General features: G+C 61.3%; 53 protein-coding genes and 1 tRNA gene (2 of these 54 only partly in view). 26 read left to right on the plus strand and 28 right to left on the minus strand.

Annotated features, from left to right (window positions below):
* Positions 1-190: the beginning of a hypothetical protein gene (locus SMD31_RS19395; protein ID WP_320502591.1), read on the minus strand. It extends 710 nt beyond the left edge of the window; 190 of the gene's 900 nt are visible here — the first part of the coding sequence; the start codon lies at positions 188-190; the stop codon falls past the left edge of the window.
* Between the two features lie 240 nt (positions 191-430).
* On the opposite strand from SMD31_RS19395, the gene SMD31_RS19400 reads away from it, so the two are divergent.
* The 6 genes from SMD31_RS19400 to SMD31_RS19425 all read left to right on the plus strand — a co-directional run bounded on the left by SMD31_RS19400 (position 431) and on the right by SMD31_RS19425 (position 8,336).
* Entirely contained in the window at positions 431-1,969 is a 1,539-nt protein-coding gene (locus SMD31_RS19400; protein WP_320502592.1) for a trimethylamine methyltransferase family protein, read from the plus strand.
* 205 nt (positions 1,970-2,174) lie between these two features.
* Positions 2,175-3,677: a methyl-accepting chemotaxis protein gene (locus SMD31_RS19405; RefSeq protein WP_320502593.1), complete on the plus strand. Its 1,503-nt coding sequence runs from the start codon at positions 2,175-2,177 to the stop codon at positions 3,675-3,677.
* A gap of 169 nt (positions 3,678-3,846) precedes the next feature.
* Entirely contained in the window at positions 3,847-4,926 is a 1,080-nt protein-coding gene (locus SMD31_RS19410; protein ID WP_320502594.1) for an aldo/keto reductase, read from the plus strand.
* A 135-nt stretch (positions 4,927-5,061) separates the two neighbouring features.
* Complete coding sequence (locus SMD31_RS19415; RefSeq protein ID WP_320502595.1) at positions 5,062-5,661, plus strand: hypothetical protein; 600 nt, start codon at positions 5,062-5,064, stop codon at positions 5,659-5,661.
* A gap of 22 nt (positions 5,662-5,683) precedes the next feature.
* Positions 5,684-6,139 (plus strand): (2Fe-2S)-binding protein, encoded by a 456-nt coding sequence (locus tag SMD31_RS19420; RefSeq protein ID WP_320502596.1) that lies wholly within the window; start codon positions 5,684-5,686, stop codon positions 6,137-6,139.
* A 13-nt stretch (positions 6,140-6,152) separates the two neighbouring features.
* Positions 6,153-8,336 (plus strand): xanthine dehydrogenase family protein molybdopterin-binding subunit, encoded by a 2,184-nt coding sequence (locus tag SMD31_RS19425; RefSeq protein WP_320502597.1) that lies wholly within the window; start codon positions 6,153-6,155, stop codon positions 8,334-8,336.
* A gap of 34 nt (positions 8,337-8,370) precedes the next feature.
* On the opposite strand, the gene SMD31_RS19430 is transcribed toward SMD31_RS19425, so the two are convergent.
* Positions 8,371-9,324 carry a fatty acid desaturase gene (locus tag SMD31_RS19430; protein WP_320502598.1) on the minus strand — a complete coding sequence of 318 codons (954 nt, stop codon included), beginning with the start codon at positions 9,322-9,324 and terminating at the stop codon, positions 8,371-8,373.
* Positions 9,325-9,483: 159 nt separating this feature from the next.
* On the opposite strand from SMD31_RS19430, the gene SMD31_RS19435 reads away from it, so the two are divergent.
* Genes SMD31_RS19435 through SMD31_RS19450 form a run of 4 tightly spaced genes read left to right on the plus strand, consistent with a single transcriptional unit; the run spans position 9,484 to position 12,344 of the window.
* Positions 9,484-10,341 (plus strand): GFA family protein, encoded by an 858-nt coding sequence (locus SMD31_RS19435; protein ID WP_320502599.1) that lies wholly within the window; start codon positions 9,484-9,486, stop codon positions 10,339-10,341.
* Positions 10,342-10,365: 24 nt separating this feature from the next.
* Positions 10,366-11,175 carry a phosphate/phosphite/phosphonate ABC transporter substrate-binding protein gene (locus SMD31_RS19440; RefSeq protein WP_320502600.1) on the plus strand — a complete coding sequence of 270 codons (810 nt, stop codon included), beginning with the start codon at positions 10,366-10,368 and terminating at the stop codon, positions 11,173-11,175.
* 3 nt (positions 11,176-11,178) lie between these two features.
* Entirely contained in the window at positions 11,179-12,120 is a 942-nt protein-coding gene (locus tag SMD31_RS19445) for a DMT family transporter (protein ID WP_320502601.1), read from the plus strand.
* The gene (locus SMD31_RS19450) at positions 12,117-12,344 is read left to right on the plus strand and encodes a sulfurtransferase TusA family protein (protein ID WP_320502602.1); all 228 of its coding nucleotides are present in this window, start codon (positions 12,117-12,119) and stop codon (positions 12,342-12,344) included. The genes SMD31_RS19445 and SMD31_RS19450 overlap by 4 nt, the downstream gene beginning before the upstream one ends.
* A gap of 18 nt (positions 12,345-12,362) precedes the next feature.
* Here the strand turns inward: SMD31_RS19450 and SMD31_RS19455 are convergent, their stop codons facing one another.
* From SMD31_RS19455 to SMD31_RS19475, 5 genes are all read right to left on the minus strand, one after another.
* A complete protein-coding gene (locus tag SMD31_RS19455) occupies positions 12,363-12,827 on the minus strand; it encodes a GNAT family N-acetyltransferase (RefSeq protein WP_320502603.1) in 465 nt (154 codons plus the stop codon).
* 91 nt (positions 12,828-12,918) lie between these two features.
* Entirely contained in the window at positions 12,919-13,962 is a 1,044-nt protein-coding gene (locus SMD31_RS19460) for a hypothetical protein (protein ID WP_320502604.1), read from the minus strand.
* Between the two features lie 198 nt (positions 13,963-14,160).
* Positions 14,161-14,748, minus strand: coding sequence for a DUF6655 family protein (locus SMD31_RS19465; protein WP_320502605.1), 588 nt, complete (start codon positions 14,746-14,748; stop codon positions 14,161-14,163).
* A gap of 115 nt (positions 14,749-14,863) precedes the next feature.
* Positions 14,864-15,979 carry a TAXI family TRAP transporter solute-binding subunit gene (locus SMD31_RS19470; protein WP_320502606.1) on the minus strand — a complete coding sequence of 372 codons (1,116 nt, stop codon included), beginning with the start codon at positions 15,977-15,979 and terminating at the stop codon, positions 14,864-14,866.
* Positions 15,980-16,140: 161 nt separating this feature from the next.
* Positions 16,141-17,679, minus strand: a complete 1,539-nt coding sequence (locus SMD31_RS19475) for an N-acyl-D-amino-acid deacylase family protein (RefSeq protein WP_320502607.1) — start codon at positions 17,677-17,679, stop codon at positions 16,141-16,143.
* A 59-nt stretch (positions 17,680-17,738) separates the two neighbouring features.
* Here SMD31_RS19475 and SMD31_RS19480 point away from each other — a divergent pair, with 59 nt between their 5' ends.
* From SMD31_RS19480 to SMD31_RS19490, 3 genes are all read left to right on the plus strand, one after another.
* A complete protein-coding gene (locus SMD31_RS19480) occupies positions 17,739-19,838 on the plus strand; it encodes an acetate--CoA ligase family protein (protein WP_320502608.1) in 2,100 nt (699 codons plus the stop codon).
* Positions 19,839-19,967: 129 nt separating this feature from the next.
* Entirely contained in the window at positions 19,968-21,161 is a 1,194-nt protein-coding gene (locus SMD31_RS19485; protein ID WP_320502609.1) for a pyridoxal-phosphate-dependent aminotransferase family protein, read from the plus strand.
* A 65-nt stretch (positions 21,162-21,226) separates the two neighbouring features.
* Positions 21,227-22,246 carry a histone deacetylase family protein gene (locus tag SMD31_RS19490; protein WP_320502610.1) on the plus strand — a complete coding sequence of 340 codons (1,020 nt, stop codon included), beginning with the start codon at positions 21,227-21,229 and terminating at the stop codon, positions 22,244-22,246.
* 6 nt (positions 22,247-22,252) lie between these two features.
* Here SMD31_RS19490 and SMD31_RS19495 read toward each other — a convergent pair whose 3' ends face one another.
* From SMD31_RS19495 to sfsA, 5 genes are all read right to left on the minus strand, one after another.
* On the minus strand, positions 22,253-23,767 hold the full coding sequence (locus SMD31_RS19495; RefSeq protein ID WP_320502611.1) for a PAS domain-containing sensor histidine kinase: 1,515 nt from the start codon (positions 23,765-23,767) through the stop codon (positions 22,253-22,255).
* 7 nt (positions 23,768-23,774) lie between these two features.
* A complete protein-coding gene (locus tag SMD31_RS19500) occupies positions 23,775-24,899 on the minus strand; it encodes a DUF2336 domain-containing protein (RefSeq protein ID WP_320502612.1) in 1,125 nt (374 codons plus the stop codon).
* A gap of 329 nt (positions 24,900-25,228) precedes the next feature.
* Positions 25,229-25,960, minus strand: a complete 732-nt coding sequence (gene radC / locus SMD31_RS19505; protein WP_320502613.1) for a RadC family protein — start codon at positions 25,958-25,960, stop codon at positions 25,229-25,231.
* Positions 25,950-26,774 carry a type I methionyl aminopeptidase gene (map, locus tag SMD31_RS19510; RefSeq protein WP_320502614.1) on the minus strand — a complete coding sequence of 275 codons (825 nt, stop codon included), beginning with the start codon at positions 26,772-26,774 and terminating at the stop codon, positions 25,950-25,952. The genes radC and map overlap by 11 nt, the downstream gene beginning before the upstream one ends.
* A 99-nt stretch (positions 26,775-26,873) precedes the next feature.
* Positions 26,874-27,578 (minus strand): DNA/RNA nuclease SfsA, encoded by a 705-nt coding sequence (gene sfsA / locus SMD31_RS19515; RefSeq protein WP_320502615.1) that lies wholly within the window; start codon positions 27,576-27,578, stop codon positions 26,874-26,876.
* 101 nt (positions 27,579-27,679) lie between these two features.
* Between sfsA and SMD31_RS19520 the strand changes: the two genes are divergently transcribed.
* Positions 27,680-27,997, plus strand: a complete 318-nt coding sequence (locus SMD31_RS19520) for a hypothetical protein (protein ID WP_320502616.1) — start codon at positions 27,680-27,682, stop codon at positions 27,995-27,997.
* A 9-nt stretch (positions 27,998-28,006) separates the two neighbouring features.
* Positions 28,007-28,768 (plus strand): competence/damage-inducible protein A, encoded by a 762-nt coding sequence (locus SMD31_RS19525; protein WP_320502617.1) that lies wholly within the window; start codon positions 28,007-28,009, stop codon positions 28,766-28,768.
* 3 nt (positions 28,769-28,771) lie between these two features.
* On the opposite strand, the gene opgC is transcribed toward SMD31_RS19525, so the two are convergent.
* A complete protein-coding gene (gene opgC / locus SMD31_RS19530; RefSeq protein WP_320502618.1) occupies positions 28,772-29,860 on the minus strand; it encodes an OpgC domain-containing protein in 1,089 nt (362 codons plus the stop codon).
* Between the two features lie 224 nt (positions 29,861-30,084).
* Between opgC and SMD31_RS19535 the strand changes: the two genes are divergently transcribed.
* Positions 30,085-30,173: transfer RNA gene (locus tag SMD31_RS19535), tRNA-Leu, on the plus strand.
* A 114-nt stretch (positions 30,174-30,287) separates the two neighbouring features.
* Positions 30,288-31,808, plus strand: a complete 1,521-nt coding sequence (locus SMD31_RS19540) for a PAS domain-containing sensor histidine kinase (protein ID WP_320502619.1) — start codon at positions 30,288-30,290, stop codon at positions 31,806-31,808.
* Here the strand turns inward: SMD31_RS19540 and cysC are convergent, their stop codons facing one another.
* Genes cysC through SMD31_RS19555 form a run of 3 tightly spaced genes read right to left on the minus strand, consistent with a single transcriptional unit; the run spans position 31,809 to position 35,340 of the window.
* The gene (cysC, locus tag SMD31_RS19545) at positions 31,809-33,740 is read right to left on the minus strand and encodes an adenylyl-sulfate kinase (RefSeq protein WP_320502620.1); all 1,932 of its coding nucleotides are present in this window, start codon (positions 33,738-33,740) and stop codon (positions 31,809-31,811) included. It lies immediately after the preceding gene.
* A gap of 23 nt (positions 33,741-33,763) precedes the next feature.
* Complete coding sequence (gene cysD / locus SMD31_RS19550; RefSeq protein WP_320502621.1) at positions 33,764-34,579, minus strand: sulfate adenylyltransferase subunit CysD; 816 nt, start codon at positions 34,577-34,579, stop codon at positions 33,764-33,766.
* Between the two features lie 23 nt (positions 34,580-34,602).
* Complete coding sequence (locus tag SMD31_RS19555) at positions 34,603-35,340, minus strand: phosphoadenylyl-sulfate reductase (RefSeq protein WP_320502622.1); 738 nt, start codon at positions 35,338-35,340, stop codon at positions 34,603-34,605.
* A 339-nt stretch (positions 35,341-35,679) separates the two neighbouring features.
* Here SMD31_RS19555 and SMD31_RS19560 point away from each other — a divergent pair, with 339 nt between their 5' ends.
* Positions 35,680-36,702, plus strand: a complete 1,023-nt coding sequence (locus SMD31_RS19560; RefSeq protein WP_456077541.1) for an NADP-dependent oxidoreductase — start codon at positions 35,680-35,682, stop codon at positions 36,700-36,702.
* 165 nt (positions 36,703-36,867) lie between these two features.
* Complete coding sequence (locus tag SMD31_RS19565) at positions 36,868-37,665, plus strand: enoyl-CoA hydratase-related protein (RefSeq protein ID WP_320502624.1); 798 nt, start codon at positions 36,868-36,870, stop codon at positions 37,663-37,665.
* A 45-nt stretch (positions 37,666-37,710) separates the two neighbouring features.
* Here the strand turns inward: SMD31_RS19565 and SMD31_RS19570 are convergent, their stop codons facing one another.
* The 5 genes from SMD31_RS19570 to SMD31_RS19590 form a co-directional block, all read right to left on the minus strand.
* Entirely contained in the window at positions 37,711-38,871 is a 1,161-nt protein-coding gene (locus SMD31_RS19570) for an acyl-CoA dehydrogenase family protein (protein ID WP_320502625.1), read from the minus strand.
* 5 nt (positions 38,872-38,876) lie between these two features.
* Positions 38,877-39,374: a thioesterase family protein gene (locus SMD31_RS19575; protein WP_320502626.1), complete on the minus strand. Its 498-nt coding sequence runs from the start codon at positions 39,372-39,374 to the stop codon at positions 38,877-38,879.
* A 4-nt stretch (positions 39,375-39,378) separates the two neighbouring features.
* Entirely contained in the window at positions 39,379-40,338 is a 960-nt protein-coding gene (locus SMD31_RS19580; protein ID WP_320502627.1) for an L-carnitine dehydrogenase, read from the minus strand.
* Between the two features lie 24 nt (positions 40,339-40,362).
* On the minus strand, positions 40,363-41,253 hold the full coding sequence (locus SMD31_RS19585; protein ID WP_320502628.1) for a BKACE family enzyme: 891 nt from the start codon (positions 41,251-41,253) through the stop codon (positions 40,363-40,365).
* 130 nt (positions 41,254-41,383) lie between these two features.
* Positions 41,384-42,376, minus strand: coding sequence for a GlxA family transcriptional regulator (locus SMD31_RS19590; protein ID WP_320502629.1), 993 nt, complete (start codon positions 42,374-42,376; stop codon positions 41,384-41,386).
* A gap of 100 nt (positions 42,377-42,476) precedes the next feature.
* Here SMD31_RS19590 and SMD31_RS19595 point away from each other — a divergent pair, with 100 nt between their 5' ends.
* The 7 genes from SMD31_RS19595 to SMD31_RS19625 all read left to right on the plus strand — a co-directional run bounded on the left by SMD31_RS19595 (position 42,477) and on the right by SMD31_RS19625 (position 51,319).
* On the plus strand, positions 42,477-43,439 hold the full coding sequence (locus tag SMD31_RS19595) for an alpha/beta hydrolase (protein WP_320502630.1): 963 nt from the start codon (positions 42,477-42,479) through the stop codon (positions 43,437-43,439).
* A 206-nt stretch (positions 43,440-43,645) separates the two neighbouring features.
* Positions 43,646-45,232, plus strand: a complete 1,587-nt coding sequence (locus SMD31_RS19600; RefSeq protein ID WP_320502631.1) for an ABC transporter substrate-binding protein — start codon at positions 43,646-43,648, stop codon at positions 45,230-45,232.
* A 128-nt stretch (positions 45,233-45,360) separates the two neighbouring features.
* Positions 45,361-46,329, plus strand: a complete 969-nt coding sequence (locus SMD31_RS19605; RefSeq protein WP_320502632.1) for an ABC transporter permease — start codon at positions 45,361-45,363, stop codon at positions 46,327-46,329.
* Between the two features lie 29 nt (positions 46,330-46,358).
* A complete protein-coding gene (locus SMD31_RS19610; protein ID WP_320502633.1) occupies positions 46,359-47,246 on the plus strand; it encodes an ABC transporter permease in 888 nt (295 codons plus the stop codon).
* Complete coding sequence (locus SMD31_RS19615; RefSeq protein WP_320502634.1) at positions 47,236-48,882, plus strand: ABC transporter ATP-binding protein; 1,647 nt, start codon at positions 47,236-47,238, stop codon at positions 48,880-48,882. The genes SMD31_RS19610 and SMD31_RS19615 overlap by 11 nt, the downstream gene beginning before the upstream one ends.
* 10 nt (positions 48,883-48,892) lie before the next feature.
* Positions 48,893-50,920 (plus strand): CocE/NonD family hydrolase, encoded by a 2,028-nt coding sequence (locus SMD31_RS19620; RefSeq protein ID WP_320502635.1) that lies wholly within the window; start codon positions 48,893-48,895, stop codon positions 50,918-50,920.
* Positions 50,921-50,935: 15 nt separating this feature from the next.
* Complete coding sequence (locus tag SMD31_RS19625) at positions 50,936-51,319, plus strand: RidA family protein (protein WP_320502636.1); 384 nt, start codon at positions 50,936-50,938, stop codon at positions 51,317-51,319.
* A 3-nt stretch (positions 51,320-51,322) separates the two neighbouring features.
* Here SMD31_RS19625 and sseA read toward each other — a convergent pair whose 3' ends face one another.
* The 7 genes from sseA to SMD31_RS19660 all read right to left on the minus strand — a co-directional run.
* Positions 51,323-52,177 carry a 3-mercaptopyruvate sulfurtransferase gene (sseA, locus tag SMD31_RS19630; RefSeq protein ID WP_320502637.1) on the minus strand — a complete coding sequence of 285 codons (855 nt, stop codon included), beginning with the start codon at positions 52,175-52,177 and terminating at the stop codon, positions 51,323-51,325.
* Between the two features lie 14 nt (positions 52,178-52,191).
* The gene (locus tag SMD31_RS19635) at positions 52,192-52,935 is read right to left on the minus strand and encodes an alanyl-tRNA editing protein (protein ID WP_320502638.1); all 744 of its coding nucleotides are present in this window, start codon (positions 52,933-52,935) and stop codon (positions 52,192-52,194) included.
* Between the two features lie 24 nt (positions 52,936-52,959).
* Positions 52,960-53,958, minus strand: a complete 999-nt coding sequence (locus SMD31_RS19640) for a cysteine synthase A (RefSeq protein ID WP_320502879.1) — start codon at positions 53,956-53,958, stop codon at positions 52,960-52,962.
* A 93-nt stretch (positions 53,959-54,051) separates the two neighbouring features.
* The gene (gene ade / locus SMD31_RS19645) at positions 54,052-55,761 is read right to left on the minus strand and encodes an adenine deaminase (RefSeq protein WP_320502639.1); all 1,710 of its coding nucleotides are present in this window, start codon (positions 55,759-55,761) and stop codon (positions 54,052-54,054) included.
* The gene (locus SMD31_RS19650) at positions 55,758-56,627 is read right to left on the minus strand and encodes an HlyD family secretion protein (protein ID WP_320502640.1); all 870 of its coding nucleotides are present in this window, start codon (positions 56,625-56,627) and stop codon (positions 55,758-55,760) included. Before SMD31_RS19650 ends, ade begins: the two co-directional genes overlap by 4 nt.
* 9 nt (positions 56,628-56,636) lie before the next feature.
* On the minus strand, positions 56,637-56,840 hold the full coding sequence (locus tag SMD31_RS19655) for a DUF1656 domain-containing protein (protein ID WP_320502641.1): 204 nt from the start codon (positions 56,838-56,840) through the stop codon (positions 56,637-56,639).
* Positions 56,840-56,914, minus strand: partial view of an FUSC family protein gene (locus tag SMD31_RS19660; RefSeq protein WP_320502642.1) — the final stretch only. 1,965 nt of this gene lie beyond the right edge of the window; 75 of the gene's 2,040 nt are visible here — the last part of the coding sequence; its start codon lies off the right edge, out of view; it ends in the stop codon at positions 56,840-56,842. Before SMD31_RS19660 ends, SMD31_RS19655 begins: the two co-directional genes overlap by 1 nt.

Raw genomic sequence — 56,914 nt, forward strand, 5'->3', positions numbered from 1 at the left:
TGATCACAAACATCGCGTCGAGGCCCGCGCCCGGTGAATTGCCCCGCGATCGGTGGATAAGGAATGCGAAGGTCGCTACCACGACCAACAGCAAGGCGAAGTACCCCCTGCGAAGGGAGCGCGGAGCCAGGAAGGTAAACAGGCAGGCGACCGAGCCGATGACAAATTCAGCCGCGATAATCTGGTCCATGGGAAAGGCCCTGATGGATGGGGAACGCGTTAGACTGGCGGGGCATTTGGGCGTCTTGCGGACGACGAGGAGGCAAATTAGGGGCGGATTGCGATTTTCGGCGTTCGGGCGAGCCCCTGGTAGTTTGGCGATCGACGCCAAATTCCGCCCCGGAATGCGTTCCATGAGACTTTCTAACGCCCGCCGCCTCCGCCATTTGCTAGTTTGGGTGTTGGAATTTAACACCCAACGAGGCTTATCATGTCACGGGAAGCAGCGCGCGAGGCGCGCGGTCGCCGCAACACCAGGCAGGCGAAAGGGCTGAAGCAGCTCCCCTGGCGCAATCATCGCAACAATTACGATCCGGTCCGGGTGCTGAGCGATGACCAGATCGAGGCCATTCACCAGACGTCGCTGCGCATCCTCTCGGAACTCGGCATCGAATTCCTGGAAGAGAACGCGCTGCGCATCCTGAAAGAAAACGGTGCCGAGGTGAAGGCCGGTTCCAATCTGGTGCGCTTCGATCCCGCGCTGGTCATGGAAAAGATCAAGACGGTGCCGAAGACGTTCACGCTGCATGCGCGCAACGCGGCGCACAACCTCACCTTTGGCGCCAACCACATCAATTTCGGCTCGGTCGCATCGGCGCCCAATGTCTCCGATATGGATAAGGGCCGCCGTCCGGGCAATTTCGAGGATTACTGCAACCTCGTGCGTCTGGCGCAGTCGTTGAATGCGGTGCAGTTCCTGGGTGGCTACCCGGTCGAGCCCGCCGATCTGCCGCCGAGCACGCGTCATCTCGATGCGCTCTATATGGCAGCGACGCTCACCGACAAGGTGTGGCACCCGTATTCGCTGGGCAACGAACGCATCGAGGATGCGATCGAACTGATAGCGTTGGCGCGTGGCATCTCGAAGGAGCAGCTTGCCAAGGAGCCCAGCGTCTTTTCGATCATCAACAGCAATTCGCCGCTGCGCCTCGATACGCCGATGCTGCAAGGCCTGCAGGCGATGGCGAAGGCCGGACAGCCGATCGTCCTTACCCCCTTCACGCTGTCGGGCGCGATGGCGCCCGCGACCATTGCCGGCGCCCTGGCGCAGGCCAATGCAGAGGCATTGGCGGGTCTGGCGTTCACGCAGATGGTCAATCCCGGTGTCCCTTGCGTCTATGGCGGTTTCACCTCGAATGTCGACATGAAGACGGGGGCGCCTGCCTTCGGAACGCCGGAATACACGCGCGCGGCGATGGCCGGCGGCCAGCTCGCGCGCAGATACGGATTCCCCTATCGCTCCAGCAATGCCTGCGCCTCGAACACGGTCGATGCGCAGGCCGCTTATGAATCGCAGATGTCGCTGTGGGGCGCCGTCATGGGCCACGCCAATCTGATCCTGCACGGCGCCGGGTGGATGGAAGGCGGGCTCGTCGCCTCGTTCGAAAAGATGGTCATCGATGCCGAGATGATCCAGGGCATGAGCGAGTTCATGATGCCGCTCGATGTTTCGGAAGATGCGCTTGGTTTTGAAGCGATGCGCGAGGTCGGCCCGGGCGGGCACTTCTTTGGTGCCGCGCACACGCTGGCGCGTTACGAGACGGCGTTCTATTCGCCGCTGGTCTCGGATTGGCGCAACTATGAAACTTGGCGTCTCGCCGGGGCGCAGGATGCGGCACAGCGCGCCAATACCCTGTGGAAGCAGGCGCTGGCGGAGTTCGAAGCACCGGCGATTGATCCGGCCATCGACGAGGCGATGAAGGACTTCATCGGCCGCCGCAAGGCCGAGGGCGGGGTGAAGCAGATTTGAGGGCGGCGCGAGGGGCGACCTTCGCTGCGGCTAACATCTTCATTTTCGGAAGAATCCTATTCGATAGGATTAAAAGCGAAAGTAATACCGAAAAAAGATATATTATCGTGTGTGTTGTACGAAGAAACTTTACTGACTATTCGTACAATTAGCAGATATTGGCCCCACCGTTGAGCATATGCTCGCGCTTGAGAGGTGGAGCGAAATGTTTGGGTCAATCCTGCGTGGCGATGCTGCCTTGATCCTGGCGGCCTTCCGGCGTTCACAGGCGATCATCGAATTCGACCTTGATGGCATCATCCTGACGGCCAATGAGAATTTCCTGAAGGCCGTCGGCTACAGGCTGGACGAGATCAAGGGCAAGCATCACAGCCTCTTTGTCGCCGAGGACGAACGGCAATCCGACGCCTATCGCGATTTTTGGAAGACGTTGCGCGCTGGTACCTACCAGGCCAAACGCTTCAAACGCATCGGCAAGGGCGGTCGCGAGGTGTGGATCGAGGCCAGCTACAATCCTGTGCTCACCCGGTCAGGCCGACCCTACAAGGTCGTGAAGATCGCCACCGATATCACGCAGCAGGTGCGCGAGGAGGCTGAGCTCGAGGGCCAAGTCGCGGCCATCAATCGCTCGCAGGCAGTTATCCATTTCGAGCTCGATGGCACCATCGTTCACGCCAACAAGAACTTCCTGGACGTGGTCGGCTATACGCTGGAAGAAATCAAGGGCAAGCATCACAGCATGTTTGTCGAGCCTGCGGACCGCGACGGCGCCGAATACAAGCAGTTCTGGGACAGGCTGCGTGCCGGCGTGTTCCAAGCCGGCCAATACAAGCGCATCGGCAAGGGCGGCAAGGAATGTTGGATCGAAGCCAGCTACAACCCTGTGCTCGATGCCAACGGCAAGACATCTCGGGTTGTCAAATTCGCGACCGATCTCTCGAAACGCAAGATTGAGAATGCGGCGCTTGCCACCCAGTTCGAAGCGAACGTCAAGAATCTGGTTCGGCAGGTCGCGGCATCGGCGCAGAATATGAAGTCGACGGCTGCCTCATTGTCCGATGCGGCAAGCCAGACGAATGAGCAGTCGGCGATGGCGTCGGCCGCGTCGCAACAATTGTCGAGTTCGGTCGAAGAGATTGCCCGCCAGATCGAAGGTGCGAACAAGGTCATTTCCAGTGCCGTCGATGTGGCCAGGGAATCCGAAGCCATGGTCGGTGGCCTGGTCGGCGCTGCTGACAAGATCGGCGCGGTGACCAATCTCATCACCAGTATCGCCGGACAGACGAACCTGCTCGCCCTCAACGCCACGATCGAGGCGGCCCGTGCCGGTGCGGCCGGCAAGGGCTTCGCCGTCGTCGCCAACGAGGTCAAAAGCCTGGCGACCCAGACCGGGAGAGCGACCAGCGAGATCGCCGACCAGATCACCGACATCCAGGGTTCCAGCCAGAAGACCGCTTTGTCGATCCGTGAGATTGCGGACATCATTCAGAATGTCAGCCAGATCAGCGCCTCGATTTCGAGCGCGGTGGTGGAGCAGTCAGCGGCAACGCGGGAAGTATCCGCCAATATCGGCGGCGTCTCACGCGCGGCCGAAGATACCGGCCAGGCCTCGGCGACCGTGCTCGACGTCTCTGAGGATCTCGCCCGCCAGGCAGAGGAACTTGAAACCCGCGTCGACGCTTTCCTGGTGACCGTGCGCCGTATGTAGTTACCGCAACCTTTCGATATCTCCACGAACTCATGGCCCGCCCGAAGCGGGCCATCTTTCTTTGTGCCAGGCAGAATCATGCAACTTTCTGACAGGAACGGGTATTAAGCGGCGGGCCTCTCCGTGGTCCAATCGCGGCATCTTTCATCCCATCATTTGAGGGTGCACCATGCCGCTTGATCATTTCGTGACTCTCGGCCGTTCCGGCCTGCGTGTTTCACCGCTTTGCCTTGGCACCATGACCTTTGGCGAGGAATGGGGCTGGGGATCTTCGGTCGATGAGGCGAACCGAGTTCTCGACGCCTATCTCGATCGTGGCGGCAATTTCATCGATACCGCCAACATCTATACCAAGGGTCATTCGGAAAAGATCATCGGCGATCAGCTCGGCCGCCATGTGGCCAAGCGGGCCAAGGCCGTCATTGCCACCAAGTTCTTCGGCAATCTCTATCGCGGCGATCCTAATGGCGGCGGCGCCAACCGGAAGAGCATCATCGCGGCCTGCGAGAATTCGCTGCGCCGCCTCCAAACCGACTATATCGATCTTTATTGGCTCCATGCCTGGGACCCGCTGACGCCGATCGAGGAGACGATGCGCGCGCTCGATGATCTGGTTGAAAGCGGCAAGGTGCGCTATATCGGCTTCTCCGACACGCCGGCCTGGAAATGTGCCGAGGCGCAGACCATCGCGCGGTTTCGCGGCTGGGCGCCCCTCATCGCCCTGCAGATCGAATATTCGCTGCTTGAGCGCACGGTAGAAGGCGATCTGGTGCCGATGGCGCTGGAGCATGGTCTCGGCATCACGCCATGGTCGCCGCTCAAAGGTGGTGCTCTTACCGGCAAGTATCGGCGCGGCACCACGGCACAGGCGGGTCGTGGCGAACGCGTGACAGCGGCACTCACGGACAAGGCCTACACCATCGTCGATGCGCTCGTTGAAATGGCTGAAAGCCTCAACACGACCGCGTCGCGCGTGGCTCTGGCCTGGGTGTCGGGGCGACCCGGCGTTGCGGCACCGATCATTGGTGCACGAACGCTGGCGCAGCTGGAGGACAATCTGGGGGCACTGGACGTGAAGTTGACGCCCGAGATGACGCAGAAGCTGAACAGTCTCAGCGTCCCGATCCTCAATTTTCCGGCGGGCTTCCTTAACTATGTTTCCCAGGTGGCGCAGGGCGGTACCACCGTCAACGGTGTCAGCGCCGAGCCTTGGCCCCTGTCACCGGAGGGTGATTCCGACCGTTATTGATCGGACACCGGCGCTTCGCAGTTTTGTGCAAGCAAAGCGGACAATCGGGCATTTGAGCCAGCCCGGAATCGTGTTCCAATTTGTGTCTCACGTCAGTCGCCCTGTCATGGGGCAGCCAGCCAATGGGAGTCGCTGATGCGTTCAGCGCGGAATGGTCTTCGCCAAATTGCCGCCATATCGTTGTCCGTACTGTTCGGAACGGCGTTGCTGTTCTGGGAAGCCAACCACAATGCCAGCCAGGGCGAAACGACGGCCAGTGCCGCCGACAGCCTCAAAGCCTGGGATCAGATCGTTACCGTTCTTGAAAACCCGCGCTGCTTGAACTGCCACCAGGTGCAGTCACCGCTGCAGGGCGACGAGCGGCGCCTCCATGTGCCGTTGGTGGTGCGGGGCGAGGACAATATGGGCGTTCCTGGCATGCGCTGTACCACCTGCCATAGCCAGACCGGCAACAACCCGACCTCGGGCGTACCCGGCGCACCCGGCTGGTCGTTGGCGCCGCTGGAGATGAACTGGCAGGGTTTGAGCTCCGGCGATATCTGCCGCCAGCTGCGCGACCCCAAGCAGAACGGCAACCGCAACGGCGAACAATTGGTCACGCATTTCTCGGAAGACGACCTCGTCGGCTGGGGTTGGAACCCCGGCAAGGGACGCACGCCTGTTTCCATGCCGCGCGCCGAGCTGACAGAGCATGTCAAGACATGGCTCGCCGGCGGCAGCGAGTGCCCGAAATAAGAGACCGGATAAGGAGGATCACATGATCACACTCAACATTAACGGTCAGAACCACGATCTGGACGTCGAGCCGGAAATGCCATTGCTGTGGGTGCTGCGGGACCGGCTCAACATGACGGGCACCAAGTTCGGTTGCGGCGTCGCCCAATGCGGCGCCTGCACCGTCCATGTCGATGGTGAATCGCGCCGCTCCTGCTCGACCATGGTCGGCGATGTTGTCGGCAGCGAGATCACCACGATCGAAGGCCTCGACGGCAAGGTGGCCAAGGCCGTGCAGACGGCATGGCAGAAGCTGGACGTGGTGCAATGCGGCTACTGCCAGTCGGGGCAGATCATGTCGGCGATCGCCTTGCTCTCGGTGAACGAGGCACCGACGGATGCGGATATCGACGCCGGCATGGAGGGCAATATCTGTCGCTGTGGCACCTATCAGCGCATCCGCGCGGCGATCCACGAAGCCGCCAAGTCGCTGGCTTGAGGGGGAGATGACGATGTTGAAGATGCAAGCAGACACGACCACCTCACGCCGTGCCTTCCTGAAAGGTGCTGCCGTCACCAGCGCGACATTCGTTCTGGGCGCCTTCGTCCCCTTCGGCCGGTTTGCCTTGGCGGAAGGCGAGGCGGCCGCCGCGCCCAAACCGGCGATCGATCCCAATTTCTTCCTGCGCATCGACAGTGACGACACCGTGACGGTGTTGTTGAAGCATCTTGAAATGGGGCAGGGCGTCAGCACGGGCCTGCCGACACTGGTGGCTGAAGAGCTGGATGCCGATTGGTCGAAAGTGCGCTTCGACCATGGGCCGAACAATCCCAAGGTGTTCAACAACCTGTTCTTTGGGTCCTATATCGGCACCGGCGGCAGCACCTCAATGGCCAATTCCTGGACCCAGATGCGCCAGGTGGGAGCGGCGGCGCGGGCGATGTTCGTCTCGGCGGCAGCCAAGCAATGGAATGTGCCGGCGGCGGAAATCACGGTCGAGAACAGCGTGCTGAAACACCCGTCGGGCAAATCCGCCCGCTTTGGCGAATTGGTCGAAGCGGCGATGAAGGAGCCGGTTCCCGAAGAGATCAAGCTGAAGGAACCGAAGGACTGGAAGTATATCGGCCAGAAACTGCCCCGTCTCGATACACCGGGCAAGACGACGGGCAAGGCGATCTTTGCGCTCGATTACCGCCGCCCGAACATGCTGGTCGCCATGGTCGCGCGGCCACCGCGTTTCGGCGGCACGGTTGGGAAGGTTGACGACGCCGCGGCGCGCAAGATCGCCGGCGTTGTCGATGTGGTTCAGATCCCCAGCGGTGTCGCCGTTCTTGCCAAGGACACCTGGGCGGCGATGCGGGGGCGCGAGGTGCTAAAAATTGACTGGCAGCTCGACAAGTCTGAAAGCCGCTCGAGCGATGACATGCTGGCGGAATACCGTGAGCTTGCCGTCACGCCGGGCCTCAAGGCGGATCGCCGCGGTGACGCGGCGGCGGCCCTTGGCAGTGGTGGCGACGTCCATGAAGCGGAATTCGTCTTCCCCTTCCTGGCGCACGCGCCGATGGAACCGATGAACTGCGTCATCGAACTGACCAAGGATGGTGCCGAGATCTGGGGCGGCAGCCAGTTCCAGAGCATCGACGACTATGCTGTGAGCCAGGTCCTGGGCACGACGCCCGACAAGATCAAGATCCACACCCTGCTGAGCGGCGGCAGTTTCGGCCGCCGTGCCAATGCCTTTGCCGATTGGGCGGTCGAGGCCGCCCATATCGCCAAGGCGATCGGCGGCAAGGCGCCGGTGCAACTGGTCTGGACGCGCGAGGATGATATCAAAGGCGGCCTCTATCGCCCCATGGTGCTCCATAAACTGAAGGCTGGCCTGAAGGATGGCCGGATCACAGGCTGGCAGCACGCGATTGTCGCCAAGTCGATCCTGGTGGGCACGCCGTTCGAAGGCATGATGGTCAAGGACGGTGTCGATGCGACCACGGTCGAGGGTGTCGCCGAGACGCCCTATCAGATCGAGAATTTCGCGGTCGATGTCCACAACGCCAAGACCGAAGTGCCGGTGCTGTGGTGGCGCTCGGTCGGGCACAGCCACACCGCCCATGTCATGGAAACGACCATGGACGAACTGGCCCATAAGGCCGGGCAGGATCCGCTGGCCTTCCGTCTGTCCTATCTGAAGGACGGATCACGCGAAGCAGGCGTGCTGAGGCTTGTGGCCGAGAAGGCGGAATGGGGCAAGAAGATGCCGGCGGGCAGTGCCCAAGGCATCGCGATGCACCATTCCTTCGGCTCCTATGTCGGCATGGTGGCGGAAGTCACCACGAGCGAGAGCGGCTTCAAGGTGAATCGCATCGTGGCTGCGGTGGATGTCGGCGTCGCCGTCAACCCGGACGTGGTGTCGGCCCAGGTCGAAGGTGCGATCGGTTTTGCCATGTCGGCGATCCTGCGCAATCGCATCACGCTGAAGGACGGGCAAGTCGAGCAGAGCAATTTCGACGATTACGAACCGACCCGGATGAAGGAGATGCCGGTGGTCGAGGTGCATCTGGTCAAATCCGGCGAAGCGCCCTCAGGCATCGGCGAGCCGGGCCTGCCGCCTCTGGCGCCGGCTATCGGCAATGCGATCTTCGCCGCCACCGGCAAGCGGCATCGCTCGCTGCCCTTCCAGGGACCGATTTCGGCTTAAGTCAAAGGCACCAGCTGGACGACACGCGTGTCGTCTAGTTGGCCTTTTTGAACGGGTGGAAGATCGGCTCTTTGGGCCTGAAGAGATAGGCTCGCGCAATCGCCCCATAGCCGGGGACGAAGTAATTGCCGTTCTCCCGCAGCAGCTGAGACTTCAGCTGGCGATACCGCCCCGGGCGCTTGTACCAGGCCAAAGCCGGTTCGGCGTGATGAAGCGCGTGGAGATTGTTGTAAAGGAACATGAAGCCCCAGAAGGCGCCCGCCTCGCAGATGATCGAGCGCGTCTTCTCATCGGGTGCCGCACGATGTTCGGCGTATGAACGCACCAGCGCCATCGACGTTCCCGGATAGGCAAAGAGGGCGACATAGGCCCAGAACGGGATCTGGCACACGCCGATGACCCAAGTGAGGATGATGGCGACGGTGAAAAAGTGCCATAGCCAAGGGACGATCCGATAGCGATCGCCCGAGGCCAGGTCGCGGGCGCATTCCCTGATGGACGCAACGGTATAATAGCCCGGCCCCAGCAACATGCGCCCGGCCAGGGTGCGCATCATCTGGCGCACGGCGCGGTGCAGGCCCGACATTTGCGCCCATTGCTCTTCGGTCAGATAATTGGATTCCGGATCCAGGAACGGATCGGTGAGATCCTGGTCGATGTGATGACGGGTATGGGTCTTCACATAGAGGTCATAGGGTATCCACAGCCACAGCGACCAGCCGACGATCCAGCGGTTGAGCCGGCGGGATTTGAACGGATAGCCATGCACCGCCTCGTGCTGCAGCGAGCCGTGCAGGCAGACGATGCAGGCGCCCATGGGCAATAACGCCCACCAGGGCAGGCTTTGGAAGTTCCAGGTTGTGAAGAAAAAGGCTGCGTATATCCCAGCTGCCAGCAGCAAAGTCGGGACATCGGCCTCGTAAGCGTGGCGGCCTATTTCGCCCTTATTGGACCGCAAGGGCTCTGCGGTGTGCGTCTCGGCAGTCATGTGCCTCAATGGGCGCTGGTTGAGTAGGGTTATTCCTACTCAATGTGCGGATTCCCAGCAATGAAGAAATACTAATACCCGGCATGCGCGCTGCTCGTCCGGCCCCTCTTGGTTGGAACTCAGCTGGCGGTTATGCTCCGGCCGGGGAGGGAATGGTTAATGTCGCACGATACATATCACGGCCACTGCCTTTGCGGGGCCGTCAGTTTCGAGATCGAAGGGCCGCTTACCGTACCTGCCGCCTGCCATTGCGCCATGTGCCGGCGCTGGCACGGGGCGCTTGGCGTCTATACCTCGGTCCCGGCGGCGCGGTTGAAGCTAACGAACAGCGAGCAAGTCGTCTGGTACCGATCCAGCAATGATGCCGAGCGCGGTTTCTGTCGGACATGCGGGTCGAAGCTGTTTTGGCGCAACGTCGGCAGCGACGGCCTGGACATCACCATGGGCGTGTTGGACGGACCGAGCAATCTCCAAGTGTCGAAGCACATCTGGGTCGCCTTCAAGGGTGACTATTACGACATCGTCGATGATCTGCCGCAGTTCAGCCAGTCATCGGCGAAGGCCGCCCCTTGCGCCCCAGCACCCGCGGTCGGCGCCCCGGAGAAAAGGCAAAGCCACCACGGCCGCTGCCTCTGTGGCGCGGTCGACCTGACGGTGAATGGCAAGTTGCGCGATATCAGCCAGTGCCATTGCAGCCAGTGCCGCCGCTGGCATGGCCATGCACCGGCCTATAGCAAGGCCTATTGGGCCGACATCACGCTCAATGGCGGCGAGCATGTCCGCTGGTATCAATCGTCCGACCAGGCGCGGCGTGGTTTCTGCGACCGCTGTGGCAGTTCGCTGTTCTGGGAACGCAGCGGGGCCGACGCGGTTTCAATTCCGGCCGGCGTATTCGACGCGCCAGTCTCGCCGCGGCAACGGCACCATATCTTCGTGGCCGACAAGGGCGATTACTACCAGATCCCAGACAAGCTGCCCCAATATCCTGGCAGTGGCGGCGCGGCGCTGCCTTTCTGACCTCATGAAAACCCAACAGAGTGAATGACCATGATTGCCGCCCTGCCGATGTACGATCTCCCGGAGTTGAAAGAGACGACGGACGCCTTCTGGACGGGCCTCCGCAGTCATATCTCGGCCGCCGGTGTCGTCGGCTTGCCGGAGGAGTTGACGCGGCCGAGCGACCCCTATGCCCTGTGGCGATCACGCGATCTCGTCTTTGCACAGACTTGCGGCTATCCGCTCACGCATGATCTCAAGGACCAGGTTCGCTACCTGGCCACCCCTTGCTTCGATGCACCGGGCTGCGAGGGCAGCACCTATCGCTCGCTCATCATCGTGCGCGAGGGCGATGCGGCCACCAAGGGCGCCGATCTGGCCGGGCGCATTGCCGCCTATAACAGCAAGGATTCACAGTCCGGCTGCAACATCCTGAAGCATTATCTGGCAGGGCAGGGCATCACCAACGGGCTGTTGCGCGAGGCCCTCGAAAGCGGCGCGCACCGGCAATCTGCCAAATTGGTCAAGCAGGGCCTGGCGGATTTCTGCGCCGTCGATTGCGTCACCTGGACGTTGATCACGGCGGTGGCGCCGGCGGAAGTCGAGGGTCTGCGTGTCCTGGATCTGACCGCGCCGGCGCCCTGTCTGCCCTATATCACCGGCCTGGAGCGCCCGGTCGAAGACGTGGCAGCGCTGCGCAGCGGCCTGGCGGCGGCTTTCAGTGACCCGGCGCTTGAGGAGATTCGGGAGCGCATGTTCTTGAGCAGTATCGCCGTGCTCGACGAGGACGAGTACGACGTGATCCTGGACCAGGAACTGGCGGCCAAGCTTTCCGGCTGGGCGCAGGTCGCCTGAGATATGGCCGAGACCCGTCACGCGGCACCTGGCGGCGGCACATTGTGGCCGAGCCTCGCCATGATCGGCTCCTCGATCTTCTGGGGATCGATGTGGTTCGCGCTGCGCGAAGTGGAGGGAGCGGGCATCCCTGCCGCCTTGGCGGGGGCGCTGTGTTACGGCGTGCCGCTCATTCCGTTGCTGCCATTCCTTTACACCCGTCGCCGCGAACTGGCGGCTGGCGGCTGGCGCATGCTGCTGTGTGGTGGATCGCTCGCTTGCTGCAACATCTTCTTTGCCGTCGCCGTGGTGCTGGGCGAGGTCGGCGTCATCATCCTGCTGTTCTATTTGAGCCCGATCTGGTCGACCATTCTGGAGCGCGTCTTCATGAAGACGCCGCTGACGCCCGTCCGCTGGGTCGGGATCGGCCTGGCGCTCGTCGGTCTTGTCATCCTGCAAGGCGTCGGTGGCCGAGCGCCCTGGCCGTCCGGCCTCGCCGAGTGGATGGGGTTGGCGGCCGGGATGTGCTGGGCCGTGGCACTGCTAACGGCGCGCATGTGGTCACACATTTCCGTGCTCGATAAGAGCATCGCGCAATTCGGCTGCGCGCTGCCGATCGGCCTTCTGGTCTACCTGCTCATTGGCGACCATTACGGGCCAGCCGCCTGGCCGGAAGCATCGACGTTGATGAGCGCCGTGCCGTGGATCATCGCCGCCGGCTTCATCTGGGTGGTGCCGGCGATGGTCTTGAGCCTTTGGGGTGCTGCACGCCTGTCGCCCGGGCGGGCCAGCATCCTCATGACATCGGAGGTCGTCGTTGGCGTCGGATCGGCGGCGTGGCTCGCCGGTGAGGAACTGGGGTGGCACAAGATCCTTGGCGGCGTCCTCATCGTCAGCGCCAGCCTGCTGGAATCCTGGCAGGCGAGACGTGAAACAAAGACTGCGCGCGAAGGAGCCACCGCATGATCCGCCAATACGACGCCCGCGGCCTCAAATGCCCGATTCCGGTCTTAAAGGCGCGCAAACTAATCAAGGAACTGGCACCGGGTGATATCCTGGAAGTGGATGCCACCGACCCCGGCGCCCCAAAAGACTTCGCCCATTTCTGCGAGGTGACGGGGAACAAGCTGCTGGATGGCAGCGAGCCTGAGCCCGGCGTCTATCGGATTCGGGTCGAGGTCGTGGGGTAGGGGGCTGAAGCGGCGGATCTACTTCGCCCTGTTGCGCAGCGCCTCCCCGCTCAGGCGGAAGAATACCTTCTCTTCCTGCACAACGGCACCTATCCCCCTGTAAAAATCGACCAGCTGCTGGTTGTTGCGATCAGCCGTCCAGTCGACGCGCTGATGGCCGCGGGCGACAGCGAGCGCGGCGACCGCCTCGATCAATGCGCGGCCGATGCCTTTCCCGCGCGCCGGCTTTGTCACGAAGAGCTCCTTGAGGAAGAATCCCGAACGGATGCCGGGACCGGGAAAGATCGTGCCAAAGGCAGCGAAGCCGAGGCACTCCTTGGCGTCACATGCGATCAGCATTTCGGCACCGGATGGCAATCGGGCGAAGGTTTGGGTGAGATCGTCGCGGGACGGGCATGGAACCTGATAGTGCGCCTGCATTTCGATGAAGAGATCAGCGAGGGCGGGATGGTCAGCAGCGACGGGCAGGCGGATTTCCAACACCGGGGACGGCTCCTGAAGGGGGTAGGAGGGAGCTTTCCACAGAATCGGTTGCCCCGCTAGTTGGCCGGGCGGCACGGTCCGCGGGGGTGGCTCAGAATTCCACCGCAAAGGCCAGACTAACGGTATGCGTCAGGGCATCGCCCCCTGGCTCCGTGCTGTCGAGGCGGTCGAAGGTGTAGCCGGCGCTGAGATCCATGGGGCGCAGCATCGGGTCGAGGTTATGCCAGGCCAGCCGCATGTCGAGATGCTGGGTGTCTTCGCTTTGACGTGCATCGCTGGTGAAGCGGGGCAATTCATCGGTGCTTCGGCAGTAGCGCAAGCTGGCCGCGAATTCGATTTCGTCGGATAGGGGAAAGGACATGGCGACCGATGGGTCGAAATCGTTGGCAACGGCGTCGAGGTCGCCGAGACTGCCGACCTTGCGGCCGTTTTCTGTCGACAGCGCGTAGGTCGCGTCAAAGGAGAAATCGAGCGAGCTGCGCTTATCGAAACGGTAAGCGAAGGCCGTGCGGGCTGTGGCTTTCGACCCATCGCCGCCGAGCGCGGTCGCGTCATGCCGGCGATAGCGCAGGCTGTTCACCCAGCTGAGCCCACTCCCTATGCCGTTTTCCAGCCTGAGGGCAGCGTCGTAATCGCTGGCGTCAATTTCGCCTTCGACCACTGTGACGCGCCAGCCAGGTTCAAAGCTCAGCGCCAAATCGTCGTCGCCATAGCGCCAAGTTGCCGCCGCCTTGGCGATATCGGTACCCCAGCCGTCGCTCATGTATTTGGTTTTGGAAAGGCCGGCGCGCCATTCGAGCGTCATCTTGTCTGCAAGTTTCGTGTCATAGGTGCCGCTCATGCTGGCCTCGACGCCCGCACCCGCGCCGATATCGGCGTCGCGCGACCCGAATGTGAGTGGGAGGCCGATGAGGCTCAGCGGGGTGGGCGCTCTGAATGTCTGGGGTTCGGCGGTCCTCGCATCCGCATCGGCCATGCGGTCATTGAGCAGATCGACATGGAGGGCCAGCTGGAGGGGACGCTTCTTTCCATCCTCGGCCTGCGCTGGTCCCATGCTGGTGCCAGCAACGATCAGCGAAACCGCAATCCGCCCCGCGCCGCGCTGCGCGCAGTTGGCAATTCGACGACGACCCATGCCACGACCCCTTGCTGCGATTCCCCTGCAAGAACAGGGTTCGCCAGCGGGATGAACATTTGCTTAAGCGGACATCGGTGCATTGGCGGAGAAAGCGTCACATGGCGCCGTTTCATCCGATTGCCACAGGGGTCGTGATCGAGATCGATTAACCTTCGCCGTCACCGCCGCATTTGTCACAGCAGTGGAGGTCGTCGTTCAGTCGCTTGGGCGATTGAGATTGTCGTCGGACCAAGAGATGAAGAAGAGCAGGACCGTCTCCTTGGTGTAGGAAGCGCTGGGCGCGGGTGATGCCGTGGCGATCAGCGTGCCTTCCTTGGCGTCATAGGCGGCGGCCGAAAACTTGGCGACGCCCATGTCGGTCTGTCGTTTATAAAAAGCGATTTCGGGGAAGGTGAAGGCGCCACCCGCCAGCGGCACGGGAAGGTCGAAGCTGGGGATGCCGACCAGCAGCTTCTTCTGATCGGCGGAGAGGGCGCCGGCACGGATTTCGATGATGCATTCCGCATCCTTCTTTTCCTGCACCAGATGCAAGCCCTTGCGCAGCGCTTGTTCGCGGATGGCGGCGACCGCATACTTGGCGTCATAGCCTTCGAAATTGGCTGGCTCGACGAAGACTTTCTTGCCGGCGGGGACGCCGAAATCGAGGCTCTGCGCCTGGGCTTCCGCCGCCGTCGAGAGGAGCAGCTGCTCGGTTGCGGTTCGCGCCGGCTCCGTATTGCGCATGCTGGTGCAGGCGGCCAGCGCGGGCATCGCGAAAAGGAGGACAAGGGCGCGAACGGCCATGAGCATATTCCCTGAACAGTGTGGCGGAGATGGGCAGCAGGACTGCACCATCAACACGCGGGAAAACGCTTAGGTCCCGGGGTTCGGAGATTTTACCGCCGCCGCAGGTGTGCGATCAGTTGGTCTTGATCGCCGGGTCGGCCCGCAGGGCGGCCGGCAGGAACCGGGTCACGCCATGTTCATCGTAGTATTTCAGCGCGCCGGCATGGAAAGGCACACTGACGCCGGCGATGGCGAGTTGCAGGTCAAGCGCCTTGCCCGCAGCCGAAACCTGGTCGAGGTTCTTGCGTGTGGCTTCGAGCCAGACGGCCCGGGTGAGCTCGTAGGCGATCTCGGCATCAAGTGTCGACGGGACCAGCCAGACGGCGACCAGTTCGACGGTCGGCGTGTCGGGAATATTGCGGAAGGTGTTCGCCTTGATGACGCCGCTGGCAATGAAGCCGTAGCTTTTCATCATCTTGTTGACCGCCTCGCCCGTGATGGGCAGGAAGCGCACGGGCATCGAGTTGGCAAGATTGGTGACGTCGCGGCTGTCCAGAGCATCGACCACGATCATCGCGTCAATCTTGCCTGCAGCCAGCGCTTCGCTGGCGGCCGGGAAATCCAGATAGCTCGGCTTCACGCGCTTGGTCGACAGGCCATGAAAGCCCAGGATCTGCCGGGCGGTCACGGCGTTGTCGCTGTTCTCGCCGCCGAGATTGACGCGCAGGCCCTTGAGCGCCGGCACGTCCTTGGCGGCCGACTGAGGGCCGACGATGATTTTCACGTTGAGCCGGCCAAGGCCACAGATGGCCCGCAGGCCCGCATCCTTGCCGGGGGTCTTGAAGATGTCCTTGCCGCTATAGGCGAGGTAGGCGATGTCGGCCTGGGCGACAGCGGATTCGACGAGCTTGGAGCGCAGCTGGCCGAGGTTTTCGACCGAACCGGAACTTGTCTGGGCGAGGCCGATCATGCCCGGAATGCCGCAGGAGCCGCCTTCGTCGCAGCTGCGGGTCCCCGGCGGGTTGCTGATGGCACCGCCGATGAGGCCGGCCAATTCGTAAATGGGCGTGCCCGGCGCACCGGCGCCGACCCGGAAATAGCTGAGTTCCTGGGCGCTCGTTCGAACCGGGGCGGAAAGCAGGGGCAGGCCGAAGCCGATGGCGCCCGCCGCGCAGGCCGCACCGCCGAGGCCGAAAAGGACTCTGCGCCGGCTGACGAGGTCCGCGCGCAGCCGATCCGATGAGATCATCGAATGGAATCTACGCTTGCTGACCTTCAAAAAGTCCATTGTCGAGCCGGTCACTGGGGGTTTGGGCTGCTGCAAATTTTCTCTTGCGCAGCACCCTTATGATATAGCCCGAGTGTTAATGAGTCGCCAATGCTGTGGCGTCACAAAGGTGTGCGTTTCCGTCAAAAGTCGGCGATCGAGAATGGTTGCGGCGCGCTTAACGTTTGTGACGGAACGCTGGCACGACGCGGCAGAGGCCGTCCCGGACGGGTGCCCGTCGCGGCACCTTCGCGCCACGTGAAGGCCCCATTTACAAGCACAAATCGAATGCCATGGCTGGGCGCGATCGGATCCTGAAACGTGGCGCGGTCGATGATCGTGGCAGGGTCGAAGACTGTGACATCGGCAAAAGCTCCGACAGCCAGTTTTCCGCGATCGATGAGGCCAAAGCGGCGGGCGGTGAGGCCAGTCATTTTATGGATCGCCGTCTCTAGATCGAAAAGCCCGAGATCGCGCGCGTAATGCCCGAGAACGCGGGGGAAACTGCCCCAGAGGCGCGGGTGGTTGATCTCGCCGCCGGGCAGGCCATCGCTGCCGATCATGGTGGGGCCGTATTGCAGGATGCGCTGCACGTCGGCCTCATCCTGGCAGAAATAGATCGCGCCGCCCGGGATCAGGCGCTGGGCGGCGGTGTCGCGGTCGACGGCCCATTCGGCGGCGATATCGTCGAGTTCGCGGCCGGCCATTTCCGGGTGCGGCTGTGAGGAACTGATGAGGATCCGGGAGGCCGAAATGACGAAGGCCGGGTCGATGATCGTGGCTGCGGCGTTATAGGGGTAGACGTCGAGAGCGACCGCCTGGGCCTTGCGGGCGTTATCGATCATCGGCAGCGACCAGGCGGTATGGCCGATATTCTCCGGTCCGTCCCCCTGGTGGTGGGAGAGGATCACCGGCGTCGCGGCGGCGCGGCCGATTTCGATCGCCTCCTCAAGCGCTGCGCGGAACTGGGCGTCGTAGTTCCTGGAATGGGTGGTGTAGACGGCACCGGCTTCACCGGCCAGGCGGGCAAGGGCCACGACCTCGCGCGTATCCGCTGCCTTGTTGCTGGGATATTCCAGGCCGGTGGAGAAGCCGATCGCGCCGTCAGCCAGGGCCTGTTTCAGGCGCTGGCCCATGACCGCGATCTCGGCGTCCGTCGCCGGCCGGTCCAGTTGGTCCATGCATTCAACGCGCAGGACCGAATGGCCGACCAGGGCAGCGCTGTTGACGGCGGCAGGCGCCTCCTCAAGGGCCGCGAAATAGTCGGCCAAGCGCGGGAAGCGGTAATAGCTTTGATCGCCCAGCAGGAAATCCAGGGGATAGCTGTCGCGCGGGGTAAGCGGCGCGGCACTGAAGCCGCAATTGCCGACGACCACCGTCGTGCAGCCCTGGCTGACCTTTGACGGCATGTCCGGCTCGGCCAGGAGGGCGATGTCGTCATGGGCGTGGCAGTCAATGAAACCAGGGGCGACGATGCAACCGGTGGCATCGATTACCTCGGGCGCCGTGTCGCCCGCGAGATCGCCCAGGGCGCTGATGCGGTCGCCGGTGATGCCGACATCCGCGGCAAAGCGCTTGTTGCCGCTGCCATCAATAACGTCACCATGGCGAATGAGGATGTCGTGCTTCATGGTCGTCTCCCGCGTGTCGTTTTTAATCAAGCCGATGGCGACTTGTCTCATGCCCCCAAGCTTTGGTATCAGCACTTCTAACGGATCACGACGGAATTGGAATCCCCCAGATGAATACCAAGCGGCAGCAGAATATCCGGCGCCTCCTCAAGCCGCGTCATGTGTGCATCGTCGGCGGACAGGCCATGGCCGATTCCATCGCCCGCTGTGCGCAGGCCGGATTTGCCGGCGAGGTCTGGGTGGTGAATCCGAAATATCAGGAACTCGGTGGGCGCAAATGCTACCCCAGCATCGCGGCACTGCCCGAAGCGCCGGATGCGACCTTCATCGCCGTGCCGCGCGAAGCGACGATCGAGATACTCAAGGAACTCAGCGCGCGCGGGGCGGGTGGGGCGATCTGTTACGCGGCGGGCTATGCCGAGGTGGGTGGCGAAGGTGTCGAGCTGCAGAAGCAGTTCATCGCTGCGGCAGGCGATCTCGCCGTGGTGGGGCCGAACTGCTATGGCATCCTCAACTATCTCAACGGTATCGTGCTGTGGCCGACGGGGCACAATGGCGCGCTGGTTGAGACCGGCTGTGCCCTGGTGGCGCAGAGCGGCAACATCGCGCTCAATCTCACCTGCAATGATCGCTCGGTCCCGTTCGCCTATGTCATCACCTCAGGGAACCAGGTGGTCCTCAACGTTGCCGATTTCGTCGATGCACTGGCCGAGGATCCGAAGGTCACGGCGATCGGTCTCTATATCGAGGCGATCAGCGACATTCCGGCCTTCAGCCGTGCCGCCGCCAAGGCGCTGGCCAATGGCAAGCCGCTGATCGCGCTCAAAGCCGGCAAGTCGGAACTGGGCAGCCAACTCGCCATGAGCCACACCTCGTCCTTGGCCGGCAGCGACCGCATGTATGACGCGCTGTTCGCGCGGCTCGGCGTCATCCGCGTCAATTCGATCCCCGATCTTCTGGAGACGATGAAGCTCATCTCGATTGCGGGATTGCCCAAGGGCAAGAGCCTCGCGGTCTTTACCTGCTCGGGCGGCGACGGGCTGATGACGGCTGACTTGGCGGAAGAACTCGATGTGCCGCTCAACCCGCACAGCCCGGAACAGGTCGCCGATCTCAAGACCCAGCTGCCGAATTTCGCCAGCGTCACCAACCCGCTGGACTACAACACGTCTCTGTGGAGCCATGAGGACCTGCTGACCAAATGCTTCGGCACGGTGATGCGCGGTGACTATGACGCCGGCATGCTGATCCTCGATTACGCCGTCGATGGCGAAGCGAGCGAGAAGGCGTGCGATGCATCGGTCAATGCGATCATGAGTGCCTGTGCCACCTATGGCAAAATGCCGATTGTCACGGCGACGCTGCCGGAACTTCTGCCGGCGCGGGTGCGCGAGCGGATGGCGAAGCAGCATGCAGCACCGATGCAGGGCCTGCCGGAAGCGATGCGCGCCTTTGCTGCCACAGCACGTTTTGCCCGGCAGCGCGAAGAGTTGAAGGCCGGTTCGACCGACGCGCTCGCCATGCCGCTCACCCCGGTACTGGATGGACCCACGCGGATTGTCTCCGAACATGCCGCCAAGGCCGCCTTGGGCGCGTTCGGCTTGAAGGTTCCTCAAAGCCGTATTGTGCCGGTGGTGGATGCTGCCAAGGCTGCCACCGAACTCGGCTTCCCAGTGGTGCTGAAGGTCGCTGCGCCCGTCATCGCCCACAAGACCGAAGCGGGCGCCGTTGCGGTCAACCTCAAATCCTCGGGCGAGGTTGAGGCAGCGATCGCACGCATGCATGAGAGTGTCGCGGCTTATAAACCCGGACTGAAGATCGAGCAGGTCCTGGTCGAGGCGATGGTCAAGGACGTCGTGGCCGAACTCATCATTGGCGTGAAACGCGATCCGCAATTCGGCCTGGCGCTGGTGGTTGGTGCCGGCGGCATCCTGGTGGAGATGGTTGAGGACGCGGCGCTGCTGCTGCTGCCGACCGAGCGCAAGACGGTCGAGAAGGCGATCAATGGCTTGAAGATCGCCAAACTGCTGCGCGGCTATCGCGGCAAACCGGCAGGCGATATCGAAGCCGTTGTTAACGCTGTCATGGCGGTGGCGCAATATGCCGAAGCGCATCGCGGCGATCTGGTCGAGCTCGACGCCAATCCGCTGATGGTTCTGCCGAAAGGCGCTGTTGCCGTCGACGCACTAATTATCCAAGCGGACAAGTAACAACGCGCGCGTTACTTTCGAGGTGATGTCGGCGTTCGGTCATTGATCAACGTCGTTTTCGGACCAGCCCGATATCGCCCTCGGCCTCACGCTTATCTCCAGCAAGCGACAAACGCATGGGGAGAGAAGATGAGCTATCAGCCAGGCCGGCAGTTCCTGAATATTCCGGGGCCGACCAATATTCCGGAGCGTGTGCTGCGTGCCATCGCGGCACCGGTGCTCGACCACCGCGGTCCGGAATTCGCCCAGCTGGCGACCGAAGTGCTGGCGCGCATCAAGCCGATCTTCAAGACGACGCAGCCGGTGCTGATCTTCCCGGCGTCAGGCACGGGGGCTTGGGAATCGGCCCTTGTCAACACGCTCTCTCCAGGTGACACGGTGCTGGGCTTTGACAGCGGCCAGTTCGCGCTGCTGTGGACCCAGATGGCGAAGAAGCTGGGCCTGCAGGTGCAGACAATCGCCACCGACTGGCGCCGCGCGCCGGACCCGGTTGCGATCGAGGCAGCCCTTGCCGAGGATCGCGAAAAGAAGATCAAGGCCGTGCTGCTGGTCCACAATGAAACCGCCAATGGCTGCATGATGCGGGTCGCCGAGATCCGTCAGGCGATCGACCGCGTCGGTCACCCGGCGCTGCTGCTGGTCGATACGATTTCATCGCTGGGCAGCGCCGATTTTCGCATGGATGAATGGGGCGTCGACGTCTCCATCGGCGGGTCGCAAAAGGGGCTGATGCTGCCAGCGGGCCTTGCGTTCTGTGCGGTCAGTCCGAAGGCTGTGGCGGCATCGAAGCATGCCAAGCTGCCGCGCGCCTTCTGGGATTGGGAGCCGTTGGTCGCCAATACCGGCGGCAATTTTCCTTACACGCCGGCCTGCAACCTGTTCTTTGGCCTCAGGGAGGCGCTCAATCTCATCGATGCAGAGGGGTTGGAGAACGTCTTTGCCCGCCATGCGCGCCATGCCGAAGCAACGCGCCGTGCCATTCGCGGCTGGGGTTTGGAGATCGTCTGTGCCGAGCCCAAGGATTACAGCCGATCAATCACCGCAGCCTTCATGCCGGAGGGATACTCGGCCGACGGCTTCCGCAAGCTGGTGCTGGAGCGATTCAACATGCCGCTCGGCGGCGGCCTGGGTCGGCTGTCCGACAAGGCCTTTCGCATCGGGCATCTGGGCGATACCAACGATCTGATGCTGGGCGGCGCGCTGTTTGGCGTCGAAATGGGCCTTGGCGCTGCCAAGATCCCGCACAAGGCAGGCGGGGTCCAAGAAGCATTGAACTATCTGGCCGATCAATCGGGTGGTGCTGCTCGGCTCGCTGCCGAATAGCACTTGCCTTGCCGACATGACCCGGCCGATGCTGCGACCCCGAAGATCGCAGCGAAGGCCGGGTCATGCAGGTATTCTTCTCCGACGTGCAATTGCGGCATGCACCGCGTGAATTTTTGGTGCGCGGACAATGGAAACCGTGCCCCGAGAAGCCGGAGCGCGCGACAGCGCTAAAAGAGGCGTTGCTCGCTGCCGGTCATCGATTGGATGCCCCGCCGGCCGGTGACCGTTCAGCCATCGCCGCCATTCATGATCACCGCTATCTGGCTTTCCTCGAAACCGGGCATGAGCGGTGGCGGCAATTGCCGGGTGCCGCCGAGACCATTGTTCCCAATATCCATCCGAATAGCCGCGATGTGGGCTATCCTCGGTCCATCGTCGGTCAGGCGGGATATCACATGGCTGATACAGCTTGCCCGATCGACGGGGACAGTCTGCCCGCCATTCTCGCCAGTGCCGATTGCGCCATTGCGGCGGCCAAAAGAGTGCTTGCCGCAGGCGGGGCAGCCTATGCGTTGTGCCGCCCGCCCGGGCATCACGCCTTTGCCGACATGGCCGGCGGCTTCTGCTTCGTCAACAACAGTGCCGTCGCCGCGCAATTGCTGCGCAGCAAGTATGGCAAGGTTGCGGTGGTGGATGTCGACCTGCATCACGGCAATGGCACGCAGGGCATATTCTATGGCCGGGGCGACGTCCTCACCGTATCGGTTCATGCCGACCCTGCCGATTTCTATCCGTTCTTCTGGGGGCATGCCGCGGAGATCGGCGAAGGCGAGGGGCTGGGTGCTAACCTCAACTTGCCGTTGCCGTTGGGCAGTGGCGACGACGCCTTCCTGGCTGCGCTGGATGTCGGCTTAAACAAGGTGCGGGCGTTTGGTGCCGAGGCCCTGGTTGTCGCTTTGGGGCTGGATGCCTTTGAGGGCGATCCGTTCGCCGGGCTGGCCGTTACCGAGGCTGGATTTCGTCGTATCGCCGGGAAGCTGGCAACGCTGAAACTGCCCAGCGTGTTGGTCCAGGAAGGCGGCTATCTCTGTCCGGAACTCGGGCGCAATCTCGCGGCATTTCTTGATGGGTTTGCTGGATGAGCCGCGTCAGCAAAGGCGGCTCGGCGGAATATGCAGGCCGACTTTGGTGCCGTAATCCGGCTGGCTGATCAGGCTGAGGCGACCGCCATGCAATTCCGCCAGGCGTCGCGAAAGCGCAAGGCCAAGGCCCGTGCCACCATAGCGGCGCGCGCGATGCGATTCCGCCTGGACGAAAGGCTCGAGAACCCGGTCGATGTCCTTTTCCGGGATGCCGATGCCGTTGTCTTCGATCTCGATGACGAGATCGCTGCCTTCTTGGCGATAGGCGCGCAAGGTGATCCTGCCGCCGGCAGGCGTGAACTTGACCGCGTTCGAGAGCAGATTGACCAGGATCTGGCGGGTCAGGCGCTGATCGACCAGGACCAGCGGCAGATCATTGGGTATTTCGCTGGACAGCGAGAGCTCGCCGCCACGTATGCGGTCCTGAAAAGCGCGCAGGACCGGGTCGCACAGCATCGGGATCGAGATCTCTTCCTCGTTGAGGTGCAGCCGCCCGGACTCGATCTTGGAGAGATCGAGGATGTCGTTGATCATGGTGAGGAGATGATTGGCGCTCTCCCGAATGTCACCGGCATATTCGTTCGCGCGCCCATGGGACGGCATTTCGGCGACCTGTCGCGCCAGCAGATCGGCAAATCCGATGATTGAATTGAGCGGCGTGCGCAATTCGTGGCTCATATTGGCAAGGAAGTCGGACTTGGCCCGATTGGCGATTTCGGCGGCTTCCTTGGCCAGGATCAACGAGTGCTCGCGGCGAACGAGAACGGTTATGTCATTGGCCGTGCCACGGAAGCCAGTATGGGCGCCGGTTGCGGCGGAAAAGGTCGGCACGCCGCTCAGCAGGAAAAGGCGCGCCTCGCCCGATTTGGTCAGCGCTTCAAAGCGGTGATCGCGAAACGGCGTCATCGGAACAAAGCGCTGCCGCAAGGCGATGGTGCCGGCTTCGCTGTCGGCCAGGCAGTCGAGCGGTCGCCCGGCCAGCTCCTGGGGCAGGTACCCGAGTATCTTTGTGATACGGTCCGACAGCATGGTGACGTTGAGATCCGGATCGATCTCCCAGACCCAGTCGGAGGTCAGCCGGACGATATCGTCGAAGCGCTCCTGCGCCATGGCAAGGTCGGCAGAGATCTTTGCCGTCGCATCGACCGGCGCAATCAGGCCGGCAAGGCCGATGGCCTTGCCTTGCTTGTCCGCCAGGGGAACATGGTGGGCATGCAAGGTCTGTGTCTGGCCGTCGAGTGTCACGGCGATATCCCGGCGCACGACGCGGTCGCGGTCTTCGGCTTCACGGAGGAGCGTATTGATCGGCAGCAGTTCGACGACACCGTCGCGCAGCGCCAGGCGCTCCCCCAGTTGGCGATAGGGCAGGTTGGACCAGGTCAGACGGCCGTCCTTGTCTACCAGATAGAGTGGCGACGTGAAGTCGAACAGCCGTTGCGCGAATATCTGCTTGATCTGTTCGGCGGTTGGCTGGCGGGAGACAACCGGCTCTGGCTTGACCAGACGGAGTTTGTCTCGCATGCCCACCTCAGCGCGACTGGTTTTCCAGTCGCCGGATGGATTTCAGGAAGAATGGATTGATCTTCCAGCGTTCCACCACCTTGCGTGCCGTGTCCGGCTTCAAGCGGTCAAACATTTCCATCGATCGCGACAGTTGATAGGGATTGTTGGCGAGCTCAGTCGGTCGTGCCCGCTGCAGCATCAGGAACAGCGCCGTGAAATCCGTTCGGTTGATATTGCTTGCTCGGCAGGCAATGACGAGGCCTTCGCCGCCATCTTCGTAGATTAGCTTGCGCGCGATCTGCGGGCGCAGCCCGATCATTTGCGCCAGCATGGCCTCGAACAAGGCGATTTCACCGCGGCGTAGCGTCTTGACCAGCATGTCGGCCGTCAGCTCAGCACGCTTGGCCAACTGCTCGGCGAGCGCCATCGCGGCGTCTTCGGCGCGCGTGCTGCTCTCGCCATCGTGATCGGCGATGTCTTCCGCAACCTTTGCGACGGTCAAATCCAAAGTCGCCTTGTCTACCGGATAGTGCTCGATGATGTACTGACGCAGCGCCGCCGAGACCCAGACATACATTTTCTTGGACAGATCGACGGGCAGGTCTTTGCGGCGCAGCAGCGGTTCCTGGAACTCGTCGACACTTTCCGACTGCTGCACCAGATAGGACATGGTGGCTTCGGTGATTTGGGAACCGTGGTTTTCCAGCAGCGTCTTGATCACATCGACTGAATTGGTGCCGACCAGTGCGTCGCTGACGACCGTGCTGACACTGCGGCGCATGGCGATCGCCAAGCGATGGCTGAGTGTGCGATGGCGCACGATCTCGACGAGGTCCTCGTCACTCAGAAGATCGCTTTTGAGGAGAACCGGAGACGCGATATCGAAATCATCATTGCCGAGGAGATTGACGATCTCATGCGGCGCGTTCGGCGATTGCGACAGCTTCTCGGCAAGCGCTTTGCGAATGGGGCGCGCCACATCCTGAATCAGCTTCTTCAAGATGTCGTTCATCAAGGCCTTTTCCTGCAACGTCAGGATACGGCCGGAATCGTCCATCAAATCGCCGATGGCAGTGACAAGGCTGGACCGCCCCTGGCTGGACTTGTCCCGGGCGAGATCGACCAGCATGCGAACGTCGGTGGCGATCAATGGGCTTCTCGTATGCGTGTTGTTCGGTTGTCGCAGATCTGCGTCAGGAACGCGCAGTCGGCAGTTTCTTTTGATCTGAAAACGATAGGGGCAGGATCGTTACTAGAATGTTAAATTCGGGGTCCGGCGCTGCCATTATGGTGTGAGCGCAGAATTGTGTCGAAGCCAGTCCCCATGCCATGACGTCCCTGGCTGGCGGTATTTTTAGATAATTGTATCAGTTAGTTGCTGCGCCAGGATGAATGGCCTGCAGAGGGCTCGGTAGGCCCCCCACTTCTTCCGGAAGCGGAATTTTTTCATCCGATCGGATAAGTATCACGATTGAGCGCTCAAGTGCGTCGGCGCTTTGCCGCTTCCATATAGCCCATGGAGCGGAGCGAGGCGTGGCCCTTGCGGCCGATGATGATGTGGTCATGAACCTGGACGCCGACGGGGTCCAGGGCCTGTTGGATGGCGTGAGTCATCTCGATGTCATCGCGCGATGGGGTCGGGTCGCCCGTCGGATGGTTGTGCGCCATGATGATGGACGTAGCCCCCAGCGTGAGCGTGCGTTTCACCACTTCACGCACATAGACCGGCGCGTGATTGACCGTGCCCCGGCTCTGCACTTCGTCGGCGATAAGCGCGTTCTTGCCGTCGAGGAACAGCAGGCGAAACTGTTCATTCTGTTCATGCGCCATGACCGAGTGGCAGTATTCCAACACCGCCTTCCAGGACGATAGAACCGGCTTGTCCAGCACCTGCTGGCGCTGCATCAGCAGCGCGGCGGCCTGGACCGTCTTGATGGCGACGGCGCTGTTCTCCTTGATGCCGGAAATCTCCATGAGCTGTGCTGGATCCGCGGCCATGACGCCCGCAAAGCTGCCGAAACGCTGAATGAGATCCTTGGCGAGCGGCTTCACGTCCCGCTGCGGTATGGCGAGATAGAGCAACAGTTCCAGCAGCTCGTATTCGGCCAGCGCATCAGCGCCGCCGGCCAGAAAGCGCTCGCGCAGCCGTTGGCGATGGCCGTGATAATGCGGCTTCTCGGACTGGACTTCGGTATTGGCCTTAGGCGGCATAGGGCGGTCGATCAAGTCCCGCCGGTGACGTGGTGAAGATCTCGACGCCGGTTTCGGTCACACCGACCGTGTGCTCGAACTGGGCCGACAGCTTCTTGTCGCGTGTCACCGCGGTCCAGCCATCGTCGAGGATCTTCACCTGCCAGGTGCCGGCATTGATCATCGGCTCGACGGTGAAGAACATACCCGGTTTGATTTCGGGGCCGGTGCCCTTGCGGCCGAAATGGAGGACCGAGGGTGAATCATGGAAGACCTTGCCGATGCCGTGACCGCAGAAATCGCGCACGACCGAGAACTTCTGCTTTTCGGCAAAGCTTTGGATGGCGTAGCCGACATCGCCGAGGGTAGCACCGGGCTGTGCCGCCTCGATGCCGCGCATCATGGCTTCATAAGTGACGTCGGTGAGGCGTTGCGCCTGAACGCCCACTTTGCCGACATTGTACATGCGGCTGGTGTCGCCATGCCAACCATCAAGGATCACGGTGACGTCGATATTGATTGTATCGCCGTCCTGGAGCTTCTTCGCGCCGGGAATGCCATGGCAAACGACGTGATTGATCGATGTACAGATCGACTTTGGAAAGCCGCGATAATTGAGCGGTGCCGGGATCGCTTTTCGCTCAACGATGAAGTCGTGGCACAACTTGTCGAGCGCCTCGGTCGACACGCCGGGGATCACATAGGGCGTGATGAAATCGAGCGTTTCGGCGGCAAGCCGGCCAGCCTTGCGCATGGCGGCAAAGTCAGGCGCCTTGTGCAGCTTGATCTTCTCGCCGTCGTCGATCCAATCGCTCTCTACGTCCTTCTTCTGCATGGGCCGCTTCGCTTGTCCTGAAATCAATGAATAGAGTTAACGATAGATACGCCCCGACCGGAAGCGGCGCAACCCCCGGCACCATCCGCCGCGCTTTCCTCATTCATTCAAAGTTATTGATTTCACTAAGGAAATTTCTGTTGGCGTAACTTCACAAGCGTAACTGAGAATTTCGACGCCCGAATTTCGCGCCTGGATGAGGGTCTCTGCATAGGCGGGATCGATGTCCTGGGCGATGCGCATCTCGGGGCAATCGCCGCGTTGGGCCAGAAAGACGAGCACCGCGCGGTGGCCCAACGCTTTGGCGGACATCAGCGCGCGCAGATGCTTGGCGCCGCGCTCGGTCCGTGAGTCTGGAAATTCGGCAAGCCCCTTTGCGCGGGACAGGGTGACACTCTTCACCTCGAGAAATGTCAGTTGGCCGTCATCGGCAGTATGGCAGAAATCGAACCGCGTGCCGGCGCCAAAAGTCACTTCGGGACGCCAGCCGCCGGCTGCCGGCAAGACGGCGATGACGCCCCTGGCCAAGGCTTCAGCAACGATCCGGTTGGCATAACCGGTATTGATGCCGACTTTGGCGCCATCCGCCGTTTCGACGATTTCCCAGCCGAAATCGAGTTTGCGGCCCTTGGCGGTTTTGGCCGAGAGCCAGCAAGGGGATCCTGGCGCGGCAAGACCCAGCATCGAACCCGGATTTGGGCAGTGCGCCACGACCGTTCGCCCGTCCGGCAACAGCATATCGGCCAGAAACCGCTTGTAGCGGCGCACCAGGCGGGCGGGTTGGAGCGGTGGATCGAATTGCATGGCTGCGACGTTCTGCCGTCTGAAAATCGGGTTGCGGGCTGCCCTTGTTGCATCAGGCGGGCATTCCCGGCAAGTTACCGCCACTTTCGATAAGGAATTCCATGATGCGTCGTTTCTTCCTTCTTGCCGCGACCCTGGGACTGCTCAATGGCTGTTCCTATTTCGACCAGGGCAGCACTTGGACAAAGCCCGGCGTGGACCCGGACCAGGCCCGGACCGATCTCGATGCCTGCGAGGCGGAGGCGAGATCCCAGACCAAGGTCGACCGTGGCATCGACCAGGATATCGCGGCGACCCAAGGGGGCGGGGCCTTCGGCGACCCGCTGGCCGATAGCGGCATGTCCGGCTACCAATCGGAAAAGCGTTATGACGATGTCGTCAAGGAATGCATGCAGGCCTTTGGCTATGTGCGGCAATAGAGGGCCAACATGAGCGACGTTAAGATCGTTACCGCGGCCGTTGTTGTCATCGGCAATGAAATTCTGTCCGGCCGGACCAAGGATCTCAACCTGGGCTATATCGCGGCGGGCCTGACCGGGATCGGCATTCGCCTGACCGAAGGGCGTTTCATCCCGGACGTCGAAGCCACGATCATCGCGACGGTGAACGAGCTGCGCGCCCGGCATGACTATGTCTTCACGACCGGCGGCATCGGGCCGACGCATGACGACATTACGGCAGCCGCCATTGCCAAGGCATTCGGCGTTCCGCTGATCCTGCACCCGGTTGCGGCGCGGCTCCTCTCCGATCATTACGGGCCCGAGAACCTTACCGAGGCACGCATGCGCATGGCGCACACGCCGGAAGGGGCGGAGTTGATCGACAATCCCGTCTCGATCGCCCCCGGGATCAAGATCGGCAATGTTTTTGTCCTCGCTGGTGTGCCGCGCATCTGCCAAGCCATGTTCGATGGGCTCAAAGGAGGCCTGCGGGGCGGCGATCCGGTGCTATCGCGCACCGTATCCGGGTATATCGGCGAAGGCGTCATCGCCAAGGACCTCGGGGAACTGCAGGACCGGCATCCTGCTCTCGAGATCGGCTCTTATCCCTTCTTCCGTCAGGGCAAGTTCGGCGCCAGTTTCGTCATCCGCGGCACGGACAAGGCCGAGATCGACCGGGCCGCTGGAGCACTGCACGCCATCATCAAGAAACTGGGCGCCGACCCGATCGAGGGCGAACCTGCTGGCTGACGCTCAGGTGCCTGCAATGGCCCGCTGCGGTGGGCGCTTCGTCAGTCTTTCGCGGCCATAGGCAACCGCGAGGAGCACGATCATCAAGGCTGCGGCACTGAGGAAATAGACCGAATAGGCACGACCGCTGCTCAGCCAGGCCCAGCCGACCGCATAGGTGATGACGATGCTGGCGGCGTAACAATAGAGCGTCTGGCGGCCCAGCATCGACAGCAGACGGAACGGCCACCAGCCGAGATAACCGCGACAAATGACCAGCAAAGCTGCCAGGGCACCGAGCAGGATCGCCGTGTTGACCAGGCGCGTGACGCCAAGGCTGGCCTTGTCCGTAAACGGAATGTCGATCAAATCGCGCACGTCAAGCCGGTGCAGAACCGTAAACCCGATGGCAATGCCGAGTAGCCCCCAGGCGCGCCAGCTTCTTGCGCCGATCCAGTTGAGCAAGGATACATGCCAGCGCGCGGTACCGGCGATCATGCCGATGCAGTATGGGAGCTGCCAGGCAAACGGATTGAAATTCCACGCCCGCGGCGTGTCATGCGGGCCGCCGCCGTAAAAATTCCAGTGCGGACTGAGTTGCACGGCGATGTAAAGCGCAAGTGAAAGCAGAGCGAGCAGGTAGGTGGAGCGCTGCAACAGCGCTGCGGCAAGTGGCGTCAGCAACATGAAAAGTACATAGACCTGCAGGACACCCAGCAAATAAGGGTGCTGCCGCATCAGGAGGAATTCGACGATGCCCCGCAATGGCGCGGCGAGGGTATAGTCCGCATCGGTCGCCGCGGCCAGTTCAGACCCACCCAGCCAGGCGATAGCGAGCGCCACGGCGAAGGCCGCCAGATTGATCCGGTATATTTCTCCGGCACGTGACAGGGTCTTGGCGACAACGTTGCCGCGGCCGACATAGACCATGCCGACCATGTAGCCGGAGAGCAGGAAGAAGAGTTCCGCAGCCGACGTGAAGCTGAAGTCGCCGGGAACCGGCAGCTGGCGTTGCTGCATCCCTAAGTTGTCAAATATGACATTGAGGTGGGTGAGCGCGATGACGGCCATGGCATAGCCACGGATGAGATCTAGGCGATCGTCGCGTCCCAAGGGTCAGCCCTCCTGCCGGCCGATGCTATGCCGCTCTCGGCAAGCAATTTAGTATTGTGCAGTGCATCATGAGCCCGCAGTTGTACGCTTCCTGTGATGATCTGCCTAGCCGTCTCGGACGGAATGCTGGTCTTGTTTTGTCCTGCCAAACCAGATCGGGTCTGGGATCAGTTGCCACCCCGGACGCAACAAGCTATGTCGCTTCCGTTGCCACTGAATCGGATGCCCGCTTGGTGGAATTGGTAGACACACAGGACTTAAAATCCTGAGAGGCGAAAGCCTCGTGCCGGTTCGAGTCCGGCAGCGGGCACCAAGGCCGGAACCTTTCTGCGGCGACCGAGTTGTTGCGTTCGGGGAGAGGTCTGAAAGCACATGGACAATGGCCATTCTGGGGACTGAGAGGGCGCCACAGGCACCCTTGGGGACGGTGGACGACCATTATCGTCTGCTGATCGATGCCGTTACCGATTATGCCATCTACATGCTCGACCCCTCTGGGCGGGTGGCCAGTTGGAATCCCGGGGCGCAGCGCCTCAAAGGGTATTCGGCTGCCGAGATTCTGGGCCAGCATTTCTCGACATTCTACACGCCAGAAGATCGCGAGGCCGGGTGGCCGGAGGTTGCGCTGGCCACCGCACAGGAAGCCGGGCGGTTCGAGAAAGAGGGCTGGCGCGTCAGGAAGGACGGCACGCGTTTTTGGGCAAATGTGATTGTCGATCCCATTCATGACCGGAGCGGCGCACTCATCGGTTTTGCCAAGATCACCCGCGATGTTACCGATCGGATGACTACCGAGGCGGAGCTGAAAGTCACCCGAGAAGCGCTGTTCCAGGCGCAGAAGATGGAGGCGATCGGCCAGCTCAGCGGTGGTGTCGCCCATGACTTCAACAATCTGCTGATGGCGATCCTCAGCAGCCTGGAATTGGCCAAGAAGCGCCTGCCGGATGATCCGAAACTGGCACGGTTCATCGAGAATGCCGTTCAAGGCGCCAATCGCGGCGCGTCGCTGACGCAGCGGATGCTCGCCTTCGCCAGGCGCCAGACATTGCATGCCCAGCCACTCGAACTACCAACGGTGATATCCGGCATAAAGGACCTTATACGTCGATCGCTTGGACCAGCGATCGAGGTGACGGTCGATATCGCCGACGATGTCGATGCGGTGATGGCCGATGCCAATCAGCTCGAGGCGGCGATGCTTAACATCGTAGTCAACGCCCGCGATGCCATGCCTGCAGGCGGCGCCCTGGTCATCACGGCGCGCAATGCGGACATCGCTGCGGGCAACGACTATGGGCTGGCTGCTGGCAGCTTTGTATGTCTTGCCATCAGCGACACGGGCACCGGCATGAACGACGAAATCCTGTCACGCGCCAAGGAGCCGTTCTTTACGACCAAGGGCGTCGGCAAAGGCACCGGATTGGGCCTTTCGCAGGTCCACGGTTTGCTTGAGCAATTGGGTGGGCGACTGATCCTTAAAAGTGCGCCGGACTCCGGCACCACAGCCGAATTATGGCTTCCAGCAGCAGCCGGGGCAGCGGCGGCACTTCAGGCGACGGTGGTCGAGCCGGCTTCCGCGCCACCGCGTGGACTGCGCATCTTGGCCGTCGACGATGATGCACTGGTATTGATGAATACCGCAGCGATGCTTGAGGATATGGGACACAAGGTGAAAGAGGCGAACTCCGCGCTCGAGGCGATCGAAGCCCTCAAACAGGAAAGCCAGTTCGACATCGTCATCACAGACATGGCGATGCCGCAGATGAATGGATTGGATTTGGCGCGCGCGGTCTGGAAGGATTGGCCCAGCGTGCCGATCTTGCTCGCCACGGGTTATGCCGAACTGCCGGAGAAGCCGGAACGGCGCCTCCACATTCTATCGAAGCCCTTCGGCCAGCGCGAGCTGGCGAAGGGCATCGAAATGGCGCTGAACGAGCCTTTGGCCTGATCAGGCCGAGGCACTCTGCGCCGCTTTGGTGGACCGGGTGGCACTTTCGACATAGCCGAGCAATGCCAGCAATGCGGCATCCGGGCCGATTGCGGCAGTGTCGATGACGAGGTCGGCGCTGCCTGGCGCTTCATAAGGCGCATCGATACCGGTGAAGTTCTTGATTTCGCCGGCACGGGCCCTGGCATAGAGGCCCTTTGGATCGCGGGCCTCGCAGGTTGCCAAATCAGCCTTCACATAGACTTCGTGGAAGTTGGCGCCGATGATGTTGCGCGCCCTTTCACGCTCCGCCGCATAGGGCGAGATCAGCGAGGTGATGACCACCAACCCGGCATCGGCGAACAAGCGCGCAACTTCGGCGGTGCGTCGGATATTCTCGGCGCGTGCCTCCGGACCGAAGCCCAGGTCGTTATTGAGCCCAGAGCGCAAGGCATCGCCATCAAGGACATAGGCTTGGCGACCCCTGGCAAAGAGTTCTCGCTCCAAGCCCATCGCGAGGGTCGACTTGCCGGAGCCGGACAGGCCCGTCAGCCAGATGACCGCCCCCTGGTGACCGTTGGCTGAGGCACGGGCGGCGTTGGTCACCAGATGATCCGGGCTGAAGATCAACCGCGGTTCCTCGGCGAGTTTCGCTTCGCCGGCGCGACCCAGAATGACGGCGCCACCGACGATGTCACCGTCACGAACCAGAACGGCCCGTCCCGTCTTGGCCAACTCATCGACCAGATCAACGGCCATCAATGACCGGCTGCGCACGAGCACTTCGGCAATGCCGTTCTGGCCAACGCGGTCGGCCACCTGCCGCTCAAGGGAATCGACATCAATCACGGCACGGATACCTTCGACGGCAACCGAATATTCGGATGTGGCCACCTTCAGGGTAATGCGGTCGCCGGGCTCAAGCGGTTCCTGATCGAGCCAGAAGAGGCGCAGCAAGGCTTCATGGGTGAGATGCGGCTGGCGTTCAATATGCGTCGCCACCATGCCGCGTTCGATGAAGAGTTCGTCATCCAGCGTCAACGCCACCGATTGGCCGGCGCCGGCAACAATCTGCGGCGCGGCATTCCAGGCCTCGATGGTGGCGACCTTGGCCGATTTGCCGCTGGGGGCAAAGGTCAGCGTGTCACCCACCTTGATGCGACCGCTTTCAATGCGGCCGACGACGAGACGGCGATGGTCGAACTTGAAAACATCCTGCACCGGCAGGCGCAACGCCAGTTCGGTCGCGGGACGCGCGGCTTCGAACCCGTCGAGGAGTTCGATCACGGTCTCGCCTTTATACCATGCGGTCTGGGGCGAACGCTCGACGACATTGTCGCCGTGGCGGGCCGAGATCGGCACGATGGCCTTGGGCGACAGGCCCAGCTCGGCAAGGAAGGCGGTGATTTCGCGCGCCACGGCCTGGAAACGCGCCTGATCGAATTCGATGAGGTCGATCTTGTTGACGATGACGGCCACCTGCCGCAAGCCAAGCAATTGCAGGATGAGCGCGTGCCGCCGCGACTGTTCGCGAACGCCTTCGGCAGCATCAATCACCAGAAGTGCCGCTTGGGCCTGGGCAACGCCGGAGACGGCGTTCTTCAGGAATTCCTTATGACCCGGCGCATCGATGATGACATAGGGCCGCTTTGCCGTGGTGAAGAAGATCTGCGTCGTGTCGATGGTGATGCCCTGGTCGCGCTCGGCCTGGAAGGAGTCGAGCAGGAATGACCATTCGAGCGTTCCGCCGCGCTTGTCGCTGGCGGCCTGAAGCTCGGCGAGCTTGCCTTCCGGCAGGCTTCCGGTGTCATGCAGCAAGCGACCGATCAGCGTCGACTTGCCATGATCGACGTGTCCGACGATGGCAAAGGGAAAACGCGCCTGGTTCGCCGGTGCGTCGTCATTGGCGCTGTTGGCGATGGCTTTGGGCGTCTTGAGGGGGAGAACGGTCATATCCAATATCCTTAAGCCGTCACTTACATGTAGCCAGACGCGCGCAAGCGCTCGAAGGCGTCTTCGCGCTCGTGATCCATGGCACGGCCAGCACGCTCGGAGGTCTTCGTCGATCGCAGCTCGGCAATGATCTCGTCCAGCGAACTGGCATCCGAGACGACCGGCGACGTGATGTCCTGATCGCCCAGCGACCGGTAGCGCTTGCCGTTCTTCGAGAAGTAGAGCGGGACCAGCGGAATATTCTCGCGCTGCACATAGCGCCAGATATCGAGCTCGGTCCAGGCGAGCAGCGGGTGGATGCGCATATGGGCGCCGTCCGGCAGACTGGCGTTGAAGTGATCCCAGAACTCGGCCGGTTGGTCGCGGAAATCCCACGCGCCGCCATCGGCCCGCGGACTGAAGACGCGCTCCTTGGCGCGCGTTGCCTGCTCATCGCGGCGAATACCGGCAATGACGCCCTTGAAGCCAAACTCCGCAATGGTGCGTTTGAGGCCAATGGTCTTGCGCGCCGCCGAGCGTGCAGCCGGCGGCAGGCTGGGGTCGATCTCGTCGACCGGCGGGCAGTCGCGGACAATGAGGTTGAGGTTCCATTCCTTGGCGTAGCGATCGCGGAATTCGTACATTTCCGGGAACTTCTTGCCGGTATCGACATGGGTCACCGGAAAGGGGACGTGGCCGAGGAAGGCCTTCTTGGCCAACCACAGCATCACGTTCGAGTCCTTGCCGAGCGACCACAACATGGTGATCGGCTTCAGGCGGCTATAGGCTTCGCGCAGAATGAAGATGCTCTGCGCCTCCAACTGGTCGAGATCGGATTGGGACTGTTGAACGTGGGTCATTTTTTGTCTTCTGTGCCTTGAGATCAGCGGTGGATGCCGCATTCGGTCTTGTCGGTGCCAGCCCAGCGACCAGCGCGTGCGTCGTCTCCATCGGCGACGCGCAGGGTACAGGGCTTGCAGCCGATCGATTTGAATCCGTCGTAATAGAGTGGATGCTGTGGCAGCTTGAACTGCTTGAACGCGGCTTCGATATCCGCGGCCGTGAAGCGCGCGAGTGGATTGACCTTTATCCGCCCATCCAGGTACTCGAAGGTCGGGAGCGCGGCCCGTGCGCGGCTCTGATACCGCTTGCGCCCCGTGATCCAGGCGTCAAACGGCCCCAGTGCCCTTTGCAACGGGTCAACTTTGCGCAGCTGGCAGCATAGATCGGGATTGGTCTCCCACAGCTTGCCGTGCGGGTCATGCTGCGCGATGGCGGCAAGATCCGGCTCGATCGCACGCATGTCCTGGAAATTGAAGCGCCCGGCCAGAATGTCGCGGTACATCAGCGTTTCGTCGAAATGCTTGCCGGTATCGAGGAAGAGGATCGGGACGCTGCGGTCGACCTCGGCAAGGAAGTGCAACAGCAAAGCGGATTCGGCGCCGAACGACGAGACGAGGGCGATATGCCCTGGAAACAGTTCATGAATGGCCGCTTCAAGAATCTCTTGCGGCGAAGCATCTGCAAAACGCTCGTTGAGCTGGCGTGCGACGGCATCCTGGCCGGCAGGTGTCTCCTGGGGTCTGGCGACGATATCAGGTGATAAGGTGTCGATCTGCATGGCCGTGATCCGCGCTGGGCATTTCACACAATGTCCAGCGTTAAATACAATTGTCTATGTGAATGGATGTAGCATCCGCATGGCAGGGGTCAATTGAATTAAACCCACGCGATGTGATATTTAAACTAACAGATAAAAATGAAGTGTGAAAAATGGTAGGTCTTGAAAACTGAGCGAGGCTATTGAACATTTGATGAATTATAAGAATTTATTGGATTTGCCGGAGAAGAATGCTCCTTTAGGGGCCGCTACACCGCCGGAATTTGGCCTAATTTGAATCATACATCATCGGATACAGCGGTGGCTGGTTAGAAGGACGAGTGTGAAATGTTGAACGGTATGAACCGACAGATTATTCTGGCATCGCGGCCAAGTGGGGAACCCAAGCCAGAGAATTTCCGGCTGGTCGAGACGGCCATTCCGGAACTCAACGATGGCCAGGTCCTGCTTCAGACGCTGTTCCTGTCGCTCGATCCCTATATGCGCGGGCGTATGAGCGCTTCGAAATCCTACGCGCAACCGGTGGAAATCGGCGGCGTGATGGAAGGCGGGGCGGTGAGCCGCGTGGTGCTTTCACGTCGTCCCGGATTTGAGGTCGGCGATATTGTTCAGGGCCGCACCGGCTGGCAAAGCCACGCCGTGTCCGATGGCACCGCGACCAGTGCGCCCTTGCAACGGGTGGATCCCACGATCGCGCCGATCTCGACGGCTTTGGGTGTACTGGGGATGCCGGGGATGACGGCCTATACCGGCTTGCTCAATATCGGACAGCCAAAGGCCGGCGAAACATTGGTGGTGGCGGCGGCCAGTGGCCCGGTCGGGTCTCTGGTCGCACAAATCGGCCGGCTGAAAGGCTGCCGCGTTGTTGGCATTGCCGGCGGTGCGGACAAGGTGCGCTACCTTCGCGAAGAGTTGGGCGTCGACGTGGCGCTCGACCACAAGGCGCCGGACTTCGCTGCGCAATTGGCGGCCGCTTGCCCCAAGGGGATCGATATCTATTTCGAGAATGTCGGCGGGCATGTGTGGGAAGCAGTCTTTCCGCTGCTTAACGACTTCGCGCGCGTACCCGTTTGCGGGCTGATCGCACATTACAATGACGAAGGCGCCTTGCCCGGTCCGGACCGATTGCCGATGACGATGCGGGCAGTCTTATCCAGACGCCTGACCTTGCGCGGCTTTATCGTGAGCGACTTTGCGGCACAGGCGGCCGATTTTCGCCGTGACGTCGCCGCCTGGCTGCACGCTGGCAAAATCAAATACAAGGAAGACATCGTCCACGGTCTGGAGAAGGCGCCGGAAGCCTTCATCGGCCTGCTGAAGGGGCAAAATTTCGGCAAACTCGTGGTCAAAGTCGCCGATTAAAAGGTCTGATCCGTCAAGCGCCGGCATGCGCATGAACGATCGTTAGAAAAGGTGCCCCCGCCCGGAATGTCGCAATATTGGCGGCTCTTGTCGGAATTCGTCATTCAATCCACGATGCGCCCCCTATGCAAAAGGGGGTGAGCCGCGTGTCAGGGAGAATGCGAAATGTCAGAAGCCGTGAAGCTCGAGCGTCGGGGGCATGTGCTGGAAATCACGCTCGATCGGCCCAAGGTCAATGCGATCGATATAGAGACGTCGCGCAAGCTGGGACACGCCTTTTGCCTGTTGCGCGACGATCCCGATTTGCGTGTCGGCATCGTGACGGCGGCTGGCGAGAAGATCTTCTCGGCCGGCTGGGATCTCAAGGCTGCTGCCGCGCAGAACCTGGTCGGCAAGTGGTGGAAGCATGATTACGGCCCCGGCAGCTTTGCTGGCCTCACCGAATTGTGGGACCTCAACAAACCGGTGATCGCCGCAGTCAACGGTCTATGCATCGGCGGCGGCTGGGAATTGGCCCTGGCCTGCGATCTGGTGATTGCCGTCGAGCATGCCGAGTTTTCATTGCCCGAATTGCCGCTGGGCATCGTGCCGGACTCCGGCGGTGTGCAGCGGCTGCCCAAGCGCCTGCCGCATAATATCGCCATGGAAATCCTGCTGCTCGGCCGCCGCATGCCGGCGCAGGAAGCAGCCCATTATGGCTTCGTCAACAAAGTTGTGCCCAAGGAAAAGCTGATGGCGGCGGCGCGCGAATGGGCCGACCTCATCGCGACCGGCGCGCCGGTCACGGTTCAGGCGCTCAAGGAATGCATCCGCTATATGGAAGCGGAATCGATCGAAGACAGCTTCAAGCTCATCCGCTCCGGCAAGATGAAGACCTATGAAGCGGCCGATGAATCGGCCGATGCCAAGGAAGGCGTCAAGGCGTTCGCCGAGAAGCGCAAAGCCGACTTCAAGGGTCAGTGAGCTGACATGCGGCCCGTCGTATAGACGCCGGGCCGCTGCCGCTCCTTAGGCTTCGAAGGGGCGGAGCAGGGCACGCGAAATGATGTGGCGCTGAATCTCGGACGTGCCGTCCCAGATGCGTTCCACCCGGGCGTCACGCCAGAAGCGCTCGATACCGGTTTCTTCCATCAATCCCATGCCACCGAAGACTTGCACAGCCTGGTCGGTGACCCGCGACAGCATCTCGGTCGCGAACAGCTTGGCAATCGCATAGTCCTGGTCCTGGACGGTGCCCTCGGCGGTCTTCCAGGCGGCCTGCATGACCAGCAGGTTGGCGGCTTCGATTTCCGTCGCCATATCGGCAAGCTTGAACGAAACACCCTGGAACTTGCCGATCGTTTGACCGAACTGCTTGCGGGTGGCGGCCCATTCGGTTGCCATCTCCATGGCGCGCTGTGCTCTGCCGACGCATTGCGCGGCGACGGTCAACCGCGTGGCACCCAGCCAGGTATTGGCGACGTCGAAGCCATGATGTACTTCGCCCAGGACCTGCCGCTTGTGGACCCGGCAATTGTCGAAGACGAGCTCGCAATGGTGAAAGCCGCGATGACTGACCGAACGTGAGCCCATGCGGACGTCGAGGCCCGGTGTATCCTTGTCGATGAGGAAGCTGGTGATCAGCTTCTTCGGGCCGCGCTTGGTTTCCTCGACGCCGGAGGCGGCAAAGAGGATGATGTAATCGGCGACATCGGCATAGGATATGAAATGCTTGGTGCCGTTGAGGATGAAGTCGTCACCATCGGCTTCGGCGCGCGTCTTCATCGAGCGGACGTCGGAGCCAGCATCCGGCTCGGTGATCCCTAAGCACTCGACACGCTCGCCACGAATGGTCGGCAGCAGATAGCGTTCCTTCTGCTCGTCATTGCAGGCGCGCAGGATGTTGCTGGGGCGATGCACGGCATATTGCAGGGCAAAGCTGGTGCGGCCCAATTCGCGCTCAAAGAGGGTGAGGGCGACATGATCCAGGCCGCCGCCGCCAAGCTCTTCCGGCATGTTGACGGCATAGAATCCGGATTTGATGGCACGTTCGTGGATCTGCTTGATGAGTTCCGGACGGACCTTATCGGTCTTTTCGACCTCGTTCTCGTAAGGTACGAGTTCCGCTTCCACGAAGGCGCGCGTCGCCTCGACGAGCATCTGCTGCTCGCTGGTCAATCCGAAATTCATGTTCGTCACCCCTTTTTAGGCGGCATTCCAATCGCGCGGCCCATCTGGGCCGGCTTCGGCAATTTGGCATGTTCGGCGGCGATCTTTTCGATCGCGGCCAGAACATCTGGCTGGAACGGCGCGACACGCGGTCCCGTCATGTCCATCGAGAGCTGCATCTGCTCGTTGGTGGCGACTGGCTCGGTCCCATCGCCCACATACATCGTGTGGAAGATGTGCAGGCGTTTGGCATCGAATCCAAGGAACGTCGTTTCCACGCGCACGTCCGCACCGACCTTTACCTCTTTTAGATAATTGAGGTGAAGCTCGGCCGTGAACAGCGAATGATGGCTGCGCTCCCGCCCCGCCGCATCGAGCCCTATCTGGTCCATCATATGGTCGGTCGCATGACTGAAGATGACCAGATAGAAGGCGTCGTTGAGGTGCTTGTTGTAGTCGGCCCATTCGGGCCGGACCACCTCGCGATGCGGCCTCAAACCTATTCGGCTGGGCAGGGCGCTCATCGCATTAGTCCTCGTACTTCCAGCCGTGCTTGGCCTTGGCTTCGGTGATCGCGTTGATCACGCTGATGATGCAATCGTCACGCAGGCGCTCGAGATCCTTGATCGAATGCGTGCCGGCCTGGGCCTCGGTACCTTCGACGATCTTGTTGATGAGGTCGTCGGTGAGCGGCGGGGCCTTCAAATGCGTCCACGGCAGCTCCAACGCGGGGCCGAATTGCTCGAGGAAGTGCTTCATGCCCGCTTCGCCGCCAGCCATGTGATAGATCATGTACATGCCAAAGAACGACCAGCGGATGCCGAAGCCGAAACGGATCGCGTCATCCAGTTCGCCCGTGGTGCAATAGCCGTCCTTCACCATGTGAAGACCTTCGCGCCACACGGCTTCGAGGAGACGGTCGGCGAGGAAGCCCGGGACTTCCTTGCGGACGTGGAGCGGACGCATGCCGAGCGACTTGTAGAATGCAATCGCGGTCTGCACGGCTTCCGGCGCTGTCCACTTGCTGGGGCAGACTTCCACCAGCGGCAACAGGTAGACCGGGTTGAACGGATGGCCGACGAGGCAGCGTTCCGGGTTCTTCGCTTCCTTGTAGAAATCGGTCGGCAGCAGGCCGGAGGTCGACGAGCCGATGATGGCATCGGGCTTGGCCGCTGCGGTCACCTGGGCGTGCAGCTTTACCTTCAGATCTTCGCGTTCCGGTGCGCTTTCCTGGATGAAATCGGCATCGCGCACAGCTTCTTCGACGGTCGAGACGAAGGTGAGGCGGCTTTGGGAGGCACCCGGCTTCAGGCCGACTTTCTCCAGCGCCGGCCAGGCATTGGCAACGTTCTTGCGGAGCTGGTCTTCGGCACCCTTGCCAGGATCCCAGGCGATGACATCGAGGCCGGCTGCGAGGAAGCGCGCGGCCCAGCCGCTGCCGATGACGCCGGTGCCGACAATGGCCGCCTTCTTGATATTCGAGATCATGATCGTTCGTCCTTGCGTTCAGATTTAGCCGCGGGCCTTGAGACCGAGCTTCTTGCGGCCTTCGGCCGGGGTGAGCGGGCGGGCGCCGAGGCGGGTGATGATTTCGCAGGCGCGCTCGGTGAGCGTGCCGTTCGAGGCATGGACGCCCTTGTCGAGCCAGATGTTATCCTCGAGGCCGATGCGGACATGGCCGCCCAGAAGCATGGCCTGCGCCAGCATCGGCATCTGCATGCGGCCGATGCCGAAGCCGGCCCAGATGGCACCTTGCGGCAGGTTGTCGACCATCGCCTTCATCGTCGTGGTGTCGGCCGGGGCACCCCATGGAATGCCCAGGCACAGCTGGAACATCGGGTTGTCGCCGAGCAGGCCTTCCTTCTGCATCTGCTTGGCAAACCACAGGTGGCCGGTATCGAAGATCTCGAGTTCCGGCTTCACGCCGAGTTCCATCACCTTCTTGGCGCCGGCGCGCAGCATGTTCGGCGTGGAAATGTAGGTGTAGTCGCCATCACCGAAATTGAGCGTGCCGCAATCGAGGGTGCAGATTTCCGGGAGCAGAGCTTCGACATGCGCAAGGCGGGTGAGCGGACCGACGAGGTCGGTCGCCTTGCCGAATTTGAACGGATCTTCGCCGGCGCCGATCTCAAGGTCGCCGCCCATGCCGGCGGTGAGGTTGAGGATGATGTCGGTACCTGAGGAGCGGATCCGGTCGACCACTTCGCGGTAGAGGTTCACGTCACGGCTGCCCTTGCCGGTCTGGGGGTCACGCACATGGCAATGCGCCACGGTGGCGCCGGCCTTGGCGGCCTCGATCGCCGCATCGGCAATCTGCTTGGGCGTCACCGGAATGGCGGGATGCTTGCCAACAGTATCGCCGGCACCGGTAACAGCGCAGGTGACGATCACTTCGTAGTTCATGACTGGCTCTTTCTTTGCGGCATGAATATGGATTCTTCAGATGCCCGGGATGCTGGCGCGGGGCGCCATTGACGGGTTGACGCATTTCGACAAGCGCTTGACGAATTACGACGCGACCACAACTCTCGCACTAGCGAAGAACGGGCATGATCCCCAGGGCCGGCCTGCGTCTTTCGGCACTCGGTGCCTTGCCCGCCCAGGCATGATAGCTGCGGGAAAAATGCGCCGCCGACCCGAAGCCGCAGGCAACGGCGACCTCGACAATCGACATGTCGGTGTATTGCAGCATGGATCGCGCCCGCTGCAGCCGCAGATCAAGATAGTAACGGCGCGGCGACATGCCGAAAAAGCGATCGAAGAGGCGTTCCAACTGGCGCAGTGACATGCCGGCGGTCTTGGCGAGGGCCGCGCTCATGACCGGCTCTTCGAGCCGCGATTCCATCAGCTTGATGACGCGGGACAGACCGGCATGGCTGATACCCTGTCGTTCCTTGGGTTCCATCCGCTGCCGGTCATCCGGACCGCGAATTTCCGGGTGAATGAACTGCTCGGAGACGGCCGCAGCCAGGCGGTGTCCATGCTGGCGCCGGATCATGTGCAGCATGAGATCGAGGGACGCCGTTCCACCTGCGCAGGACCAACGGTTGCGGTCGATGACATAGAGGGCGTTCTCGACTTCGACCTTGGGGAAGGCCTCGCTGAAGCTATCAAGACTCTCCCAATGGGTGGTGGCGCGATAGCCGTCCAACAACCCGGCGCGCGCCAGCAGGAATGCGCCGGTATCGATCGATCCAAGCTCGATGCCAGCTGCATTCTGGCGCTGCAGCCATTGTTTCAACGTGGCATCGAAGTGCCGCAACGGGTTGAAGCTCGCGCATATCGCCATCATGGGATAGCTGGGATGCTTCGCGATGGCGTGGTCTGCCGCCAGCGACATATTGTTCGACGCCGTCACCGGATTGCCATCGCGCGAGATGACTTCCCAACGATAGAGTTGGCGTTCGGCCATGCGATTGGCGACGCGCAAGGGCTCGATCGCCGAAACGAAGGCCATCATGGAAAAGAGCGGCATCAGCAGGAAGCCAATCGTCACGGTCTGGTCGTTGGCGGGGGCTGGCGGCATGATCGATCGGTCAAGCTTGATGATTTGAGTTATGGGCCGGGATGATGCAGTGTCGCACGCGCCGGACGCAAGAGCCGGGCAGTTTGGGGGCGAAAGTCGAATGAATGCAGCGTCTAAACCGGCGGATGAGGCAGTTGCTGCCTTTATCGCAGATTCTGACTTGGTTTTTACCCCGGCTTATGACGCCCTGCCCATGATAGAGCAAAGGCGTATCTATGACGCCTATTGGCAGCGGTACCATGCGCCACGCCCGGCAGGTGTCACTGCCGAGACGATCTCGATCGGCGTGCCCAGGGGTGAGCTTCGGGCCCTTCTATATCGGCCTTCGACGTTGGGTAGCGAGGCAGCGAACCTTCCCGTCGTGATCTACTTTCATGGTGGCGGCTGGATCCTCGGATCGCCGGAGAGCCATGATTTGCCGGTCGCCAGGATGTGCGCCGAGGCAGGCGTTGCGGTTCTTAGTCTCGATTACCGCCTGGCGCCGGAACACGTCTTCCCAGACGCGCTGATGGATGGCCTCGCTGCGGTCGATTGGGTGGTCCGGGAAGGCCGTAGCAAGGGGCTCGATCCCGATCGCCTGGTTGTTGCGGGGGACAGTGCCGGCGGAAACCTGGCCGCCGGTCTCTGCCTGTGGATCAGGGATCATGGCGGGCCGCGCATCCTTTTGCAGGTGCTCATCTATCCCGCGCTGACGACACGGGTCGCCGCGGGCCATTCGGCTGGTGTCTCGCAGGAAGCAGTCAGCCACTATGTGACGGCGTATTTCGGCAAGCAGGACCTGGCGGGCAATGCCTATGCCATGCCGCTTTCCGCCAAGTCCTTTGCCGGATTGCCACCTGGCTTCGTGGCAACCGCGGAACTCGACCCGATTTTGCCGCATGGCGAAATGTTCGCTGAACGGCTGCGTCATGCTGGCATACCGTGTGGTTATACTTGTGGTTACGGGCTTCCACACACTTATCTCCGCCTCGTGCACTTGTCGCCAGCGGCCGCGCGCGAGCTCGCCGCTTGTTGCGCTGCGATCGGCGCTGCCGTGAGCGCCGAGCAGAGGAGGGTCGCCTGAAAAAATCCTTCGCGATCCGGCCATTGTGTCGCATAGCAATGATGGGATGTCGTAATTCATCAAGATTTCTTGCGGCAGCGCTCACATGATGTCTTAACTAGAAGAAAGCAACGGAGCCTGCACCGTGTGAGTTCAGGCCCATTTCAACAGGGTTTGCCGCCGCTCGGCATGGGGTCGGTCGGTTCGGCCGTTAGGGAGAGACAAGAATGAATCAATGGGAAGAGTTGCAGCAGGCCGCTTTTGCCAAGCGTGTCTCGCGGCGTGATTTCATGCGCCGCGCTGCGGCGCTAGGTGTATCGACCGCGTTGGCCACCGGTGTTTTGAGCCGTGCCGGCTACGCGCAGGAGCCGAAGAAGGGTGGCACCTTCAAGATCGGCTTGGGCCATGGCGCCACGACGGATTCGTTGGATCCGGCGACCTATCCTGATCAGATGACTGGTACGGTCGGCTGGGGCGCCTCTGGCAACAGCCTCACGGAAATGGACCCGGCCGGTAACATCGTCGGCGATCTCGCCGAGAGCTTCGAGCCGTCGGAAGGCGCCAAGAAGTGGGCGTTCAAGCTGCGCAAAGGTGTCACGTTCCACAACGGCAAGACGGTCACGCCCGAAGATGTGATCGCTTCCTATAAGCATCACATGGGTCCGGATTCGAAGTCGGCCGCCAAGTCCGTCGTCGACACGATCGAGGACATCAAGGCCGACGGTGACACCATTGTCTTCACGCTGAAGGGCGGCAATGCCGACTTCCCGTTCTATGTCAGTGACTATCACCTGAAGACGATGCCGATGAAGGCCGACGGCACTGTCGATTGGCAGTCCGGCATCAGCACCGGCCCGTATTCGATCGAGAAATTCGAGCCCGGCATCGGCGCCAAGCTGAAGCGCTACGACGGCTTCTACGGCAAAGCCTATTTCGATGACGTCGAAATCAAGGTCATCGCCGACGTCGCCGCGCGTACCAATGCATTGGCCTCGGGCGAGATCCACTTCATGGATCGTTGCGATCCGAAGACCGTCAACCTCCTGAAGAAGAACCCGGACGTTGCCGTCAATGAAGTGACCGGCTATGGCCACTACATCTTCGTTATGAACACACAGGTTGCGCCGTTCGATAATCCCGACGTCCGCAACGCTCTGAAGAACGCCATCGACCGCGAAGAAATCGCCAAGAAGGTGTTCCATGGTTACGCCAGCCCGGGTAACGACAATCCGATTGCACCGAGCGTCCAATACGCGATCAACCCGGAGCCGATCCACACCTTCAATCCGGACCTGGTCAAGGAACTGTTGAAGAAGGCGGGCAAGGAAGGCCTCACGGTCGACCTCTCCGTCTCCGACGCGGCCTTCACCGGTGCGGTCGACGCCGCCACCCTGTTCAAGGAAACGGCGGCCAAGGCCGGGATCAACATCAACGTCATCCAGGAAGCGGCTGACAGCTATTGGGACGCGGTCTGGCTGAAGAAGCCGTTCTGCGCCTCGTACTGGAACGGCCGTCCGACTTGCGACTGGATGTTCACCCAGGCCTATGCCGCGGATGCCCCCTGGAACGACACGTTCTGGAAGAACCCGCGCTTCAACGAGTTGCTCGTCGCGGCCCGTTCGGAAACCAATTCCGACATCCGCGCCAAGCAATATGCCGAAATGCAGCAGTTGGTGCATGACGATGGTGGCCTGATCAACATCGTCTTCAACAACTTCGTCTCGGCTAACTCGAAGGCCGTGGCGCACGGCGATCTGCTGTCGAACTGGGACGTCGACGGCATGAAGATCTGCTCGCGCTGGTGGATGGCTTAATCCACGTCTAAGTGGAATTGGAGCCGGGGCCTCTGCGGTCCCGGCTCCATTCTTCTTTTCGAAAGACGGCTTCGCCGATCTTGGGGAATGCTTGAGCAGAGGGGCGCTGCCATCGGCAGCGGGGCGCGATGCATCCGATTACACGCACAATTCTGCACCGGTTGGGACTTGGAGCGCTGACGCTCTTCATCGTCTCGATCGTCATCTTCGTAATGGTGCTGTTGCTCCCCGGCGATTTTGCCAAGGCCATCCTCGGCCAGTCCGCAACGCCTGAAACGGTCGAAGCCTTCCAGAAGGAGATCGGTCTCGATAAACCAGCCTATGTCCGCTACGGCAATTGGATCGTCGGTGCCGTTCAGGGCGACTTTGGCAAGTCCTATACCAGCCGGGTCGGTTACACGCGCACGGTAGCGGAGATCATCATGCCGCGCCTCGCCAATACGTTGTTCCTGGCGCTGATGACCGCCTGTATTGCCGTCCCGTTGGCGTTGGGATTGGGTATTCTTGCGGCGTTACATCGAAATTCGCTTTTCGATAGAGTGGTGAATTCGGTGACGTTGACGACCATCTCGATGCCGGAATTCTTCATGGCCTACATCTTGATGCTGTTTTTTGCCGTGAAGTTCCGCATGTTTCCGGGCCTGGCGTCGGTCGATGCCGACACCGAATTCTTCGTTCGGATCTACAAATGCGTCCTGCCGTCGCTGACCCTGACGCTCGTCATCGTCGCCTACATGATGCGCATGACTCGTGCGGCGATCATCAACCTGCTGGCCAGCCCCTATATCGAAATGGCGCGCCTCAAGGGCATCAGCAAATCGCGTGTGATCCTGCGTCACGCCCTGCCCAATGCCTGGGCGCCGATCGTCAACGTCATTGCCTTCAATCTTGCCTATCTCATCGTTGGCGTCGTCGTCGTGGAAACGGTCTTCACCTATCCCGGCATCGGTCAGTTGATGGTCGATGCCGTGCGAACCCGCGACATGCCGGTCGTGCAGGCTTGTGCGCTCATCTTTGCCGTCACCTATATCGGTTTGAACCTGGTCGCCGACATCATCTCGATCGCGACCAATCCGCGCCTGCTGCATCCGCGCTGATGCGGGCCAGCGGATCAAGGAGTTGATGCATGGCTGAAGCTGTGATGGACAAGAAGGTTCCAAAGGCGCGGCGATCCAAGGTCGCTTCCGCATTGCGTGAGTTGCGCAAGGCACCGCTGACGGCGTGGTTCGGCATGATCGTGGTGACGATCTATATCCTGCTGGCCGTGTTCGCGCCGTTGCTTGCCCCGTTCAAGGAGGCGGAGGTTCTTGCCGACGCCTTCCTGCCCTGGGAGGCGCCATATTACCTGGGCACCGATCAGCTCGGGCGCGACATGCTGACCCGCATGATCTTTGCCGCGCGAAATTCCATGGGTATCGCATTCGCCGCGACGCTGCTGGCGTTCTTTTCCGGCGGCCTGCTTGGCATTCTAAGTGCGTTGCTCAAGGGCTGGTTCGATCAGATTATCAGCCGCATCGTCGACGCCGTCATGGCAATTCCCAGCCTTATCTTCGCGCTGATGGTGCTTTCCATCTTCAAGCAGCCGACGGCGACAAACATCATCCTTGTCATCGGCATTGTCGACGCGACCCGCGTCTTCCGCCTGACGCGCGCCGTCGCCATGAATGTGGTGGCACTCGATTTCGTCGAGGCGGCCAAGCTGCGCGGCGAGAAGATCAGTTGGGTTGTGTTCCGCGAAATCGTGCCGAACATCATGCCGCCATTGGTGACCGAGTTCGGCCTGCGCTATTGCTTCGTATTCCTCACGATCAGCGCGCTGTCGTTCCTGGGTCTTGGCCTGCAGCCGCCAACCGCGGATTGGGGGTTGATGGTGCGCGAGAATGCCACGCTCATCACCTATGGCGATATCACGCCGCTGTTGCCCGCCGGCGCCATTGCGCTGCTGACGGTTGCGATCAACTTCATTGTCGATTGGTTCCTCAACAAGACGAGCGGGTTGCGCGATGGCCAATGAAAATATGAGTCGGCCGGCGCGCGCGAAGGGGGAAATCCTCCTCGAGATGCGCGGCATCATGATCGAGGGCGAAAGCGACGACGTCTGGCATCAGATCGTCAAAGGCGTCGATTTGACCCTGCGTCGCGGCGAGGTGTTGGGGCTGATCGGCGAATCCGGCGCCGGCAAATCGACGCTGGGCATTGCCGCAATGGGGTTTGCCAGGCCCGGCTGCCGCTTCAACGGCGGTTCGGTCATGTTCGACGGCATCGATCTTTTGAAGGCATCGGAAGAAGAACGGCGCAAACTGCGCGGCTCGCGCATTTCCTATGTGGCACAAAGCGCAGCGGCCGCTTTCAATCCCGCCCATCGCCTGATTGATCAAACGATCGAGACCGAGACGCAGCATGGTGTGCGTGGCGTGGCTGAGTCCATCGCCGATGCCCAGGACCTCTACGGCCGCCTGCGCTTGCCCAATCCGACGACCATCGGCATGCGCTATCCACATCAAGTGTCCGGCGGTCAGCTGCAGCGCGTCATGACCGCGATGGCGATGACCTGTCGCCCGGATCTCATCATATTTGACGAGCCGACCACGGCGCTCGACGTCACGACCCAGGTCGAAGTCCTGGCGTCGATCCGGTCCATCGTGGAAGAGTTCAATACGGCGGCGATTTACATCACCCATGATCTCGCTGTGGTGGCGCAGATGGCGCACCGCATCATGGTGCTGCGGCATGGCAAGCTGGTCGAGGAAGCGCCGACGCGCGACATGCTGGCGGAGCCGAAGGAAGTCTACACCAAATCGCTTTGGGCGGTCCGCAAGCTGGCCAAGCAGGAATCGAGTACCGACGATCTGATCCTGCAGGTCGACCATATCGATGCTGCCTATGGCAACGCGGTCAAGATTCTCGACGACGTTTCCGTGACTGTGCCGCGTGGCCGAACCGTTGCCGTCGTGGGTGAATCCGGTTCCGGCAAATCGACTTTGGCGCGGGTCGTCACGGGCTTGTTGCCGCCGAGCAAAGGGGTGGTGAAGTTCAATGGCGCGGCTCTGCCGCCGGCGCTACCGCAGCGTGACAAGGAGAGCCTGCGCCGCATCCAGATGATCTATCAAAGCCCCGATACCGCGCTCAATCCGCGCCACCGGGTCTACGATATCATCGGTCGGCCGCTGACATTCTATCACGGGCTGCGGGGCAAGCAGCTGGAGTTGCGCATCTCAGAGCTCCTCAAGATGATCGAGCTCGATGACAGCTATATGGATCGTCTGCCGGGCGAATTGTCGGGTGGACAAAAGCAGCGCGTCTGCATAGCCCGCGCATTGGCCGCCAAGCCAGATCTCATCATTTGTGACGAGGTTACCTCGGCGCTGGATCAGATCGTTCAGGAGGAAATCCTCAAGCTGCTGCTGCGATTGCAGGCGGAATTTGGCATTTCCTATCTTTTCATCACGCATGACATCGCGACGGTCCGCGCCATCGCTGATGAGATTGTGGTCATGAACCAGGGCAAGGTGGTACAACAGGGCCTGAAGACCAAGGTGTTGTCGCCCCCATATCCGGCCTATACCGAGTTGCTGCTGTCTTCCGTGCCGGAAATGGATCCGGACTGGTTGACCAACTTGCTGCAGAAACGGCAGGCCAAAGCTAAGTGAGCTTTTTCTAATGGCCGAAGCCGTTGAGTTACCGCAGAAAGTTGACGTCACCGAGCATTTTTGGATCACGCTGAAGGACGGCTGCCGATTGGCCGCCCGCCTGTGGTTGCCTGAATCGGCCCAGGGTAAACCCGTGCCTGCGGTCCTTGAGTACATCCCCTATCGCAAGCGTGACGGAACGCGTGCGCGCGACGAGCCGATGCATTCCTATTTTGCGGGTCATGGCTATGCGGCGCTGCGCGTCGACATGCGTGGTTCCGGCGAAAGCGACGGCCTGCTGTGGGACGAGTACCTGAAGCAGGAGCAGGACGACGCGCTTGAGGTCATCGACTGGATGGCGTCGCAGAAATGGTGCGACGGCAACATTGGGATGATGGGCAAGTCGTGGGGCGGCTTCAACTGCCTGCAGGTTGCTGCGCGGCGGCCAAAGGCCCTGAAGGCCGTGCTGTCGGTTTGTTCGACCGACGATCGCTATGCCGACGACATCCATTACATGGGCGGATGTCTGCTCAATGACAATCTGTGGTGGGGCACCATCATGCTGGCCTATCAAGGCCGGCCGGCAGATCCCGAGCTGGTTGGTGCTGGTTGGCGCGACCAGTGGCGGGAGCGGCTGGAAAACATGCCCTTCTGGCCCGCCCTGTGGCTGAAGCATCAGCGCCGCGACGCCTATTGGCAGCACGGATCGGTTTGCGAGGATTGGGATGCGATCGAGGTGCCGGTCTATCTGATCGGCGGCTGGGTCGATTCCTATACAAATGCGGTGCCGCGCATGCTGCAGCACCTCAAGGTGCCGCGCAAAGGCGTCATTGGACCCTGGGCTCATATCTATCCGCAAGATGGTACGCCGGGGCCGGCCATCGGCTTCCTGCAGGATGCGGTTGCCTGGTGGGACCGGTGGTTAAAGGGTGAGCAGAACGGTGCCGAGAAGGGGCCGATGCTGCGCGCGTGGATGCAGGATTACACGGCGCCCGAAACGACGCGGACGACGCATCCCGGTCACTGGGTGGCCGAAGCGGTCTATCCGTCGGCTGGGATTGCACCCGAGGTGCTCTATCTCAACGCGGATGGGCTTGGTTCCATTGCCGGCAGCGAGGAAAGCTTGAGGCTCTGCACGCCGCAACATGTCGGGCTGGCAAGCGGCGAATGGATGGGTGCTGGGTGCATCGGCGAATTGCCGGCGGATCAACGGCTGGATGACGTAGGTGCCCTGGTATTCGATACCGAACCGCTCAAGGAAGCGATCCAGGTCCTTGGTGCGCCGGAACTCGATCTGGAATTCACCAGCAACAAGCCGGTGGCCCAGCTTTGCGCCCGCTTGTGCGACGTGGCGCCCGACGGCAAATCACTGCGCGTGAGTTATCAGGTGATCAACCTGACGCATCGCGACAGCCATGCCAGTCCGACGCCCCTGGAACCCGGCAAGCGCTATCGCCTGAAATTGGCGTTGAGTGCGTGTGGGCACCGTTTCGCGGCCGGTCACCGGATTCGGATCTCATTGACCAGCGCCTATTGGCCGTTGATCTGGCCGACGCCGGAGGTTGTCACCTTGGGCATCATCGCCGGCGCCAGTCGGCTGTCACTGCCACATCGCCGTCCGCAATCGACGGATGGAAGCGAGCCGTTCGGTAAACCGGCCGCAGGTCCAGCGACGCCAATGACGCAGGTGACGCCGGCCGGAAATGTTACGCGTGAGGTGACACTCGATCTGGTCAAGGGTGCCATCACCTATGTGACGGACGGCGAGGGCGTCTTCGGCGAAGGTCGCCAGCGCTTTGATGATATCGGAACCGAGGTCTTGCACAACATCAGGCGCGAGTTGCGGATCGCCCCCAATGACCCGCTCTGCGCCTCATACATCTGCAAGCAGCGTTACATTCAGTCCCGCCCGGGCTGGGACATTCGCATCGACGTGACGTGCCGCATGACGTCGACCGCTGATGATTTCATCATGACGGCGGAGCTTGATGCCTTTGAGAACAACGAGCGTTTCGCCAGCCGAAACTGGCGCGAAGTGATCAAGCGCGATCTGGTCTGATTTAGGATTCATCCCATGCGAAAAGTCATCGACACCGGCCTTCCGCGCGGCAAGTCGCCGGTCGAACTGGCCGCTGTTGCCAACGGAACACTCTATGTCTGCAGCATTCCATCGCGGGGCGACGGCTCGATCGTCGATGGCGGGATAGAGGCGCAGACCGAGCAAACGCTACGCAATCTCAAGCAATCGGTTGAGGCCGCCGGCGCTACCATGGATGACGTCGTCCAGGTACAGGTGTTCCTGAGTGGCGAAGAGCATTTTCAAGGCATGAACGCGGCCTATGCCAAGTTCTTCAACGCGCCCTATCCGGTTCGGGCCACGTTCATTGCCGGAATCATCGTGCCGGGCGCCAATATCGAAATATTGGCGCAAGCAGACGTCAGCCACGTCAACAAATAGCGCTTAAGAAGCGACCGGCGTATCGCCTGGCAGGCCCCATTCTGCCCAGGAGCCGTCATAGACGGCCACATCCCGATGGCCGATCAAGCCAAGGCCCAAAGCCAGCACGCAGGCGGTGATTCCAGAACCGCAGGACGTGATGACCGGCTTCTTGAGATCGATGCCCGCGGCCTCGAACTTGGCCTTTAGCGTATCTGCATCGTGGAAGGTCTGATCCGGTTTCAGCAATTGGGTATAGGGCAGGTTCTTGGCGCCAGGAATGTGGCCGGAGCGCCGGCCCGGCCATAGCTCGGGCTCTGTCGCGTTGAAACGGCCGCTGGCGCGCGCGTCCAATGCCTGTTCGCGCCGGCTGTCGATATTGGCCAGCATCTGTGCTTTCGAGCGCACCTGCGTGTTGTCGAGCCTGGCGCTGAAATGTCGCTCCCGTGGGCTGGGTTGGTTGTCATCGACAGGCCGGCCTTCAGAAAGCCATTTCGGCAGGCCGCCATCGAGGATTGCCACTTCCTTCGCGCCGAAAATGCGAAACATCCACCAGACGCGCGCCGCACTCATCATGCCGGTGCCGTCATAGACAACGATGCGGTTGCCGTCGCCGATCCCGAGCCTTCGCACGCGTGAGGCAAACTTCTCAGGCGAAGGCAGCATATGGGGCAAGGTCGTGTCCTTGTCCGCGATATCGTCGATATCGAAGAACACCGCGCCCGGAAGATGCCGCGCGTCATACTCGGCGCGTGCATTCTTGTTCTGCATCGGCAGATAGTATGTCGCGTCAACGATGCGCAGATCCGGCTGGTTGAGGTTGGCGTGCAGCCATTCGGTCGACACCAGGAATTGCGGATTGGCGTAGGGGCTGGTCATGAGCGGATCCGTGCTTACTTGAAGGCGATGTTGACGCGCTTGTTCATCTTGCCCTTGCTCTCGATCTTGACGATTTCGACCGGGCCGATTTCAGACGTATTACGCACGTGTGTGCCGCCGCAGGGCTGCAGGTCAATGCCGGCAATGTCGAGCAGGCGGACTTTGCCTTGCCCACTCGGCGGTTTCACCGACATCGTGCGCACCAATTCAGGTCTTGCCGCCAACTCGTCGTCGGTAATCCAGCGCGGTACGACATCATGACCGCCGGCGATCACGGCGTTGAGGGCGTCGGTCAGCGTGACCTTGTCGAGGGTGGTCTCCGGCGGCAGATTGAAATCGAGACGGCCTTTGCCGTCGCTGATCTGCCCGCCGGTCACGTCGCCTTTGACGAGCGAGCACAGGAGGTGCAGGCAGGTATGCATGCGCATCAGCCGGTGTCGCCGCTCCCAATCGATCGCGGCTGTTATCCTGTCGCCGATTTCGGGGAGGGCACTTGCTTCGGCAGGGATGTGGAGGATGTCGCCCGGTGCCGCGCCTTTGCGGGTATCGATGATGTCTATGCTGTTGCCATCGCCCAAAGTCAGCCGGCCGATGTCGCCGGGCTGACCACCGCCGGTGGGATAAAAAACGGTGCGATCGAGAGCGATGCCTTCCGGCCCGCTCATCGTCACGACGGCTTCACAGCTCCTGAGGTAGGAGTCCTGACGAAATAGCTCTTCCATCCCGATCGACGCTTCTGGTTGCTTGGCGCCGATCATAGTGGGGGGAGGGATGTGTTACAACTAGAGCCAACCGGGGGTCGGCAAGCCTTTTGAGAGCAAAAACGCCGGATTGAACAGCTTCGACTGATAGCGCGTGCCGAAGTCGCACAATATCGTCACGATCGTATGGCCCGGTCCAAGTTCCTTCGCCAACCGGATGGCGCCAGCGACGTTGATGCCGCTGGAACCACCCAGGCACAGGCCTTCTTCGCGCAACAGGTCGAAGACAATCGGCAGGGCTTCGGCATCGGGAATCTGAAAGGGGAAATCAACCGGCGTTCCGTCGACATTCTTGGTAATGCGACCCTGGCCGATGCCTTCGGTAATGGACGAACCGGAGGATTTCAATTCGCCGGTCTTGAAATAGCTGTAGAGCGCGGCGCCTTCCGGGTCGGCAAGGCCGATCTTGATGTTGGGGTTTTGCTCTTTCAGGAACATGGAAATCCCCGCAAGCGTCCCGCCCGTGCCGACAGCGCAAACGAAACCATCAACCTTGCCCTCGGTCTGCTTCCAGATCTCGGGACCCGTGGTACGGTAATGGCCTTTCCGATTGGCGACGTTGTCGAACTGGTTGGCCCAGATGACGCCGTTTGGATTGCTCTCCTTCAATTCCTCGGCGACGCTTTCAGAGACGCGGACATAATTGCCTGGGTCTTTGTAGGGTAGTGCCGGCACTTCCCGCAGCTCGGCGCCGGCCAAGCGCAGCATGTCTTTCTTTTCCTGGCTTTGCGTCTCGGGAATGATGATGAGGGTCTTGTAGCCCCGGGCATTGCCGACCAGTGCCAAGCCGATGCCGGTATTGCCGGCGGTCCCTTCGACGATCAAACCACCGCGGCGAATTTGTCCCTTTTCCTCGGCGTCCTGAATGATGGCGAGCGCCGCGCGGTCTTTGACGGAACCGCCGGGATTCAAGAACTCAGCCTTGCCAAGAATGGTACAGCCGGTGAGTTCCGACGCCTTCTTCAGCTTGATGAGCGGCGTATTGCCGATTGTGTCGACGAAGCCCTGCCGGAAATCCATCATAATCCTCGTAGAATTCACCAGTTGGTGTGAAATCTAGGTCCTTTGGCCGACCCGATCAAGGGCCAGAAATCGCGGAACGGCCATGCCAATTCAGGCGGCGATCAGCTCGAACTTATCCACGTCGACGAGCCCGAGATCCGTGATCTTCAGATGCGGTATGACCGGCAGGGGCAGGAACGCCATCTGCAGGAACGGTTCGGCGAGCGGGCACCCAAGATCGCGAACAGCGTGACGAAGTGCCTCAATTTCACGTGCGACGGTGCGGAAATCCTTATCGCTCATCAGACCGGCCAGCGGCAGCGGCATTTCGGCCAGGATCTTTCCCCCTTCCGCGAGGACGAACCCGCCGCCCAGATCGATCAGGCGATTGACGGCGATGGCCATGTCGGAATCATCGGCGCCGACCACACAGATGTTGTGACTGTCATGGCCGATCGAGGAAGCAATGGCACCACGCGGGAGCTTCAGTCCTTTAACGAAACCACGTCCGACCGTGCCTTTTTTACCGTGGCGCTCCAGGACGCAGACCTTAATGACATCATTGGCAAGATCCACCAATCGCTCGCCATTGCGATAGGGCAGGGCAAGGACGAGGAAGTCGGTGAGCACCTGGCCCTCGCGCAGGCCGATGACGGGGCCGGTCGGTCCCATTGCCGGTACGCGAAAGACCGCGGCATCGACCTTGCCGAGCTTGATCGAGTTATAGCCGACCGGCTTGGGCATTACCCGGGTGTCGAACAACGCGTCGTCGACCCAGCGCCCGCCGGCAATGACCTGAGCGACGTCACATGTCTCAAGATCGTTTAGCAGGACAAGATCCGCCCGCTGGCCAGGCGCGATGAGGCCGCGGTCGAATAGGCCAAAGCCGCGTGCCGCCGACCAGGACGCCAGGCGGTATACATCCGTGAGCGGTGCGCCGGCCTTGATGGCGCCGCGCACGAGATGGTCGATATGCCCTTCATGCGCGATGTCGAGCGGATTGCGATCGTCGGTGCAGAAGCCGAGAAACGGCGCTGTGGTGGTGCTGATGATTTCGGCCAGCGCATGCAGGTCCTTGCATGCGCTGCCCTCGCGGATGAATACCTGCATCCCTTTGCGAAGTTTCTCCCACGCCTCCGAGGCACTTGTCGTCTCATGACAGTTGCGAATGCCACAGGAAAGATAAGCGTTGAGCTCATACCCCTTCATCAGAGGGGCGTGGCCATCGATATGCTGCCCCCAAAAGGCTTCAATCTTGTCCATGACCTCGGGCACTTTGTGGAAAATGCCGGGCGCGTTCATGAACTCGGCCAGACCGATAACTTTGGGGTGCGTTCGATAGGGCAAAAGGTCGGCTGCTGTCAGGCGCCCGCCGGCCGTTTCGAGATGGGTCGCAGGTACGCAGGAGGACAACTGGACGCGAAGATCCATGGCTGTCTGATCGGCGCTGCGCAGGAAAAAGTCGAGCCCGTCCTGGCCGAGGACATTGCACATTTCGTGGGGATCACAGATGGCTGTCGTCGTGCCGCGCGGCAGCGCGCAGCGATCGAATTCGGCCGGGCCGACCAGACTGGATTCGACATGGAGATGGCAATCCACGAAGCCCGGCACGACCGTGAACTTGCGGCCATCGATCTCGCGCTTGCCGCGATAGCTTTCGTAGGTGCCGACGATCCGGTCGCCGCAGATTGCGATATCGCCTTTGGCGATCTCGCCGGTCACGACATTGAGGAAGCGCGTGTCCTTGATGACCAGATCGGCTGCCTCCCGGCCCAGTCCCTGATCGATTCCGCGTTCGATGCTTTGACGCAATCCGCTCATTTTCCGTCCGGCTCCTGCACGACCACCGTCGCTGTCTGTCCGGCCACCAGTTTGACCCCATCTGGCACGGAGTCAAAGTCGATCCTGACTGGAATCCGTTGGGCCAGACGCACCCAGGTGAAAGTCGGATTGACGTTGGCCAGGAGGTTTGGGCTGGAACTGCGTTCATGATCGACAATACCGCTCGCAATTCCCGTAACCTTGCCGGACAGCGGTTTCGTGACGCCCATGAGCATGACTTCAACGCTGTCGCCGATAGTTATCCGCGGCAGTTTCGTCTCCTCGAAATAGCCTGAGATATAGAAGGAATCGCGATCGACTAGAGCAAGTGCAGCAGTTCCCGCATTGAGGTAGTTGCCGCGCCGCAATTGAAGATTCGTGACAAAGCCGTTGGCGGGAGCATGGATTTCCGTTCGAGCCAGATTGAGCTTGGCAGTATTGAGGGCGGCCTCGGCGGCCTGGACCTCGGCGGCAGCGACGTCGACCGCCGATCGATACTGCTCCTGCTGGGCCACCGAAACGGAAACGGTACTGAGCTTTGAGACCCGCGCCAGATCGCGTTGGGCCTGGGCGAGTTGGGCCTTGTGGCTGGCAAGCGTGGCGTTGGCCTCATTGAGTGCCAGCTGATAGCGTTCCTTATCGATCGTGAAAAGAAGATCCCCCACTTTGACCTCCTGATTGTCGACCACGACGACATCCAAGACCATGCCCGCGACGTCCGGTGCAATCTGGATGATATCCGCCCTGACACGGGCATCGCGGGTCCAGGGGGTATCCATGTAATAGTCCCAAAGATACCAGCCGCAGGGAACTGCCAGTGCTACGAAAGCCAATGTGACGAGAAACTTGGCAAATTGAGCGCGCATGGCGATGACCTAAGTTCTTGAAACGAAGAAAGTGATGGTCGCAAAGACGGCAACATAGAGGCAGAGATCGAAGAGATGCCGGTGCCATACCCATTGGTAGACGCCAAAGCGGCCCAGAAATCTGGCAAGGATCCAACTGATCAGCAATGCCAGCAAGGCCCAGCCGAGCACGGGTGTGATGAAGACGCCGGCGATATCCATTTCCTTCATCATTACGACAGGGCTCCGGACAATGAAGGTGCCGACGTGACCGGCGACCGCTCGATGTTTGAGAAGTAGTCGGCATG

The organism is Dongia rigui, assembly GCF_034044635.1.
In the GTDB taxonomy this organism is placed as follows: Bacteria; Pseudomonadota; Alphaproteobacteria; order Dongiales; family Dongiaceae; genus Dongia; species Dongia rigui.

What these genes read in the sequence shown, in the direction of transcription:
- SMD31_RS19410 (WP_320502594.1), top strand. Translation starts at nt 3,847, where the DNA reads ATGCCGCTTGATCATTTCGTGACTCTCGGCCGTTCCGGCCTGCGTGTT.
- SMD31_RS19650 (WP_320502640.1), bottom strand. Translation starts at nt 56,627, where the DNA reads ATGCGCGCTCAATTTGCCAAGTTTCTCGTCACATTGGCTTTCGTAGCA.
- SMD31_RS19595 (WP_320502630.1), top strand. Translation starts at nt 42,477, where the DNA reads ATGAATGCAGCGTCTAAACCGGCGGATGAGGCAGTTGCTGCCTTTATC.
- SMD31_RS19415 (WP_320502595.1), top strand. Translation starts at nt 5,062, where the DNA reads ATGCGTTCAGCGCGGAATGGTCTTCGCCAAATTGCCGCCATATCGTTG.
- SMD31_RS19600 (WP_320502631.1), top strand. Translation starts at nt 43,646, where the DNA reads ATGAATCAATGGGAAGAGTTGCAGCAGGCCGCTTTTGCCAAGCGTGTC.
- SMD31_RS19610 (WP_320502633.1), top strand. Translation starts at nt 46,359, where the DNA reads ATGGCTGAAGCTGTGATGGACAAGAAGGTTCCAAAGGCGCGGCGATCC.
- SMD31_RS19655 (WP_320502641.1), bottom strand. Translation starts at nt 56,840, where the DNA reads ATGATGAAGGAAATGGATATCGCCGGCGTCTTCATCACACCCGTGCTC.
- SMD31_RS19445 (WP_320502601.1), top strand. Translation starts at nt 11,179, where the DNA reads ATGGCCGAGACCCGTCACGCGGCACCTGGCGGCGGCACATTGTGGCCG.
- SMD31_RS19620 (WP_320502635.1), top strand. Translation starts at nt 48,893, where the DNA reads ATGGCCGAAGCCGTTGAGTTACCGCAGAAAGTTGACGTCACCGAGCAT.
- SMD31_RS19640 (WP_320502879.1), bottom strand. Translation starts at nt 53,958, where the DNA reads ATGGATTTCCGGCAGGGCTTCGTCGACACAATCGGCAATACGCCGCTC.
- cysD (WP_320502621.1), bottom strand. Translation starts at nt 34,579, where the DNA reads ATGACCCACGTTCAACAGTCCCAATCCGATCTCGACCAGTTGGAGGCG.
- SMD31_RS19430 (WP_320502598.1), bottom strand. Translation starts at nt 9,324, where the DNA reads ATGACTGCCGAGACGCACACCGCAGAGCCCTTGCGGTCCAATAAGGGC.
- SMD31_RS19570 (WP_320502625.1), bottom strand. Translation starts at nt 38,871, where the DNA reads ATGAATTTCGGATTGACCAGCGAGCAGCAGATGCTCGTCGAGGCGACG.
- SMD31_RS19525 (WP_320502617.1), top strand. Translation starts at nt 28,007, where the DNA reads ATGAGCGACGTTAAGATCGTTACCGCGGCCGTTGTTGTCATCGGCAAT.
- SMD31_RS19470 (WP_320502606.1), bottom strand. Translation starts at nt 15,979, where the DNA reads ATGATCTCATCGGATCGGCTGCGCGCGGACCTCGTCAGCCGGCGCAGA.
- SMD31_RS19555 (WP_320502622.1), bottom strand. Translation starts at nt 35,340, where the DNA reads ATGCAGATCGACACCTTATCACCTGATATCGTCGCCAGACCCCAGGAG.
- SMD31_RS19495 (WP_320502611.1), bottom strand. Translation starts at nt 23,767, where the DNA reads ATGCGAGACAAACTCCGTCTGGTCAAGCCAGAGCCGGTTGTCTCCCGC.
- SMD31_RS19450 (WP_320502602.1), top strand. Translation starts at nt 12,117, where the DNA reads ATGATCCGCCAATACGACGCCCGCGGCCTCAAATGCCCGATTCCGGTC.
- sseA (WP_320502637.1), bottom strand. Translation starts at nt 52,177, where the DNA reads ATGACCAGCCCCTACGCCAATCCGCAATTCCTGGTGTCGACCGAATGG.
- SMD31_RS19465 (WP_320502605.1), bottom strand. Translation starts at nt 14,748, where the DNA reads ATGGCCGTTCGCGCCCTTGTCCTCCTTTTCGCGATGCCCGCGCTGGCC.
- map (WP_320502614.1), bottom strand. Translation starts at nt 26,774, where the DNA reads ATGCAGAAGAAGGACGTAGAGAGCGATTGGATCGACGACGGCGAGAAG.
- cysC (WP_320502620.1), bottom strand. Translation starts at nt 33,740, where the DNA reads ATGACCGTTCTCCCCCTCAAGACGCCCAAAGCCATCGCCAACAGCGCC.
- SMD31_RS19585 (WP_320502628.1), bottom strand. Translation starts at nt 41,253, where the DNA reads ATGAACTACGAAGTGATCGTCACCTGCGCTGTTACCGGTGCCGGCGAT.
- SMD31_RS19605 (WP_320502632.1), top strand. Translation starts at nt 45,361, where the DNA reads ATGCATCCGATTACACGCACAATTCTGCACCGGTTGGGACTTGGAGCG.
- SMD31_RS19480 (WP_320502608.1), top strand. Translation starts at nt 17,739, where the DNA reads ATGAATACCAAGCGGCAGCAGAATATCCGGCGCCTCCTCAAGCCGCGT.
- SMD31_RS19440 (WP_320502600.1), top strand. Translation starts at nt 10,366, where the DNA reads ATGACCATGATTGCCGCCCTGCCGATGTACGATCTCCCGGAGTTGAAA.
- radC (WP_320502613.1), bottom strand. Translation starts at nt 25,960, where the DNA reads ATGCCGCCTAAGGCCAATACCGAAGTCCAGTCCGAGAAGCCGCATTAT.
- SMD31_RS19615 (WP_320502634.1), top strand. Translation starts at nt 47,236, where the DNA reads ATGGCCAATGAAAATATGAGTCGGCCGGCGCGCGCGAAGGGGGAAATC.
- SMD31_RS19400 (WP_320502592.1), top strand. Translation starts at nt 431, where the DNA reads ATGTCACGGGAAGCAGCGCGCGAGGCGCGCGGTCGCCGCAACACCAGG.
- SMD31_RS19565 (WP_320502624.1), top strand. Translation starts at nt 36,868, where the DNA reads ATGTCAGAAGCCGTGAAGCTCGAGCGTCGGGGGCATGTGCTGGAAATC.
- SMD31_RS19425 (WP_320502597.1), top strand. Translation starts at nt 6,153, where the DNA reads ATGTTGAAGATGCAAGCAGACACGACCACCTCACGCCGTGCCTTCCTG.
- SMD31_RS19590 (WP_320502629.1), bottom strand. Translation starts at nt 42,376, where the DNA reads ATGCCGCCAGCCCCCGCCAACGACCAGACCGTGACGATTGGCTTCCTG.
- SMD31_RS19475 (WP_320502607.1), bottom strand. Translation starts at nt 17,679, where the DNA reads ATGAGACAAGTCGCCATCGGCTTGATTAAAAACGACACGCGGGAGACG.
- SMD31_RS19635 (WP_320502638.1), bottom strand. Translation starts at nt 52,935, where the DNA reads ATGATCGGCGCCAAGCAACCAGAAGCGTCGATCGGGATGGAAGAGCTA.
- SMD31_RS19435 (WP_320502599.1), top strand. Translation starts at nt 9,484, where the DNA reads ATGTCGCACGATACATATCACGGCCACTGCCTTTGCGGGGCCGTCAGT.
- SMD31_RS19560 (WP_456077541.1), top strand. Translation starts at nt 35,680, where the DNA reads ATGAACCGACAGATTATTCTGGCATCGCGGCCAAGTGGGGAACCCAAG.
- SMD31_RS19520 (WP_320502616.1), top strand. Translation starts at nt 27,680, where the DNA reads ATGATGCGTCGTTTCTTCCTTCTTGCCGCGACCCTGGGACTGCTCAAT.
- SMD31_RS19575 (WP_320502626.1), bottom strand. Translation starts at nt 39,374, where the DNA reads ATGAGCGCCCTGCCCAGCCGAATAGGTTTGAGGCCGCATCGCGAGGTG.
- ade (WP_320502639.1), bottom strand. Translation starts at nt 55,761, where the DNA reads ATGAGCGGATTGCGTCAAAGCATCGAACGCGGAATCGATCAGGGACTG.
- SMD31_RS19625 (WP_320502636.1), top strand. Translation starts at nt 50,936, where the DNA reads ATGCGAAAAGTCATCGACACCGGCCTTCCGCGCGGCAAGTCGCCGGTC.
- sfsA (WP_320502615.1), bottom strand. Translation starts at nt 27,578, where the DNA reads ATGCAATTCGATCCACCGCTCCAACCCGCCCGCCTGGTGCGCCGCTAC.
- SMD31_RS19405 (WP_320502593.1), top strand. Translation starts at nt 2,175, where the DNA reads ATGTTTGGGTCAATCCTGCGTGGCGATGCTGCCTTGATCCTGGCGGCC.
- SMD31_RS19460 (WP_320502604.1), bottom strand. Translation starts at nt 13,962, where the DNA reads ATGGGTCGTCGTCGAATTGCCAACTGCGCGCAGCGCGGCGCGGGGCGG.
- SMD31_RS19490 (WP_320502610.1), top strand. Translation starts at nt 21,227, where the DNA reads ATGCAGGTATTCTTCTCCGACGTGCAATTGCGGCATGCACCGCGTGAA.
- SMD31_RS19485 (WP_320502609.1), top strand. Translation starts at nt 19,968, where the DNA reads ATGAGCTATCAGCCAGGCCGGCAGTTCCTGAATATTCCGGGGCCGACC.
- SMD31_RS19580 (WP_320502627.1), bottom strand. Translation starts at nt 40,338, where the DNA reads ATGATCTCGAATATCAAGAAGGCGGCCATTGTCGGCACCGGCGTCATC.
- SMD31_RS19420 (WP_320502596.1), top strand. Translation starts at nt 5,684, where the DNA reads ATGATCACACTCAACATTAACGGTCAGAACCACGATCTGGACGTCGAG.